This window comes from Stenotrophomonas sp. PS02289, assembly GCF_029960115.1.
Taxonomy (GTDB): Bacteria; Pseudomonadota; Gammaproteobacteria; order Xanthomonadales; family Xanthomonadaceae; genus Stenotrophomonas.
The window spans coordinates 1-47,624 of the sequence record NZ_JASCOZ010000014.1; the positions used below are offsets into that span (position 1 = coordinate 1).

The following is a 47,624-nucleotide window of genomic DNA, read 5'->3' on the forward strand; positions in this document are numbered from 1 at the left end:
AGCCAAGGTGCTTGAACAGACCCCATAGATGGGGAGAACCTGATCGAGAGACGAGCAATCAACCTTGAAATTCAGTCGCTTAGGCAGCTTTTGGCCCTGTACGTAATGATTCCCTGCCGACCCTCTAATCCTCCTCCCGGAACGGCTTATCCCCAAACAGGAACCCATAATAGAACCGCCGCAACTGCGCGTGATACGCACGAATCCGATCCTGATACGCAAGGTGAGACTGCATGTCCGTACCCGCCATCCGTGTAAGTGCAGCCTGCAGCCCGACGGGCGGCAGCACCCATCCCAGCGTGTTAGCCGCAGCTGAGCGCTTCTCAATCCCCGCACGGTAAGCCGCCGTCATAGGCGCAACCGCATCATCCCCATTCTGGTGGAAGGCCAGATACCACTTGTAATGGAACGCCGTACCCAGCGGTGCTGACTGACTCCATTCCGGATACTTGGCATAGAAGCGCTGCATGGTGTCCTCGCGCGGAATATCCCACGCGCCGTTCACCGCCTCACGCTGGGCGCGGGCGATCTCTGCCCCTTGCTCCACCGGGATAGCCCGCTCGATCGCCACGTTCGACAGCGCCGGCAGCACCAGCGCCACGGTGACCCACACCGCCGCCAGCGTCGCGGCATTGGTGCCCGACGCCCAACTGCGCCACGCCACCAGCAACGCCACACCCATCCAGAAGACGAGGTAGGCCACCATCAAGGCCAGCACGCCGACGATCTGCAAGGCGGGCACGCCTTGCTGGACGGCCACCACCGCGAACGGAATGCCCAGGCAGATGCTCAATGCGCCCCCTCGCACCACCGCGCGGCGCCCATACAGCTGGGTGAGCGAACCCGGCAGGCTGGCCAAGGTCCGTTCCCGACCGGACTCACGCTCGGCCGAGCGCAGGTCGTGGAACAGCACGATCACGAAAAGAGGAGCCAGGAAGGTAAGCAGGAACGCGAAGTCGAAGCGGCCGGCGAGGGCAAGCTCTGGATTGAAGGCATCCCCATCGTGGATCTGCGCCTCCAGCCCCAATGCCCGCACGCGCAGCACAAACGGAGCCACGTCACGCATGCCCACCGCCGCGAACGCCAACGGTGACGGCGGGTTCCAGGTGGGGTGGAAGGAGTAATAGGCAGCCGTGCCTGCGTCCTGGGACGGGCCGTTCTTCGCGACCAACGCCGCCATGTCTTCCGCCTGCAGGCCCGCGATGCGGGTGATGGCCTCACGCTGGCTGTCGATCCGCTGCACGCCGGAGATCAGGCTGGCCACGGTCAACGCCGCCAGCAACGCCAAGCCAGCGACGGCCACCTTGGAGCGCAGCAGCAGGGTCCATTCGTACTTCCAGAGTTTCATCGCGCCACCTCCAGACGGCGGGCGCTCAGGGCGAGCGCGAGCAGGCTGGCCAGCAGCCAACCAAACAGAATCAGCAAGCCGGGCAACAGGCTGTGCAACACGGTCGTCCACGCCGCTGGAGCGAACTCAAAGTGCGGAATCTGGTGCCAATGGCTGCTATCCACGCGCTTGCGCTGGTCGGCACCGGCGTCCTTGGCGGTGTCGTCGGCGTAGCTCACGCCGTCGGCCTGAAGCTGGTTCAGCTGTTGGACCAGGCGATAGCGGTGCGCTTCGGCCTGCCCCAGGAAGCGCAGGTGCGCGTTAAGATCGGTGGCCGCAGCCGCCATCGAGAGCTGGCGCAGCGCAATGGACGGGCTGAGCAGCGCAAAGCGGCCTACCAGCTGATTCTGCGCGTGCTGCGCCTCGGCACTGCGTTCGGCATAGTCGTTGAACAGCGCGGACGTGACCCGCTCGCCTTCCACCGCCAGCAAGCCCTTGTAGTTCACCGGCAGGTCTTCGATGCGCGAGACGCCGTACTGTTCCAGCACCCTGCGGCGGAACGCGGAGAAGTAGGGGTCGTCCGCATCATGGCTGTCGCCCAGCGCCCGCAGGTCGCGGCCGATGCCCACCTCGGTCTGCAGCCGGTCCGGCAACGTGTAGGCGGCGTACGCCACATCGGGGGCAACGCGCGGCACCAGCAGAGCAGAGACCGCCCATACCGCCACCAGCACCAGGAGCGCGTCGCGCCGGCGCGCCAGCAGTGCGGATGCCGCCGCAATCACCGCGCACCAGCTGCCCAAGTACAGCACATAGCCGAGCATCAGCACGGCCGCCACCACACTGGAGGCCTCAGGCGCTGCCGCCAGCAACGCCAGACCAATAAACGCCGGCAGCATGAACACCAATGACACCAGCCACAGCGCGGCCAGCTTGCCGCCCACAATGGCCCGCAGTGAGGCTCCTTGCAGCATCAACTGGCGCAGGGTTCCGCGCTCTCGCTCCTGCGCCAACACACCGTGGCCAAGGAAGATCAGCACCAGCGGGGCCAGGAACTGCAGCACAAAGGCCGGCGTGAGCTGACCGAAGCGGGTCAGGATCGAGCTCTGCATCACATCGCCAAAGTTGGCCGTGTTCTGACGATGGCCTTCGAGGAACATGCTGCTGCCGGTGAACGGGTCAACGCCGGGGTCGAATGCCGCCAGCGCGGAGGGCAGGCGATAGACGAAGTGCCCGTAGTGCACCACACGATGTGGATGCCGGTCTGGCTGGGCGTCGAAGGCCTCCTGCGCCGCCACCTGCTGACGCTGCCGATACTCCGCCGCCGACTGCATGTGGTGCGAAGAGACCGCAGTGGCGGCTACCGCCAGCAGGGTGAGCAACACAATGCCGGCGACCGCCGTACGGTCCCGCAGCATGGCGCGCAACTCATTGCGCATCACCAGAACCCACGCACTCATGGGGCGAGGCGCGGCCATCACGCGCGGCACGCTCACGATGCGACGCCCGGTAGCGCCGGCCGTTGGCCGGCATCTGCAGCCCGGCCAGAGAAATGCGCATGCAACGAAGGCAGATCAAACGAAGCGCGATCAGAGGCATAAGCGATAGAGCCACGCTCCAACACCCCAATCCGATCCGCCACTTCCACCGCGCCCATCAAGTCATGCGTGACCATCAACACCGCCGTACCCCGCGCCCGCACAGACTCAAGCAAGCCATGGAAGTCCGCACTGGCACCCGGATCCAGCCCAGAGGTAGGCTCGTCCAGCAGCAACAACGGCACCTGGCGCATCAAAGCAATGGCGATCGCCACCTTCTGCCGCATGCCCTTGGAGAAGCGCCCCAGCCGCTGGTGCCACGCCGCCTCCTGCAGCCCCGCAGCGCGCAGTGCTTCCACCAGCGCATCGCGAGACACCGCCGTGCCGCTCAGCGAAAGCAGGTAGTCCGCGTTCTCAACCGCCGTCAGATGCTCGTACAGCGCCACGTTCTCCGGCAGATACGCCAGCTGGCTACGGGCGCGGGCCGGATCTTCCCAGGGCGTCACACCGGCAACCCGGACCTCGCCAGCCTGGGGCTTCAGGAAGCCCAGCAGCACCGAGAGGGTGGTGGACTTGCCGGCCCCGTTTCCGCCCAGCAGGGCATAGATGCTGCCGGGCTCGACCTGAAGGTTCAGGCCATTGATGACGGGCTTACCGGAGAACGCTACCTGCAGGGCGCGGACGTCGATGACGGGGGTAGGGGAGGTCAATGCGGCACTCGTGAGGAGGGGAGGGCCGAGCAATCTACCACGTTATGTTATTGCATATCATTTCAATGCAAAGAGCATTGCTCACTGGGTCCACTGCCGGGGCGGGCTACACGCCGGCTTGTTGGCCGGAACCGACCGCCCTAAGATCGAGCCGCATCAAGGGGAAGGCCCTCCATCCATCCATTCACGCCGACGCCGCTTCGCGGTGCCGCTTAGCTCAGGTGTTAGCTAGCAGATGAAGCTCATCTCCAACCTGACACTCGCCCTGCTTCTCGTCACTGCTGGCATGACAGCCTCCGCTCGCGAAAAGACGGACGAATATTGCTCGAACATCGCGAGCTTCATGACATCGGTGAAGCCGGATGAGACACGGGAAGTAACGTTGCGCACGTTCTGGGGCATGCGGACAGAAGGGAATCAAGTCGTGATGGGCTCAAAAACCTGTGAGCACAACGACTACGAGCCTGGCAAAAAACTGTGCGCGTACCTGATTGAGCATAGTTTCACGGAGTTTCCTGGTGAAAACGCCAAGCGCATTCTTAATTGCCTGAGCCCCGCGCGGCCAATAGCCAAAGACCTGCGCATCAACAGTGGATCGTTCACAACTTCATTCGGCTCAGAAGACCGTGGGGCCGTGGTAAACCTTGATGTTCTTCCAGACAAGGAGCCTGGAGAGATGGTCCTTCGTCTGGAAGCCCTTGGCTACTGAGCCGCTACCTGGATTCACTGGGCTGCCGCGAACCCGGTAGTGCCGGCCGTTGGCCGGCCCACGCATACAACAATCCCCGACGCGCCAATGCGGTGCCACAGATGCCATACAAACCGCAACCACAGTACGATAGAGCCGCAATCACTCCGTACCGCAACACAGTCACCGCCCTAACAGCCCCAAGGAATCACCCGCAATGGATATGCAGGTCGCCGACAGCGCACGTCAGATCACCACAAAGTCCCAGGGCGAACTGACCTTCTCGTGGCTGTACGAGCAAGTACAGGCCTACGCATCGACCACGGTCTATCCCAAAGCATCCCGCCTGGAGCGCGGCTCGTTCTGGACCGGCTTTGCAGCCACGGGCGTCGGGCTCGCCATCGGCTCACTACCGGCGGTCATACAGCCCGCGCTGTGGATGGTGACGGCATTTAAAGTGTGTCTCGGCATTGAGGTGGCTGGGTTTGTGCTCTGGTTCATACTGATGCTCATCCGCGAAGGGCGTCAGTACCGCAAGCCACGACTTTCCCATGCCATTGAGATGGACGATGAGTTCAACCATTGGAGGAAGCTGGTAGCCCTGCTGCGGGAGTTCCCGAAGACCGAGCGCCAGCAACGGCTTCGCTACGTCAGCCAGCTTCGAACGGGCATGATTGATCGCACCGGCCTGATGTACGGTGGACTCCAGAAGCTTGGCCCGTTTCCACTCCTGATTGCACTCTATCTGCAGTTCCGGAACTGGAAATGGGGTGACTGGGCCGGTGCGTTTGATGTCAGTCCGGTCGGTGGCCTGCTTATCTTCGCTCTCGTGCTGCTCTATGTCATGGGGTGGGTCTTGATTGGCATCCGAGTTCGCCTGGATACGTACGTGAGTCTGCTGGAAGCTTCCCTGGAAGAGACGCAGCCGTGAGCGGCCCTCGAGCGAAGTTCGAATCAAACGACAGATCGCCTAAGGCATTACGACCATTCGTGACCTGCAAGACGCCCAGATTGAAGAGCAGGTCTACGATTCGTTCTCAGCAGCATCTCAAGGCCTGCCCCTAGACCGAACTGATTTTCCGTATAGATAATCAGGAAAATAAATAATGAACAAGAAAAGGCTTGGGATTGAGATACTGGTAAGACGGGATCGTCAGGGCAGCGAGGAGGTCCTCAAGACGGTCTCCGAGGATGTCGTGATTCTTGACAAAAGTCTCGATGGGCTTAGATCGCTTGCGGAAGTGGAGTCAATTCGTGCCGATAGTTGCATATATTGCGGCTCGATGGTGGGCTTATCTAACGAGCACGTTATTCCTTATGCTTGGGGTGGAACGGTCCAGATACTCGATGGATCATGCGGTGCCTGCCAGAAGATCACATCAAAGTTTGAGAACTTCGCCATCAATGATGGTGCGATGCCTCATGTCAGAAAGGCGCTGAACATTCAGTCTCGGTCAAGGCACAAGAGCGCCACATCTCCAATAGAGACTGTACTAACGGGTGCCGGCGGCGAGGCCATTTTGGACCTCGATACCGAACTATCACCTATGATGCTTGGCTTTCCCTTGTTCGCTAGACCTGCGCTACTCAGTGGCGAAGAAAAGGGCGGAGCGCTCCGGCTTGAAGGCATGGGGGCAGTTGTTTTTGGCGCGAATCCCTTGGAGTTCATGCAGAGACACAATGCAACTTCCGCTGTGCAACAGGAGTCATCCAAAAAAATAGTCGACTTTGCGCGCACCATCGCAAAGATTGCATACTGCTGGGCTTGGCGAGATGGCGTGGTCAACGAGTTGGGCGGTGCAGATGAGCTGGTTCGTGCGTTCATGCATGATCCTAACCAGCTTGGAACTTACGTTGGCACCAAGCCGTCTCCTTACAGCAGATATCAAGGCTGCCAGTTCCGTATCGAGTACGCGCTAGAGATGCCGGCGCGCAAGCTCATCCTGGAGGTTCAACCGTTTTCTGATAGTGCTGCCCCGACCTACGAGGTGGTGATTGGAGAAGTGAAGAGCATGAGGCAATGGCGTCAAGTGAGGGCCGGCTTACGGTAGCTTCGGCTGCTGAGCGAACTATCCTCCGCCCCGCCTTGCTGACAGAGGAAGACGAGGTGGACTACGAATTCACTGAGAAGGGCCGGCCCTTCAAGGGCAAATTGGCCTGCCGTAGGAGCGTGGGTGACCCAATCCGCTAGGTCATTCTCAACCCGTCCCGACATGTCGGCGAGAACAAGTGGGGAAGCAAGGTCGACAAGCCGTACTTCGTGTAGGCGCGGAGAGCGCAAGGAGATCCCTACGGTAGCGCCGGCCGTTGGCCGGCCCACGCATTCAATGACCCACGCCTACGAACTCAGCTCGAAGCAGGCCACCAACACCCGGCTGTACTCCTCGGAAGCCCCAAGCCGCGCGCCCTTCGCGCTAGAAGCGACATCAATGAACCGAGCAATCGAGGTGTTCTGTTTGTTGCGCCGCGGAACTGAAACTGTGATCAATACCCCAATAAATATGGGCATTTCACTTCATTTCCGACGGAATGGATTGATTGCGACACGGAGGATTAGACACGCCTCAACCGAATGCAACTTTGCGAATTCCGCTATCCTCGTGTCTGTCGCATGGTGTGCCTCGGGTTTAAGAGCCCTGATTGATTTTTTGCATGTTGGACGACCTGTGTCGGGAGGGTGACGCAATACAACACCCTCGCGGAAATACGTCGCACCGCTAATCACGGCTCTTAACCTCCCGGCTCCCCGCCATCCTGGCGGGGAGCAACACATGAGGAAGAACCATGATGGACAACGACTGGGCCAACCTGACCGAAGAACAGCGGGAATTCCGCCGGCGATTCTGGCGCGCACCGAAGAGCGTGATGATCAACGCGCTTCGTCATGAAGACGCAAACACCTATCCCGGCTGCCCAACCGTGCCGTGCATGAAGACGCGCGGGCTATGGATTCGTGATCTGGGAGTGGAACCGGGCAGGCGGATGTATCTGGGGACTGGGGAGGAGCTGATTGTGCTGGCGGGCAATCCGTCGCGAGAAGCGCTGGCTAAGGCAGTGGTGCGTTTCCAGGGGACTGGCGATCGGTGGAAGCTGGTTCCGGCTGGCTGACCAGAAGGTGCAGATGAGCAGGGCGGTGGCGCCGCCGCCCTGGACTCAAGCGCCATTTCGTCGGCGATCCGGGTGATTCACCGGCGGCTTCTGTGGCTTGGTCGCAAACTGGTTGCCACGCCCCCGCGCGGGTGGCAACTTGCAGCGGCGATCACGTCGGCTTGGAGCCCCGCATGACCCCCGTTGCCCTGTATGCGCCCGATCCGGTCCGCGGCTGGCTGCCCTGGGCCTGGCTGACGCCGATCCTGATGATCCTGTTCAACGCGGTACCGGTGATCGCGCTGGACGGGTGGATGCAGTCGCAGCATTGGTCGACGCCGCGCGGCGATCCGATCGGCCTCGCTGGCTTGCATGCGATGCTGTGGATCGGCTTCGCTCCGACGCTGGTGGCCGTGCTCGCCTGGGTACGCTTCGTCGAAAGGCGCTCGCTGGCGAGTATCGGGCTGACCGGTCCGGCACCGTTGAATACCTTCCTGCGCGGACTGGCCGTTGGATTCGGCACGATCGCGCTGGTCGTAGTCGCGATCTGGATGGCTGGCGGCATGCAGGCGGCGGGCTTGGGGCAGGCCTGGCGGTCGCCCGTCAGTCTGCTGCACATCGGTCTGCTGCTATTGAGTTTCATGTTCCAGGCGAGCGTGGAGGAAGTCATCTTCCGCGGCTGGATGCTGTCAGCGGTGGCGCGCAAGACCAATGTCGCGGTGGCAGTGCTGCTGGTGTCGCTCGTTTTCTGCTTCCTGCATTTCAGTCCGCACCAGCCGCCCCGGGTCATGCTCGGCACGTTCCTGTTCTCGCTGTTCGCCTGCGTCTGGGCGCTGCGGACCGGCAATATCTGGGGCGTGATGGGCTGGCACGCGGGGTGGAACTGGTTGCTTGCGACCGGCTTCGAACTGCCCGTCACCGGCATCGATGCGCACCTGCCGGCGCTGCTGGTGGCGCTGCGCCCGCTAGGCCCCGACACCCTGACCGGAGGCGCGGAAGGGCCGGAAGGCAGTTACCTGTGTAGCGTCTTCTTCGTCGCCGCGATCGCGTGGATCCAGTGGCGAAAGACGCGCGGAGCTCAGAACTTCTCGCCAGACAGCAAGTAACGCCACTGCCCGAGGCATTCGACCTGACCCCGGCTGCACTGCCCGAGGCGCAGCAACAGGGGATATACTCCGCCTCACTCAGGATCAAGTCAGGATGACAGCCCTATGCGTTTAACTGCAGCCGCCAGTTCGCTTGTCGTTGTAATGACCATGGCACCTACCGTCTCGGCCTCTGCGGTGGAGAATGAAGTCTTCGGCATGAAAATAGGGGAGCCTTTAGCACTGCCCTTATGCGAACTTTCCTTGCCTACTCCAGCAGCCCGGAGCAGTAGCAAGGGACCAGGGAGTAGGGCGTTCAACAAGCTGACGGCCCCACCGCCGGAGCCGTTGAAGCTCACCCCGCCGGCGACCGGGCTGTGCGTCGCCCCCGGCCCCACAAGCATGGCGGTGGGCAATACCGAGTTCGGACCAGGCGAGTACGGCTACCTGGTCTTCGCCACGGATGAGTATCCGGCATGGATCGCGCCCATCGGCATGTCGATCGGCGCGGGCGCAGGTGACGCTTTGTCGTTGGAAGGTGTGGGCGGCCTGGTGTTGCTTCGCGACGGGCGTGTGATCGCCTTGCGCTTCAACACCACCGGGTTCGAGGCGCAGTCGCGCGTGATGGAACTGCTCACGCGCAAGTTCGGCTCGCCCACTTCACAGAAGGCCGTGAGCTGGCACAACGATCTGGGCGGCAGCCGCGAATCGATCACCGCACAATGGCGCACGCGCGATTTCTTCGCGGATTATTCCTCGGTCGTGCAACAGCAGGCGACGCGCGTGCAGGGGCTTTCGGGAGGAATCGGGTCGCTCAGCATTGGCAATGATCTGGGGCAGCGGGTTCTGCAACCTGTTAACAAGGAAGCGGAGTTCTAGAGAACTGATGGCGCTTGGGGATTAGTCAAACGAATTCCGGCTGGCAGAGCAGATCGTGCAGATGACTGAGACTGCGTTCTAGGTGCCGGATCGGCACCGGGGATGAGGAGATCCTTTGCGGAGTGTTGAGCCATCCACGCAATCAGCAACCCTGGCGCTGGTGCCTTGTTGAATTTGCTGATGATGTTGGCGTCGAGCAGATAGCGCATCAAAGGTCGACCTTGCGTCCTGCATCAAACGGACGGGGAATCTCTAACTCGGAGCCAATCAGTGGCGAGGTCAGGAGCGTCTTCAAGATGCTGCCCTTCTGCGGCGTCTCGCCACTAATGTTCTCTTTGAACACGCCCTGTAGGTGATCAGAGAGAGGGCTGCCCTCGTAAGTCTTGCTCATATCAGCTCACCAGCATGTATCTGGAGTATACCCAGAATGCAGCGTGCCTTTAAAGCCTCAACTGCTAGGCGATGGAACACTTGGCCGTTCACTGTGCGTGCCGGGTAAACACTTGGTCACGGCCCTTTACCCGAGCCGAGCGGCGGGCGTGACGCATTTGACGCTGCGCTTCCTCGGCGGGCTGCTCGTTGATGAATAGCCGGTACCCTCAACCACCTGTGCCGGCGTAACGCCTGGAATCCAACGATCTTGCCGACTGAACATTCCACAGTAGGCCTTGGCAGAGCGGGCGCACGCAAAGCGGAACTCGTTGTAGGCGGGAGCGTCTCACGTGCTGATGGTTTCGCACCCGTATGTCACGGCACGGCTGATTGGGCGGGCTGCAACGGCTGAGTGACCTCTCGTGAGTAGGTTGTCGTCAAGCTCCAGAGCCCGTGTTACATAGGGACAGCTGACGCCCGCTCTATGGCCTGCTCGTTCGCGCCACACTTGACCTTCAACCGGAATCTCCAACGCTCAGACATGAAAGCGGCAACCTCCCAGACCTGCAGCTTGCGTATAAGATGCTTTTAGGCACCCTCAAGGCTGAGTAGCGGCGACTCAACTGGGTCAACACCATTCCTTCTTAGAATTCCATTGAGTTCAACGAGTATTTCGGCGCGCTGGCGATCCAGCCGTTCGCCAATACTGAGATCCGAAAGGATGATCCAGCCGCCGCCAGCATCATAGATATCATTCCGTGCCAGGCATCCGGTTACGTCATCACGCAGGACCCTAACCAGTTCTTGGAGGCGAGCCACGCTATTTCTATCCTGCCCCTCACGCATCCCGATTGGGGGAGCACAACTGAGGACCAGTTGCTTTTGTGCGTCTCGCAATAGCCCAGTTGCAAGAAGGCCATGCATGGACTCGATAGCTGCCACCACACCACCGATCTGATTCTCCGACCGAAATGGCGTCTTCATAAATACACGATCAAAACCATGACGCAGAACGGCCGCCACATTCATGTCCACATTGTACATGTTGTTCTGCGCAAGGATCCGAGGATAGCACGTAGCAGCAACACCAAGATGTCTATTGAGCTTCTCCTGGTACCACTCCCAGAACCAGATGGAAACTTCGCACTCACCTTGCGCCACTCGCATAACGTTAAGCTCGTCAATTTGATTCTGAAACGTCACATCCTGCGATGCAGTTGTGGCCATGACCAGGTGTCCCAGCGGAACTTTGATCTTCTTGATCGCTCCTAGGCAACTCTTCACATCCTCGAGATTGACAAGGCCGCCGGCCAGCACAGTGCCATCAGATGAAGCCTGAGAGCGTCTCTTGCACTGCACGCCCGTGCGGAGCCTAGGATGGACCCTGTAATCCCAGCCGACAACGTCAATGCCATTCTGCGCCTGACCGGGCCGGCCGACGGTTACAGCATAGATATCCGACCACTCTGCTTCGCACAGCAACCGCGTAAGACGCTCAAAGTCCTGCCAATTGGAAGGCGGGAAGAAATCCATATTCATCTCAAGCGGCTCCTGTCATAACTATCCACATGATATCGCTGATCGCATGACTCAAACCAGCATCAACTTTATTCGAATGAAAGTTGAGTGCTTGCACCGCTCATCGATCAAAACTACTTACGGGACCACTTCAGCACACAGTAATAGGCGCGGAAGCCTTGGGATGTGGCTAGCCCCAAATCTCCGCACGGGCATCGAGCGGAGCCAATGTTCGTACTGAAGCTAGCTGAGGCTTTCGATGAACCTGGATGGATATTGCCTGCGAGCATCGCCCCACGGCATGATGCGAGAAAGAGGGTAGGACATGTATATCAATCGCTTAGAGCGGGTAACAGCAACAAACGCATTTCGTGACTCTTCCTGCAGTTGACTCTGCGTCTTGGCCCTCCAATCTGGAAAAGTTCCCTCAGCCATTCCAGCAACAAACACGACATCAAACTCAAGCCCCTTAGCCGCATGTACTGTGAGGAGAGCAACACCTTCCCGGGCAGACTTCTGTGTCACACCTAGTGCCTTGCTACTCAAAAAGGCGCTAAGAGACGCAGAGCCGCCGGCAGACCTCAGGTACTGATCCCATTCTTCGCGGAACACAGCTACGTCTTCGTAGACGGCAAGTCTGTCCTCTTCACTCATCGCATCAGCGTAAGCCTCCAACTCCGCGAAACCGGGCATTAGATCGAGGCGGGAAGTGATCTTGATGATGCCTTCCAACGCCCTCACAATAGCTACCGAACGATCGCCAGTCGTTGAAGCGGACAGGGAGCGCACGTAACTCAGACCGTCAACATCAACAGCGCTGAGCTGCGACACGCCCCATCGCTTCGCGAGGCTTGCGGCATGGAGTCGATCACGCGGGTTTGCCAACAGACGAAGTGCCAATTGGAAATCTTCGACAAGATCCGATTCGTTCTCATGATTGGCTGAAAGCCTCTTGTAATACGGGATACTTCGCTGCTTCAACTCACCCTCAACTTTTAGCAGTGCAAAGCGCGTTCGCCCCAAAACAGCACACTTTGATGGAGTTATGGCACCTTCAACGTCCCGATCTCCCACAAGGAAAAGTCGCTCAAGCTCCTCGCAAATCAACCTTGCCTCATTAATTTCGTCCCGACCAACCAGCACTTCGGCTCGTCCAGCAATCGGCAGCTGCATTGCTACCATGTAGTTGCTGTCCAGTTTCTGTGCCAAGCGAACAACTGCCTGAGATGACCGATAGTTTGCCGTCAACTCAACCCGCTTCGGCGAGAACTCCTCGCCGAATCGATGCATGTACTCAGGACCTGAGGTATTGAAACCGTAAATCGATTGCCGAGGGTCGCCCACCATCATTAGATTTCTGAACCCGCCTGAGCACAGGGCAGAGATTACGGCATACTGCGCCTCGTTCATGTCCTGCGCTTCATCTATGCAAACATACTGGTAAAGACGCCGGTACAGGTTGCCCAGGCTCGGATTCTCAATAATCACCCTGTAAGTTAGAAGCAGAAGATCATCGAAGTCATAGGCATTACTGGCACGCATACCCGCCTCGTAAGCATCGAACACTCGGCGAGCCATTTCATCCTCGATTACCGCGCAGGTGATCGGGTGAGATTTAATGTATGAGATCCAGTTTAGCCAATCATCAACCTTTCCAGCTCTAGACTTGCTGTCACCTTCTGAATCGAGTTCAGCCACAAGCAACGGATCTTCTTCGATTCCGCGCAGCAGCACGTCGCGCCGATCCTTGATTTGCTCAAAGATGTTTGGCGTCCCCTCAATTCCAACAAATTTTCCGCGCTCAATCAGAACCTCAAGGCAGAAACCGTGCAGTGTCCCAATGAATGCGCGGTCGCGAAGCACACCTAGATCCTGCAGCCGTTCCCTCATCTCATCAGCCGCCTTGTTGGTGAAGGTCAGTGCGAGCACACGAAAATGACCGGGTACTCCAGTGAGAAGGCTCCTAATACGCTCGGTAAGGACTCGTGTCTTTCCAGATCCGGGGCCAGCAACAACCAGCAAAGGACCATCAACATGATCAACGATGATGCGCTGCTCGGAAGATAGCGTTGCTGCGATCGAACTATTCATGCCTTCTCCAATCCTTCAGAAACACTGACAAGTGCAAAGAACTTTGCAATAGTTGAGGGGAACCGTTTGGCAGGATCGGGAAGGGCGATGATCGTCGTTGCTAGGTGCTTCGATACGCTGGTCTTTGCAGCAGATATTGCATCTAGCGCGGCCCGCTCGCGCCCGCCCGCTGAAAGGTAATCTCGCACAACATTCCCTCGCTTCTTTTGGCCATTGAGGTCTTTGATGAAGCCATCCAAGTAACCCGGGGTGCCGCTCATGGAATCTAAAGCCACCTCGATCTCCTTGACATATCCTTCAGCGATAAGCGCAGATTCGAAATTTTGGCCCGCCGGGTGTACAACAACGCGAGGATTCATATCAGACCCCGGCTCTCCAACTTTTTTAAGTGCAGCATCAAGCTCTTTTACGGGCTGCGATTCGCCATCGGCAAAAATATACCAGGGAATCCCCAGCGTCTTGGCCAAATAGAGAAACGGGAAGTAGTTGGTTCCATTTGCACGGACAAAGCAGAATCCAAGTTCGTGAATACTCGCGCCCCAGTACTCCTGAGCCCACAGGGGCAGCGCCTGCTCCTCGGTTTGACCTTCAAAGAGGACCAAGGCCCGCGCGAAGAGAATATCTCCACGAGTATCAATGACCGTTTCCTGAAGCTGCCGAACATCGTTAGGATCCTTCAAGCCACTTACATCGACCTTGCTAACTACTGTAGCACCAGCTTTCTTGATGAATAGACGCAGCTCATCCAGTTGTGCCTGGCCTGCCAAGTAGGGCGAGTGTGTACTCACGACTCGCTGACCAGGAATCTTCTTGATGTGGCCAAACAAAGACCGCTGCGCCTGAGGGTGAAGGTGCGATTCTGGCTCTTCGAGCGCAAGGATTGAATGGAAGCGATCACCGCTCATCGTGGCATTTCGATGACGCCAGGACGCAAATGCACGAAACACCAACAACGACGCCAAACTGCGCGTACCCATCCCATGCCTTGCAAGAGGGAACGACTGCGCACCTTCTATGCCGAACGAGACATCAACCCCTTTTGAGAGATCGCGGAGCTTTCGCGCTACAGGCGATATTTCAACACCACCGCTATCGGCAGACACCACGCTTTGGAGTCCGGAGAGGTTTTCCTTGAGATGACGGAGGATCTCACTTTTATCAACGATAGCCTGATTAATATCAGACAGTGTCTGCTCCATCGCCGCAATATCCGCGGGGTCAAGGCCGAGGTCCTCAGTAAGTCGCCGCCAGAATGAACCCTGGCGCTTCAAGTCTTCGCTTAGATCGCGCTTAGCATCTATATAGTGGAGCGCGATTGGCTCTATTTGACCGGAGGCTATAGAGCGATCATTGACTGGAGTTCCAAGCCAACCATCGAATGTTCGCCACTCTTTGAGGAACTTGCGCTCCATAACATACTCTCCACGCACGGCGCTCCAGGCTAGCGTCGTGCGGATCGGAGTAAATTCATGGAAGTCTTTATCATCCGTAGCGATTCCATGGGTGCCCCACAGGCTCGTCCAGAAGCTTCCCGCTGGATAAGTGGAAAGCACCCTCCCATCGTCATCGACTGGTCGTATCAAGATATCGATAGTGATCAGGCGCGTCTTGGGCGCAGCAGCTTCTGCTGGCTCGAGTCGCACATCATCCGCACCTAAGGCCTTCCGGCCGACGCCAATTGCGGCGAACATGGCATCTAGAAAGCTTGTCTTCCCTGCATTATTGGCACCAATGAGTACAGTGAGGTCACTGAGCTCGACCTCGATGTTGGCAAGCGACCTGAAATTGCTCACCCGCACTGCCGTCACCGCAATCCCGCTATCCTTGCCGTAAGTTGTCATCATTCATTTCCAGAGTAGTACCGTCAGAGCAAGTGTTGTATATCAAGCCACATAACTCACTCGCGCATGCTCTTAGTGGCCACCCAATCCAGCCCCAAGTCCCGTGTATTAATGTAGCGCGTTCTGATACACAAGGCTCGCACTCACCGAGAAGTCTTGGCATTCAGTCACACGGGCCATAAGACTAGACCGAAGCTGATCTAGGCTGGACGGTGGCCTTGCGCGACAATCTTGCGCTGCCTGGAATTGAATCCATCAAGGGAAGAGTAGGGGAGAGGGCTTCGCTACCAGATCCTCCACATCGGCTATCCCAGAAGAATCCCTCCGATGGGCGCAAAGCGGCCGCCACTTCCGCCCCAACCGATGGTCAGAACCGGGACTTTGTATACCTTGATGGCTATCGCTTCGCGAGCCATTTCTCCTTGCAATCAGTCAGGCAGCCGCACCTGGACTTACTCGCTGATTTGGCGGCCAGGTTTCGTCGAGCTCCGGGTTGCGGCGGATCAGCAGTTGGCAATAGTGGTTCATGGCTCGATTGTTTCTTTGGGAGATGGAACTGGGTCGTCAGAATTCTTCGCGGCGCTCGGTCAGATGCCTTGGAGTTCAAGTTAGAGGTGTACCGACAAACGGCCGGCGGCTACTGGAATGCATCCGTGCGGCTCGTTCGGCGAGCGGCGGCGTCTCAGGGTCCGCCAAGACAACGACAGACCGGAGACGTCCCAGGTGTCAATAACGGCCCAACCAAACATTTCGCATAATATATATTATGTTCCCGCCAGGATGCCAGCCCAAGCCCTACAACCCAGACCGCTCCCGGCACCGCTGCCAGCCACCTTCTTTGGCTGACACCTGCTCCCAGCCGTTACCCAGCTTCCGCATGGCCTGTCCACCAACGCACGCCACGCCTGTTCGCCTGGCTTCTGGACTGCCCAGCGCCGGCAGTCGAACCGCGTCATCAGATGGACCCGGCCTACCAGTGCGCCGCGCTTCTGCCTGTAGTGTGTCGGCCTCAACGCGGTCGCAGAACCGCTTAAAGCCTGGCTGCAGATGCTTCGGCCACCGGTACTGCTCACAGTTGAACGGCGTCGTACTTTTGGCCATCGAGTTGTGGACTGGTCTCGGCGCGGCCGGAATTGGCTTCGCCTTTGGCCCCTTGGCTGTGTGGATCTGCGCGCCGACCGGCGTGCTGACGAGTAACGCGAAGCGCAACAGACTTTTGCGGATATCCATGTCCACCCCCCTGGTGCCTGGATCATAGCGGCAACCCTCTGTACCCACCGGCGTGACACGTCACGGAAATACGCCATCCGCCACCGCGTGGCCGTTTCAAACTTTGAAATCTGCAGCACTGAGCCCCTGCGGATCGCTCAGATTTCAAGGAGTTGGGTGGCGGAGCAGCCGGGCAGAGCCCGGCTCTACGAGTTCGCCAGTTCGTTGTTGATCAGCGCCAGTACCGCGGCCTTGCCATCCCATACCGGCATCGGATTGACCAGGTTGCGGAGCATCCGAAGATCCTGATGCCAACCCAGAGCGTCGCTCAGCTTGTGCAGCGCCTTGGTCTTGCCTGAGGTGCGCAGCCCATCAACCATCGAAGCGGCGTCCAGGCCCAGCTCGGGCAGCACCTCCAACTGCATCCGCAGCCGGCGCACGCGGCGACGCCAGCGATGCACAGCTTCGGGGTCACCGTCAGCGGCGCGCTTCTTCGCTTTGCGTGCTCGGCGCTCGCTGAGCGCCAGCGCGGATTTGATGTCGGACATCTTTACCGCCTGCCAGGGCTGGGCATCCAGCCACAATGCAGCGTCCGCCAGCTGCTTGTGCCTGCGCGAGAAGTTGGGATCCTTCCCCACCTTATTTCGCATAATGTGCTCACTGCGATGACGCAGTCGTTCTACTGCAGGCCCCAAATCCAAGGCTGGATGCTGTTTTTGCAGCCGTTCGGCAGCTTCAGTCACCACGTGTGCGTCACGCATGTCCGAAAGGCTGTCGCCTAGTCGCTGCAGGTCCACATCCGCGCGATCCAGATCAAGCGCGCTGCCTTCCAGCAACGCCAGTAACGCGCGCAGACGCCGAATCGCCTTGCGTGCGGAATGGATCGCCTGCTCAGGTGACTCCGTAGGCGCAAGGCCCTGCAGGATCAGCGCACCCTCGCGTCGCGCCAACGCTCTGGCCCTCTCCCCTACTCCCTGTTTGGACATTGGCAGACTCTCGCTCGATCCAGAAACGGATGTGACGCGTCACGGAAATGGACTGCGAATGCGCTCAACTTCCTGCCAGCGTATTGATCTCCGCGCATTCCACCACATCAGGTGGCGTTGGCATCGCCGCCAGCGCCAGCATCGCCCGGCCGATGGCTTCGTTACTGGTCGCCATTCCTGGAGTGAGCTTCTGCGCCAGCTTCATCATCGGACCACCCAGTGCATACAGCGGCTTAAGTGCGCCATGACGCGTGCCAGTACCTTCCACCGGTCGTACGCCGCCAGGACGCAGCATCACCGTGGTGATCGGCAACTGCGCGAGTGCATGCTCTGTCTCACCCTTGATCCGTAGCGGCATCATGTGACTGTCCGGGTCCGCGTACGCCCCCGACACGTAGAGGAACCGCCCTTCGGGATTGGCTCCGGCCCACGCCCGGGCCACCGCCAAGGTGGCGTCCAGGGTGACCTTTCGATACTCCGGCTCCGGTGTGCCGACAGGCGGCGCGCCGGCACAGTAGAAGCAGGCGTCGAACCCAACCAGCAGCGATGCCACATCTGAAGCGCGCTCAAAGTCCGGCAGCACGATCTCCTCCACGCCGGCCGGCGCGTCGCCGCCTTTGCGCACCAATACAGCGAGGCGCTCAACCGCCGCCGAGGCCTGGCAGGCTCTGAGCACGCCCTGCCCCACCAATCCGGTTGCGCCGGTCACCAGAATTTTCATCGCGTTACGCCCACAGAACTTCCGGGCTCAGACTATCACCCGACCCGGGTGACGCTCCTGTGGTTGCCGCAATCAACCCGTGGCCAATCCGTCTTCGCGCCTGACGTCCTGACCGAGCACCACCTCGCCATCCTCCTTCGTAAACGGCGCGGGCAGTGGCGGCAGGATATCCACGACCACTTCAGACGGCCGGCACAAGCGCGTGCCCATGTCGGTCTGCACGAAGGGGCGATTGATGAGAATCGGGTGGGCCATCATGGCATCAAGCAGAGCGTCGTCGGTCAACGCTGGATCGTCCAATCCCAGTTCAAGATAGGGTGTGCCTTTCTCGCGGATGGCACTCCGAACGTCCAATCCTGCGACTGCAATCAACTCAACGAGGCGTGCTCGGCTGGGTGGGTCGACCAGATACTCAATGACCTGGGGCTCAATGCCTGCGTGGCGAATCAAGGCCAACGTGTTTCGCGAGGTTCCGCACGATGGATTGTGATAGATGACGGCGTTCATGCGCTCTCCTCTTCATTCGATACAGCCTCGATGACGCCGGCAGCTGCAGCCAATGCGGCTGCTTCGACTGCACCCTTTCGTTCGCTGTAGCGCTCGACGAGATAGTCGCTGCGGCCGCGAACCAGCAGGGTGAACTTGACCAGTTCTTCCATCACATCCACTACGCGATCGTAGAAGGCAGAGGGCTTCATTCGCCCTTCGTCATCAAATTCCTGCCAGGCCTTTGCGACCGAGGACTGGTTCGGGATGGTGACCATGCGCATCCAACGGCCGAGCACGCGCAGTGCGTTGACCACATTGAACGACTGGGAGCCACCGCAGACTTGCATTACTGCCAGCGTGCGGCCTTGGGTCGGGCGCACGCTCCCCTCTTCCAGCGGGAGCCAGTCGATCTGGTTCTTGAATACCGCCGTCAATGTTCCATGGCGTTCCGGGCTGACCCACACGTGGCCCTCTGACCATAGTGAGGCCTGCCGCAGTTCCTGCACCTTCGGATGGGATGCCGGCACAGAATCGAGCATCGGCAACTCGTGGGGATCGAACAGACGGGTTTCCGCGCCCAGGTGCTCCAGCAGCCTTTGCGCCTCCAGTGCCAGCTTGCGACTGAAGGACTGTGGCCTCAGCGATCCGTAAAGGATCAGACTGCGCGGAGGGTGCGATGGGGTGTTCGACTCTCTCAGTTTTTCGACCGTTGGCACGTCCAGGGCACCTGGAACGACGTTGGGAAGCGATGGCATGGGGTTGCTCCGGCACCTTGATTCGACTATTCTAGAAATATGGAACACAACAGCGCAACCCATGCCTTGGCCGCCCTGGGTCATCAAAGCCGCCTCTCCATCTTCCGGCTACTGGTGCGGGCAGGCGCTGGGGGCAAGCTGGCAGGCGACATTGCCTTGGCGCTCTCGCTGCCCGGTGCCACGCTCTCGTTCCATCTGAAGGAACTGATGGCGGCTGGCTTGATCACAGCCGAGCAGCGCGGCCGCACGATCTGCTACCGCGCCCAGTTTGAAGCGATGACCGCACTGGTGGACTACCTGACCGAGAACTGTTGCGCCGACGACCAAGCCTGCAACCGACCGGCTGGCTGCTGACCCACCCTTTTCGCCGTTTCTTCTGGACTCATGATGGCCGCTGATTCCCCACGCCTGTCCTTTCTGGACCGATACCTTACGCTTTGGATATTCCTGGCGATGGCATTGGGCGTCAGCATCGGCGCGATGTTCGAAGGCGTGGCCAACGGGCTCCAGCGCCTCTCGATTGGCACAACCAACATCCCGATCGCCATTGGCCTGATCTTGATGATGTATCCACCACTGGCCAAGGTGAAGTACGAAGAGCTGCCGCAGGTGTTCGCCGATAAGCGGGTACTGATGCTCTCGCTGGTGCAGAACTGGATCATCGGTCCCTTCCTCATGTTCGGATTGGCGGCGCTGTTCCTGCGCGACCACCCCGAGTACATGACCGGTCTGATCCTGATCGGCCTGGCGCGCTGCATCGCGATGGTATTGGTCTGGAACCAGCTCGCGCGCGGAGATGGGCAGTACGTAGCGGGGCTTGTGGCCTTCAACTCGCTCTTCCAGATCGCGCTGTTCAGCGGGTACGCGTGGTTCTTTCTCTCGTGGCTGCCGCCCGTGTTCGGCCTGCAAGGCAGCGTGATCGACGTCAGCTTCTGGACCATAGCCGAGGCAGTCCTGATCTATCTGGGCATCCCCTTCCTCGCAGGCTTCCTCACCCGACGCTGGCTCAAGGCGCGCAAAGGGGTGCATTGGTACGAAGAGACGTTCCTGCCGGCGATCAGCCCGATCACACTGGTGGCTCTGCTCTTCACGATCGTTGCCATGTTCAGCCTGAAGGGAGGCGACGTGTTGCGTATCCCGATGGATGCAGTGCGGATCGCAGTTCCACTGATGCTTTACTTCGTCATCCAGTTCGTCCTGAGCTTCTTCATGGGCAGGCTCATTGCCAAGGACTATCCGCGTACGACCGCGATTGCCTTTACTGCAGCCGGCAACAACTTCGAACTGGCCATCGCGGTTGCCATTGCCGCCTTCGGCTTGGCCTCGCCGGTCGCGTTCGCGGCGGTCATGGGTCCGCTGGTGGAGGTGCCGGTACTGATCCTGCTGGTCCATGTCGCCCTGCGGCTGGGCAAGCGTTTTTTCCCTGCCATCCTCACTCCATGAGCGACGGGTGCTGCTCCACGAACGCATCAAGACGTTTCCGCTGAGCAGCGTCCAGACTACGATCCAGACGACGCAAGGCTGCCAGCCAATCTGCCGTATCGGTTGGCAGTGCTTCCTGCATCCGTGTCATGAAATCCATCAGATCGAACGGCGGCTTGGCCGTGCGGGGTCCTGTCAGTACCGCGCGGCTGCGTGCCATCGGATCGGCGGTCTCCGCTTCGAAAGCTTTCCAGGCAGCCGCCTGCTCAGGTCGTAGTTGCAGCGATTGTTTCAATTCGGCGCGCCGCTTCAACCAGCGATCGCGTTCGGCATCCAGTTGCTTGTCCGCGTCTGCGCCGGGCGGCGGCAGCGGCATGTCGTTGGCCTCAAATTCGCCGAGCGCTTTACGTTGTGCTGCATCCAATTGCGGATACAGCCAACGCAGTGCGTCCACCATCACCCGCTGCTCCGTGGCCTGCGCAGATTGCCAGCGACTCAATAGCGCCAGGTCATCCAGCAGTCTGCCGTGACGGTGGGTCTCGCTCTCCACCTGCAGATCCGCCATGCGCGCGTCCGGCCCGGTCATGCGCTGCTCGAACCCTTTCCACAGCGCCGCCTGGTCCGGGCGGATCTGCATCACGGCGTGAAGTTCCTGCACCCTGTCAGCACGCAGGCGGGTCTGCTCCTGCAGAAAGGCCGCGCGACCCTGCACGCCAGTCGGTGGTGCCGCAGCACCACCGGCTGCAGATGTCAGCAACGCCAGAGCAACCATCGCCACGGCATACCAACGTGGCCGGTTCCGGTCCGAAGGGAGCATCAGCGGCCTCGTGGCGCGACAGGTGTTCCGGCATTCTAGCGTGGTCAGGGGGCCGGCGTATTGAGCAGCTGCTGCTCCCACAGATAGGCCACGCCACTGCCGGCGGCGTGGTACTTGAACACCTCGGTCAGCGCTTCCACGTGCTCCAGTCGGGCCCAGTCGCGCTGCCATTCGGCCGCCACGGCCACCCAGGTCATGACGTTGGCACCGGCTGCGATCATGCGCTGGATGGCCACTTCGTGCGCCTCGACCGACACCGCACCGCAGGCGTCGGTCACCACGGTCACGTCCCAGCCCTCGCCCAGCGCCTGGATGACCGGCATGGCCACGCAGATCTCGGTCCACAGGCCGGCAATGATCAGCTGCTTGCGGCCGGTGGCCTTGACCACGTCGACCACGGCGGGATCTTCCCAGGTATTGATGAATGTGCGGTCGATGACCTTCTGGTCCGGGAACACGTCGGTGATGTGCGGGAAGATGAGGCCACCACGCTCGGCGATCACGCTGGTCAGAATCGTGGGCACGTCGAAGGCTTTCGCCACCTTGGCCAGTGCAGTGGCGTTGTTGACCACCGCTTGCGGGTCGTGGCTGTTGAGATTGGCCAGCTGATACGGCTGATGGTCGATCAGCACGACGACGGAGTCTTCAGGACGAAGAAGCGAGGAGAGACCGTTACGGAAAGCCATGAATGCATCCTTTGCTGCAATAAGGGGATAGCGCCCGCTCGGCGGTGACCCGCTGGGGCCTGAAAACCTTGTCATCACGCCACGTCCGGCGGTAGGCACAGCGGCCGCGCAACTGTGTCGCGCTCGCTGCAACACCCTCCCCCGTGCGGGTATGTCAGGATGCAGACTCAGCTGGAGGGCCCGGTGTGGATATCGAAGATCTGCGAACGTTCGTGGAAGTGGCAGACGCGGGTGGCGTCTCGCCGGCAGCGCGACGACTGGGCATCTCCAAATCGATTGCCAGCCGTACCCTCGCCCGGCTGGAGGCCGAACTCGGCGTGCAGTTGCTGGCACGCACCACGCGCGGCGCAGCCTTGACCGAGGCCGGTGCCCTCTTCCGGGAGCACGCCGCGAAGGCCTGTGCGGAGATCGACCAGGCGCGCGAGGCGCTCCAGCCTGAGGGCGAACTGCGCGGCAGATTGCGCATTGCCCTGCCCCTGACCTTCGGGCCGACCCATTTTGCTTCGGTCCTGGCGGAACTGGCCGTACGCCACCCGCATCTGCAGGTGCACACCTATTACAGCGACCGCTTCGTGGACCTGGTCAACGAGGGCTTCGACTGCGCGATCCGCGCGGGGTATCTGGCTGACTCCAGTCTGGTCGCCCGATGCGTGGGCCCCCTGCACGGCAAGCTGGTGGCCAGCCCCGCCTACATCGCGGCCAACGGTGCGCCGGAAACACCGGAAGAACTGGCTCAACATGAGGCCCTCATGCAGGGCACCGAGCCCTGGCAGTTCGTGGACGGCGACAAGGTGGTCACGGTCCGGCCGCAGGGCCGCTTCAAGGCCGACAACGGCACTGCGCTGGCGGTGGCGGCCATCGCCGGGCTGGGCGTGGCCTGGCTGCCCGATGCCATCGTGGAGGAGCACGTGGCCAATGGAACGCTGCAGGTCGTCATGCCGCGCTATCCACCGCCGTCGGCGGGCATCTATGTGATCCGCCCGCCGGGGCGGCACCCGTCACGCAAGGTGCGGGTGCTGACTGAACTGCTGATCGAATGCTTCGATCAGGCACCACACCTGGATCGCATCAGAACCCGCGCATGATCCCGAGGAATACCGTGGCGCTGCCGTCGGTGTCGCGCTCGATCAAGGGGCTGTCGGTGATCTTGTCCGGCAGCAGCTTGTACTGCGCGAAGCCCATCATGCTCCACTTCTCGCCGAGCGGCCGGAAGTAGCTCACGCCGACATGCGGCACGGTCACGCTGCCGGGGCGGTAGTCGACCACGCCACGGGCCACTTCTTCCTTGAGCGTGCCGTAGTAGTAGTTGCCCATGTCTTTGGACTGCCAGGTGACGCCCACGTTCGGGGTCAACTGGCCCTTGCCCACGCCGAAACCATAGCCGTACTGCAGCGAGGCCTCCTGTCCGCCACTGGCGTCGGTGACATCGGCCAGGGCTTCGAACTCCAGTTCACCGAAACTGCCGCGCCAGACCAGCTTGGTGCCCAGGTCCAGACCCTTGTCACGGTCGTCCAGCAGGCGGTAGTCAATGCCGTTGTCGGCCAGTTCGCGGGGACCGAGGTCTTTCACGTCGAAGCCATCCATGCGCATCTTGGCCACGACGGCTGCATTGAAGCTGTTGTTCTCGATGAACTTCCAACCTGCAGTGAGACCTTCCACATAGAAGTGATCACCGTTGTAGCCCAGCAGCGGGAATGGCATCACCTTGGTGCCCTCCCCTGCGTACGGGCTGTCTGTTACCACCGCGCCCAACCCCAGGCCCCAACGCGGCGGGCCCTGCTCGCCCGGGTTGCCATCGTCGCCCTGTTGGGCGAGCGCGCTGAACGAAAGCCCGCAGGCCAGTACGGGAAACAGGAACTTGATCATGAGTTGCCGGACCTCTCCAGATGGGGTGCCCAGCGTGGCGCGGCGATGTCGCTGAAATGTCGCGCGAAGTAGCCTCCGCGTGAATGCGTGCTGACCGCTCAGGGAATCTCGATGCAGCTGGCGCGCATGTCCAGCGTGGCACGGGTGCCGTCGGTTGAAGAATCAATGCCCAGCGTCCAGCCAAAGTGGTCGCAGATGCGCCCGATCAGGAACAGGCCCAGCCCTTGCCCACGCGCAGGCGAGCCCTGCCGCAGCAGGTCGCGATAGCGGCGTGCCGCTTCGGCCGGATCAAACCCGCTGCCCGAATCGCTGACCGAGAGCACACCCTTCGCCAGTGCGATGCGCACGATGCCCTGGCGGGTGTTTTCGATGGCGTTGCGGATGAGGTTGCTGGCGGCAATGCGGATCATGGCTTCGGGGGCAGCCACAAACGTGGGCTCCATTTCACCCAGCTGCAACCGGGTGTCCCTGCCCGGCAGCAGATGCTCGTGGTCGTGCAGCAGCCGTGGCAGCAGGTCGTGCAAGGCCGTGACATCACCGTGACCGCCTTGTGGGGGTGCCTCCCGCGCCAGATACAACAGCGCCACCATGGTCTCGGACAGATCCTCCACCGCGTGTTCGATCCGCACCAGCGGCGCGTTCGCGGCTGCGGGTAACGGCTGTTGCTTGAGGACATCCACCGCCCCCGCAATGACCGCAATCGGCGTACGGAACTCATGGCTGGCCTGGTCAAGCAGGCTGCGCTCGCGCTCGATGAACTGCGCCACGCGATCCAGATGTGCGTTGCTGGCGCTGGCAATGACCTGGATCTCTTCGCGTTTGTAGTCGGTCGGCAGGCGCGCCTGCGGGTCGCCGGGATTCATGGCCTGCATGCGCCTGGCCAGGTCGTGCACGGGACGGACCAGGTTGGCATGCAGCCAGACGATGAAGCCGGCAATCACGCCGGCAAAGCAGAACACCCACAGCGCGCTGTAGCGGGAATAGCGGTTCTGGGTGCGCTCCAGCGAATCGATCTCCACCCGGGTGATCAGCCTGCCATGGGGCAGCGCGGTGATCAGCGCGTGGTAGCTGGGGTCGCCGCCGGGGTCGGCGAACTCCGAATGCGAGACCATCGACGACTCGGAACTGTAGATGCCCGGCGGCAGGTCGGCGAGGTAGGCCGGCGCGCCTGCCCTGCCCTCGCCCCCATTTTCGACATACCAAGACCGGATCATGCCGCGCTGCGGCAGCTCCACCACCCGCCCCTCCTTCACCAGTGCGGCGTGATCGTCCGCGATGGAGCGCATCAGGTCGCTCCAGTAGCGATCTTCCATCAGCAGCTGCCCGCTGAAGTTGGTCACGCCGATGGCGAGCAGCATCTGCAACCCCAGCATGATCAGCGCCACGCTGGCCCACCAATGCAGGCTGCGACCTCGCCGGCGGCGGGACTCAGTCACGTTCGCACAGCCGGTAGCCGGATCCGGACACCGTATGCAGCAGCGGCACCTCGCCATCGGTCTCAATGGCTCGGCGCAGCACATACATGTGGGAGCGCAGCAGGTCGGTGCCGGGTACGGCGTCGCCCCAGGCGGCATTCTCGAGACGGTCGCGACTGACTACCTGCGGACTCTCACGCATCAGCAGTTCAAGCAGGCGGCGCCCGGTACGGGTCAGGGTCACCGGGCGGCCGGCGCGATGCGCCTGCAGGGTGCCTAGGTCAAACTCCAGATCGGCCACCTGCAGTATGTTGGCCGGCGTGACAATCTGCCGCCGGCGCGCCACCAGCGACCGCAGCCGCACTTCGATCTCCGGCAGGGCCACCGGCTTGACCAGATAGTCGTCCAGGCCCGATTCAAATCCGTCGATCTTGTCCGCCACCTGGTCCCGCGCGGTGAGCATGATGACCGGCACCAGGCTTTTGGCCTCGCCACGCAGGCGGCGCAGCACGCTCAGGCCGTCCATGCGCGGCAGATTCCAGTCCAGCACGATGGCGTCGTAGCTGTTGCTGGCGGCCAGATGCAGGCCGGAGACGCCGTCGGGCGCGGCGTCCAGGCGATGACCGCAGGCCTCCAGATAGTCGTAGAGGTTCGCCGCCAGTTGGGCGTTGTCTTCAATGATGAGGATCGAAAGCGCTGTAGACGTCATGGCAGAAGAGACCGCATCCCATCAGAAGTGTGGCCCATCAGCACCAGCAGGGAATGCAGGCACTCTAGCACGGCAAAAACCGTGCTTGCGGCGAGCGCCAGCAGGCCGGCGTTGAGGGTGAGCTTGAGGGCCTTGTACAGCCCGCGGTGGCGCTCCTTCAGGCGCAGGCCACGGGCCCGCACCGGCCCCAGCACGCCGAACAGCCAGCTGATCGGCCCCTGCCGGTCTTCAGGCGTGTTGGGCACGGTCATGCCGCGCGCCAACCCGGCATACAGGCGATTGAAGAGGCGGCCGGGCCATGCCATCGGGCGCTCCACGTCACACATCAGAATCACGCGCACGGCATCAGTGTTGTTCTTGACGTAGTGCGGATAGGTTTCGTCGAACACGAAATCCTGTCCATTGCGCCAGGCGATCGGATGGCCGTCCACGCAGATGAAACAGTCGTCGGACTCCGGAGTATCCAGCCCCAGGTGATAGCGCAGCGAGCAGGCCAGCGGATCGGAATGCAGGCTGAGCTCCGAGCCCGGTGGAAGCACCGAGAACATCGCCGCGCGCACGCCCGGGATGCCCTCCACCAGCCGCACCGTGGACGGGCACAGGCGCTCGGCCGATGCGTGCGCGGGCCCATACCAGGTCAGGTAGAAGCGACGCCAGCCGCGCTTGTGGAAGGTGCGGAACCCCACGTCGTCATGCCCTGCCGTGCCCGGTGCAGAGGCAGCCTCGATGTCGCCGGAGGCGTGCAGGGCCATCGCCTCGTCGCGGATGCGACGCCAGTTGCGGCGCAGGCGATGGATGCCATCGAGGTAGTGCGGTTCCACCACCGGCCGCCTTGCCTCGCGTTTCGTGGCCAGATACAGCAGGCAGTTGAACGGCGCGAACAGCGGCCAGCTTTTGCGCAGGTACTGGCCGAAGCCTGCGTAGCGGACCTGGCCGCGATACCGATACACGTACACCACCGCGACCACGGCATACACCAGCAGCGCGATCATGATCCAAAGCGCAGCGCTCATGTCGACACCTCCGCCGCAACGGCGGGCTGCCCCGGCCGCTGGGCCCACCTGCGAAGCCACTGCACGGCGTCGTCCATCAGGCAGTACGCCACCGGCACCACCAGCAGGCACAGCACGGTGGAGCTGAGCAGCCCGCCCATCACCACAACGCCCATCGGCGCGCGGAAGCTGGGGTCTGCCCCCCAACCCAGTGCGACCGGCAGCATGCCCGCCCCCATTGCCAGCGTGGTCATGACGATCGGACGTGCGCGCTTGCGGCAGGCATCGATCACCGCCTGCCTGCGCGGCAGGCCGTGGTCGCGGCGGGCGATGACGATGTAGTCCACCAGCAGGATGGCGTTCTTGGTGGTGATGCCCATCAACATGATCAGGCCGATCATCGACGGCATCGACAGCGTCTGCCCGGCGATCCACAGCGCCAGGAACGCGCCCGGCAAGGAGAGGCACAAGGCGACCAGCACGGTGAGCGGCTGCGCGAAGTCCTTCAACAACAGCACCAGCAGCATGTACACGCACAGCACGCCGGTGCCCATCGCCAGCGCAAACCCAGCCACCAGCTCGCCCATCACTTCAGCGTCGCCTGCAGCGGCGTGCTGGATGCCCCGCGGCAGCTGCGTCAGGCTGGGCAACGCCATTGCCTGACGCTCCACCTCGCCCAGTGGCTGCCCGTTCAGTGCGACCTGCAGAGTGACATTGCGCTGGCGGTCGTAGCGGGTCAGCTCGGCCGGACCACTGCGCAGCTCCAGCTGCGCGACGCTTTCCAGCGGCACTGCCCCGCGCGCGCCGGGCACGGGCAGGCGACGCAGTGTGTCGAGGTCATCGCGGGCACTGTGCTGCAGCCGCACCACCACCGGCACCTGTCGGCTGCTCAGGTTGAGCTTGGCCAGGTCCTGGCGATAGTCGCCCTGGGTCGCCACGCGCAAGGTATCGGCGATGGACTGCGCATTGACACCCAGATCGGCCGCCCGTGCGAAGTCGGGACGGACCACCAGTTCCGGCCGCTCCAGCGCTGCCGACGAGACCACGGTGCCAATGCCGGGAATGCCGCGCAGTTCGCGTTCCACGACATGGGCGTGGCGCAGCAGTGCGTCGCCGTCGTCGCCCCTCAGCACCAGTTCCAGCCCCTCACTGTCGCTGCCTACGCCTACACGTACCCCCGTCAGCCCGACCAGCGCGTCGCGGAGCTCGGCTTCGATGGCCTGGCGGGTGATGCCGTCACGTTCCGCGCGCGGCCGCAGGGTGACGGTCAGGGTGGCGATGTTGACGCTCGCAGTGGGCGCTTCGCCATCGGGATCGCCCGAGCCGCTGCCGCCGCTGCCGATGGTGCTGTAAACGGACGCCACCTGGGCGTGGCGCGCGATGAGGGTGCGTGCCTGCTCGGCCACCGCCTGTGTGTCCAGAAGGCGGCTGCCGGGTACCAGTGTCAGGCTCACCTGCACGTGATCGCCGTCATCGGCGGGCATGAACTCGCCGGGCAGCTGCGCGGCAATTGAAAGCCCCAGCGCCACCACGGCAGCGCCGGCCGCCAACGTGCGCCGCGGGTGATGCAGGCAGGCACGCACCGCGCGCAGGTACCGTAGCACCCAGCGCGGCGGCTTCGGGCGGTGCGCGGGCGCTTTCAGCAACCATGCCGCCATCGTGGGCGTCAACATGCGGGCCACCAGCAGCGAGAACAGCACGGCGACGGCCGCGGTCCAGCCAAACTGGACGAAGTAACGCCCTACCACGCCGCCCATCAACGAGGTGGGCAGAAACACCGCCACCAGGGTCAGCGTGGTGGCCACCACGGCCAGGCCGATCTCGCTGGCGGCCTCGTCTGCGGCGCGCACTGGCGTCTTCCCCATCAACAGATGGCGCTCGATGTTCTCGATCTCGACGATGGCATCGTCTACCAGCACGCCAATGATCAGTGACAGGGACAGCAGCGACACCGTATTGAGGGAGAACCCCATCAGCTGCATCACCGCGAACGTCGGAATGGCGGACAGCGGTAGTGCGACGGCGGCGATCAGGGTCGCCCGCCAGTCGCGCAGGAAGACCAGCACCACGATCACCGCCAGCACGGCCCCTTCCACCAGCAACAGCATGGAACCGGTGTAGTTGTCGGCAATCGGATCGACGTTGGTCACCGCCTGCTGGAAGTGCACCTGGGGGTACTCGCGCTTCAGGTCAGCCAGCGCAGCGTGCACGCGGTCGGCAACGTCCAGCTCACTGGCGCCGCGAGCACGCAGCACATCGAACGCCACCACCGGCTGCCCGTCCAGCAGCGCGGCGGAGCGTGGCTCGGCAATGCCGTCCTCCACCTCCGCCACGTGGTCAAGCCGGACCCGGCGATCATCCGCCAGCGTCAGGTACAGCGAGGCGATCTGTGACGCCGTCTGTACCGTGGCAACAGTCCGCACCGATTGCTCCGCCCCCTCCAGGGCCACCCGCCCGCCAGAGGCTTCAAGCTGCGCCTGCCGCAACTGGCGCGACACATCGGCCGCGCTCGCGTTGAGGCCTTGCAGCTTGGCCGCGTCCAGGGCAACCGTCACTTCTCGATCCACGCCACCCACGCGGTTGACCGCACCGACGCCGGGCGTTCCCAGCAACCGGCGGCTGACCTGGTGATCGATCAACCACGAAAGTGCTTCGGCATCCAGCGCCGCCGACTGCAGCGCGAAGGTCAGCACCGGCTGGCTGGCCAGTTCGACCTTGCTGATCACCGGGTCCTGGAGGTCGCTCGGCAGCTGCGCGCGCACGCTGCCCACGGCATTGCGCACGTCATCCATCGCCTGCTGCACCGGCACGCCGATCTCGAACTCGGCGCTGATGCTGGCCACGCTGTCGGTCAACGTGGTGTTGAGGTGCTTCAGTCCCTGCAGGTTGGCCAGTGCGTCCTCGATCCGCCGCGCAACGTCGTTTTCCAGCTGCGACGGTGACGCGCCCGGTAGTGTGGCGGTGACCGTGATGATCGGGAAATCGATATCCGGGAAGTTCTGCACCTTCATTGCACGGAATCCGACCACACCGGCCAGCGTCAGCAGGACAAACAGCAGGGTGACCGCCACCGGGTTGCGAATCGACCAGCTCGACAGATTCCGGCTCATGGTGACGCCCCAGCGTGGCCGCGTGCATCGGCAACCCGCACCCGGTCAGCGTCATTGAGGAAGCCCAGTCCGGAGGCGATCACCGCGTCAGCAGCCTCCAAACCTTCGACGATTTCCATTCGCCCTTCGCGCTGTCGACCCACTGCCACCTTCCGCGTGGTCACAAACCCGCCCTGCCCGATCTGCATGACGAAATGAAACCCGTCGCGCATCAGCACGGCGGTCTGCGGCAGGGTCAATGCGCTGCGCTCGCCCACCAGGATGTGTCCCTGGACGAAGTCACCCGCACGCACCGCGACGGACGCAGGCAGGTCGACGTAGACCTGGCCGCTACGTGAGCTGCCGTCGATCATCGGGCCGATGCTGCGCACCGTGCCCTGCAAGGTTCCACCGTCGGCCAGGCGGATGTGCGCGGACTGACCCACCTGAAGCTGCTGCAGGTCGGCACTGGACACGACGGCGCGCCATTCCAGCCGGCCGTCACGGATCAGCCGGAACAGTTCCTGCCCGGCGGGGACGACGGCCCCGACCGTGGCACTGCGTGCGCTGATCACGCCCGCGCCCGATGCCCGCACCTGGGTCTGCTGGACGCGCAGTCGTGCCTTCTGCTCGGCGGCCTGCGCCGCCTGCAGCCGGGCCCGGGACGTCAGAGCAGCCGCCTGGTACTGGCTGACCTGCTGCCGGGACATCACCCCGGCACCGTCCAGGGCCTGTGCACGCTGGTGATTGGCGGCGGCTTCATGGGCTTCCGCGCGGGCCAGCGCCACGGCGGCGCTGGCTTCGGCGAGTTCGGCCTGCATGAGTTCCGGGCTGAAGCGCGCAAGCACCTCGCCGGGTCGGACCGTGTCGCCGACATTGACCCGCACCTCGGTCAGCAACAGACCGTTGGCTTCCGAACCGATGCTGGCCTCCTGCCATGCCGCCACCGCGCCCGTGGCGGCCACCTGCAGCGGCCAGCGTTGCAACTGCGGCTGCACCAGATTGACCGACATGACCGGCGCTGGCTCAGCGGCGGTTTCCGGCGGGCGCGAGTAACGCGTCCAGCCCGACGCAAGCAACGCGATAGCCACCAGGGCGACAGCAGCGATACGGCCAGATCTCATGGGGTGCAACTTCCTCTTGGCAGACAGACGGCGCGGAGGATGGCGCGGGCATGTCGGAGAAATGTCGCCGTGGGCGCGATTGCTGAACCATCACCTGTGCATTAACGAATCGCTAGCTACCCTCCGACCGAAATCCGACCTCTCCGTTTCCAGAATCCCGGCCAACTTCGCAACTCAGTGGCATGGCACGTGGCCCCTTCTGCTTCCTCATCAACGTCGGCCGTCCTTGGCAGCGCCCAAGCGACACCGGCGACAACTCCCACCACCGGGGTGTGGGGACGCTTGGGCGCATGGCATCCTTCGGTCAGTCCGGAAGCGCTTGTGGTGCTGGCGAGTGTGTTCTTCGCGGTGATAAGCAATGGTCCCTTCTGGAAGGCCGCCTACGCGCTACACCCCGGAAGCCTGCTGTTCCTGGTCGCCTTGTTTGGGGTGCTGGTTGCCGCCAACGGTCTGCTGCTGTCGCTGCTGGTGTGGCGTTGGTCGGCGAAGCCGGTGTTGACCGTGCTGCTGTTCGTGACCGCCCTTGCCGTGCACTACATGACGCGCTACGGCGTGTACATGGATGCGGACATGGTGCGCAACGTGCTGGCGACGGACGTCAAGGAATCGCGCGAGCTGATGACGCCGAGCCTGATCCTGCCGGTGCTGCTGACCGCCGTGGTGCCCACGTTGCTGCTCTGGCGCGCGCGCATCGTGCCGCGCGCCTGGACCCGCACGCTGTGGGTGCGGCCGCTCTTCATGGTCGGATTGATCGTGTTCGGCGCTACGTCCGTCATGCTGGCCTCGGCCGACGTCGCGTCGATGCTGCGCAATCACCGCGAGATCAAGTACCTGGCCACCCCGATGAACTACGTCGTCGGCCTGAAGCAGAACCTGCGCAGCAGCTCGCCCATCGCCAAAGCCCCGAAGTCCCCGATCGCCCAGGATGCCGTGGCATCGGCACGCCCGGCCGGCAGCCGCCCGCGACTACTGGTGTTCGTGGTGGGTGAAACCGTGCGTGCCCAGAACTGGGGCTTGAATGGGTATGGGCGACAGACCACCCCGGAGCTCGCACAGATCGGCGTGGTCAACTTCCCGGACATGCATTCCTGCGGCACCAGCACCGAGGTGTCGCTGCCCTGCATGTTCTCGCAGATCGGACGCCGCAACTATGACGAGAAAGCCATTCGCGGCCAGCAGTCGCTGTTGAACGTGTTTGACCGGGTCGGCATCAACACGCTCTGGCGCGACAACCAGTCTGGCTGCAAAGGCGTGTGCGAAGGCACCGCATTCGAGTCGCTGACCGACGCCATCGACCCGTCATTGTGCAAGGACGGGCGCTGCATGGACGAGGTGCTGCTCAAGGGGCTGGATGCACAGGTAAGGGCAAAGCCAGGTGACCGCGTGGTCGTGCTGCACCAGCTGGGCAACCACGGGCCCAGCTACTTCCAGCGCTACCCGGACAGCTTCCGCAAGTTCGCCCCACCCTGCCAGAATCCCGAGCTGGGCAACTGCACCCCGCAGCAGATCGTCAACGCCTACGACAACGCGGTGCTGTACACCGACCATTTCCTGGCCCGCACGATTCATGAGCTGCAGGCCATGGAAGACTACGACACCGCGCTGGTATATGTCTCAGACCATGGTGAGTCACTGGGTGAGAAAGGCCTGTACCTGCACGGCGTGCCGTATGCCATCGCCCCGGCCGAGCAGACCTCGGTGCCGATGGTGATGTGGTTCTCGCAGCGCTTTGCCACGGCGCGCGGACTGGACACCCGTTGCCTGGCCGATCGCGCCCGGCAGCGTACCGACCATGACGTGCTGTTCTCTTCCCTGTTGGGGCTGATGCAGGTGAAGACCCGCGCGTATGACCCCACGCAGGATGTGTTTGCGAGCTGTGTCAAGGCGAGTGCCTAGGCTGCGCGGCGGTTCATAGGGCACGGCTCCAGCGCGACAGACTCTGCTTGATCGTGTCGATCCCTTCCCAAGGATCCTTGCGGCGGCGTTTGAGCTTTGCCGGCACCGTCTTCAAGGTAAATGTGTCGGCACGCTGCAGCTTGGACAACTCGGTCCAGCTGATGGGCATGGCCACCGGCGCGCCGGGGCGTGCGCGCAGGGAGTACGACGCCACCGCGGTAGCACCGCGACCGTTGCGCAGGTAGTCCACGAAGATCCGCTTGTTGCGCAGGCTCTTGGCGGCTTTGGACAGGAAGCGATCCGGTTCGGACTCCGCGAGCGCTTCGGCAAATCCCTTGGCAAAGCGCTTGGTCAGATCCCAGTCGCAGCCGGGACGCAGCGGTACCACGACGTGAAGCCCCTTGCCCCCTGATACGCGCAGGAAGGATTCCAGCTTCAGTTGCTTCAGCTTGCTGCGAATGTCGGTTGCCGCTTTCTTGACCTCGGAGAACGGCACGCCGGGGCCTGGGTCAAGGTCGAACACCACCCGGTCGGCGCGGTCCGGCGATTCGGCATGGCTCCCCCACGGATGGAACTCCAGCGTATTGAATTGGACCAGCTCCATCAGACCTGCAGCGTCGCGCACCACCAGATAGTCGCCCTGCGACCCGCTCTCTTCCTTGAGCCGCACGGTATCGACGATGTCCATGCCAGCCGTATGGTGCTTCTGGAAGAAACAGGCCTTGGCGGTGCCACTGGGGCAGCGGATGACGGACAGCGGCCGCCCAACGACTTCCGGCAAAATGTAGTCCATGACGGCGGTGTAATAGTCCCAGACATCCTGCTTGGTGATGCCCTCGTCGGCGAACAGCACCTTGGTGGGCGACGACAGCGTCGGCATTTCCTTGACTGTCTTCTTCGCGCTTGTCGATTTCTTCGCCGACTTCTTTGGCACCGCTGTCGATGTGGCTCGATCGCTGTCCATCAGATCACTCACCTGCTTGTCCTCGCGTACCGCTTTCAAGGAGGGTTGGCGGAGCAGTCGCTGCCCGCCGATGCCCCGATGGAACACTTCCACCACGAAGCGCGGCTTGAACCAGGTGGCGCTCCGCAGGTCGGTGTCCATCTCAGGGATATGGACGCTGGGCGTCTTGCTTCCGGCCTTGCCGATCAGCGCGCTGATCTCGCGCAGGCGCGCCTCGGTGAAGCCCGTCCCCACCCGGCCCGCGTAGCGCCAGCCATGTTCGGCGTCCCGGCGTGCCAGCAGCAGCGAACCAAACCCCGTGCGGCTGCCTTTCGGGGCGGTATAGCCGACGACCGCGAACTCCTCGCTGGCCAGCTGTTTGGTCTTGCGCCAGTCATCGCTGCGCCCGGCGTGGTAAGCACGATCCGCGCGTTTCGAGATGATGCCCTCGAAGTGTTGTGCACCCGCTGTCTCGAAGGCCCGGTCGCCATTGCCCTGTCCATGCGAGCTGTACGCCAGATGGGGCACATCAATGTCCAACACGTCCTGGAGCAGTGCCTTGCGGGCCAGCAACGGAGCCCGGGTGATGTCCGCACCATTGAGGTGCAGCAGGTCGAACAGCACATAGGCCAGGCTTGCCTGCCGTTCGCCCGACAGCGTTGCCTGCAGCAGGTTGAAATCCTGCTTGGTGCCCTTGCCCGCGATCAGTTCGCCGTCCAGCGCAGCCGACTCCAGGCCCAGCGCTGCCACCGCATCACGGATCTCAGGCGCCTTGTCGGTCCACTCCAGGCCGTTGCGCGACCACAGGCGCACGGCACGGTCCTTCACCGTGGCCAGAAGGCGATAGCCATCCCATTTGATCTCGTGAATCCAGTCCGCGCCGCCCGGCACGCGGTCGCCCAGCTTCGCCAGCTGCGGTGCGAACGGGCCTGTGGGTGCAGCCGCCTTCCTTGCTCCGACCAGCGCGCTCGCCTTCTTTGCCCAGTCCGTGCGCCGCCGGCGCGTGGCTGGCGGTAATGTCGCGAGCCGCTTCTTGTTCGTTTTGCCTGCCCCCGCCCGCTTGCGATCAGCAGCGGGTGCCGTGGTGACATCTGCCAGCAGGTCATCGGCCTCCAGTGGGCCGGCGAAGGCATCGTTGTCTTTGAAAAGCAGCCACTGTGGCTGTCGCGCCGATTTTCCCGAACGCACCAGATGCCAGCCGCCCTTGAGTTTGTCGCCGAACAGCTCGAACCGGAGGTGGCCCTTTGCCAGCTGCACCTCGGCATCACCCTCGGTCGCCCAGACCCCATGGTCGAACTGCGCCACATGGCCACCCCCATACTCGCCCTTGGGGATATCACCTTCGAAGCCGGCGTAGTCCAGCGGGTGGTCCTCCACCTCCACGGCCATCCGCTTGACCTTGGGGTCGTAGCTCGGGCCCTTGGGCACGGCCCAGCTCTTCAATGCGTCACCCACCTGCAGGCGGAAGTCGTAATGCCGCCGACTGGCATGGTGCAGCTGCACCACGAAGATGGCACGCTTCCCGCGCGGGGTGGGCTTGCCCGGCTCGGGCTCGCGGGTCTTTTCAAAGCTGCGCTTACGCCGGTACTCGCTCAGGCTCATGCACGGGTCCGATCAGGCGCGCTTGCGCGCTTTCTTTGCCGGTGCTTTCTTTGCCGCAGCCTTCTTCGTGGCCCTCTTTGCAGGCTTGGCCTTCTTTACGGTTCTGCTCGCGGCCTTCTTCGCGGGCGTGCGCCGATTGCTGTCCAGGCTCTTCTGCAGCAGTGTCATGAAATCCACCACGTTGGTGGCGGCATCTTCGTGGTGTTCGGGCTCTTCGAACTTGGTACGGGCACCGGCCTGCTTCATCCGCTTCTTGATGATCACCGACAGGCGTTCGCGGAACTCGTCCTGGTAGTCGTCCGGGCTCCAGTCAGAGCTCATGCTTTCAATAAGCTTGCGCGCCATCTCCAGCTCCTTGGGCGCGACGCGATACTCTTTGGCCGTGCCTTTGGGCAGCTTGTACTCCTCCGGTGCGACCAGCTCCTGCGGATAGCGCAGGAGGATCATGATCAGTGCATCGTCCTCGGGCATCACCGCGCAGATGTACTCACGGGTGCGGATCACCACCCGGCCAACGCCAACCTTGCCGGTGTCCTTCAAGGTTTCGCGCAGCAGCACGTAGCCCTTCTCCGCCTTCTTTCCCGGCACCAGGATGTAGGGCTTCTCGAAGTAGCGCAGGCCGATGCTGTTGGCATCCACGAACGCCTCCACGTCGATCGACTCGTGCGTCTCGGGTGCCGCCGCGGCAATGTCTTCCTTCTCGATGACCACGTAGCTGCCTTTGTCGTACTCAAAGGCCTTGACGATGTCCTTCCAGGGCACCTCTTCACCGGTATCTGCGTTCACCCGCTCGTAGCGGATCGGCTTCTTGTCACGCGCATCCAGCATGCGGAAGCTCAGGTCGGTGCCGCGTTCGCCGGACATCAACGACACCGGCACGTTCAGCAACCCGAATGAAAGCGATCCGGTCCAGATCGGTCTGGCCATGTCACGTCTCTTTGATGGAACGATGTCCCGTTGTAGGCCGGAGCCAGTCGGTCGTGCGTGAAGGCGTAGAAGCGGCGGGACCATCGGTACTTTTACGCAGGTAGCTGCAGCCGGCTTTGCGTAGATTGCACGTACACCGGATTTGGAGTTCCACGCCATGACCACGCCCAGCTCACATTCCGAGCACACGACCGCCACCACCGGCTCGTTGTCCACCGACCTGGCGCGTGGCCGCACCCACATGGCCAACGAGCGCACCCACCTGGCCTACCTGCGGACCACGGTGTCGCTGATCGGCTTTGGCATCACCATCAACCGCTTCAGCACCTACCTCATCCAGAACGACCAGGCCCCGGAAGGGGGACGACTGCTGCTGCACGACGCCAGCAATGCCGGCTTCGGCATGGTTCTGCTCGGGCTGGCCCTGCTGGTCTGGTCACTGGTCCGCTATTGGCAGGTCAGCAGTGATATCGAGCGTGGCGTGATCGTGACCCGCCACCGGGCGACGACCGCCTTCAGCATCGGGCTGTTGCTGCTGGGGGGATTCACGGCGGTGTGGTTGTTCACGGATCACTGAGCACCCAGGCGGGTGCTACTTCGGGAACAGCAATGTCACCCCGAACCGCAGCCCCCAGTCTGGACCGCCACGCGGCGTCTCCAGATAGACCCGGGCACCACCCTGGAAGCTCAGCATCTGTCCCCCCACCTTGGTGACTTTGGCGTACTGGATGTTGAGCGGCACGGTCCACTGGCTGGCTTTCCAGTCGTAGGTCGACTCCAGGTTGAACGTCAACGTGCGCCCACCCGCATACGCGCGCGAGGCAAACGGCTGGATGAAGGTCGAACTGATGTCCGCCCGACGGCTGCCCGTACCCGCCACATCAGCCAGGTGGTTCACCAGTGCGCCCAACGTCCAGCCGTGGTCTTGCTTGAGCACCACGAAGGTTGGGCCCGCTGCCCAGGTATCCGCACCTAGATCGTCGGTGCCGGTGGGCAGCAGAAGTGCCGGGCCGATGCCCCAGATCACCCCGGACGGACCCGGTTCCCGCGGCGAGAAGAAGAAGCTCTGGGTGATATCGCCAATACCGGCTTGGTCTGTCCCGGGTATCACGTCTTTCTGATACGTGATCGGCAGAATGGTGCGCGAAATGACATTCCAGTGCTCTGAGATCTGGAACGGGGCGACCGGCTGGATGTTCAGATTGTGCCGGTAGCCTTCCTCGCCATACGTCTCGTCGTAGTTGTACTGGAACGGCACGCTGATCAGCGCCGCCACCGGGTTGGAGAGCTTCTTGGCCAGTTCGTCGGCGTCGCTGCTCTGTGCCTGGGCCCCGCCTGCGCACAGCAGAGCACCCGACGCGAAAGCACCCGTCAACATCCACCTCATCTTCATGGCGAACCCTCCACCCGCAGGCTCCGCTGGAGATCCAGCATCGGTTCCTGCGGCACATGGGTGAGGCCCGTACTGGCACGATCCAGATCCAGAATCAGCCCCACTGCCAGCGTCAGCAGTACCAGCAGCAGCACCGTACTCCGCCGCTGATGCGGCCGCTCGTAGCCCACCAGTGCGGCTGCCAGCATCGCAAACAGCAGCAACATGCGCAGAATGCGGGGCGGAATGTGGTCCTGGCGCGCCGCAAAACGTTCAGCCGCCAGGTCGATCGATTCATTGGTGGTGGTAAACAGCAGGGACGCGCGGGGTGTGTCACGGAAGGCCTGGGTGCCGTCGACCAGAACCCGCCACAGTTCATTCTGCAACGCAACGGTGCGGGCATTCTGCTGCACCTCCTCATCGGCGGTCTTTGCGTTGGCAAAGTCCACCCGCGCATCCACGTAGCGTCGCAGCACCTCCTGCATGCGCGCACGATCGCCCGCTTCCAGCAGGTCGGTACGCAGCCAGGTCGTCCCCAGCGCATTGGCCTCATGTACCACCAGCTGGCGCCGCTCGTCGTAGCGCCCCAGCGACAGCGAGAAGGTGAAGCCGATCAGCAGCGCGAGCAGACCCAGCACCGAGGTCATGGCAAAGGCATCCCTGTCCTTGTCATCCTCCGCCGGTGGCTCAACGTGGCCATGTCGTGTGCGCTTGCGATGCTGCCAGCGCGACACAGCGGCTCCCACTTCACGCGCCACCAGCAAGGCGATCAGGAAGCAAAGGGTTATCATCCAGAGAGGCAGGCTCGGATAGCTGGCGGGAATATCCATGCGGGCACCCGTCCACGGGGCGACGCGGCACGCGTCGTTTCGCCCAGAGCATGCGCAACCGGGGTACCGGCCGCGTCAGTAGTTCTACCGGGGAACTGCCAGTGAACGACGCAGGCAGCAGCATGGGCGTGTCCTGGGCTAGAATCTGCCCACCCGCTCCAGTGGGAGCCGCCAGGGAAGGTCGTTCTGATGTCGATGAAGTGCATAGGTGTTGTACTCGCCCTGATGATGGGATGGCCGTTGGCGGCCGAGTCGCGCACGCTGAGCTCACGGGAGACTGAGTCCTCCATCGCCCGCAAGGTTCAGGCGTTGGTGGACGCAGACGACTACGCGGCCCTGGATCGCCTTGCTGCGTCGTATCGATCTCCCGGTGCCCTCACCGATAACGGTGAATCAAGCCTGATGTACTTCTACCAGACACTCTCCTTTCGGTATCTTTCAATCGACGAGCATGACGCCGCGCAATGGGACGCACGGATCAAGTGGGCGCAGCGCTGGGTGGACCTGCAGCCGAAATCAGCAACTGCTCATGTTGTACTGGCACGCGCCTGGTACAACCGCGGCATGAGCTATCGTGGAGAGGTGTCTAGCCGTGAGGTACCTGCAGCCAACTGGGACCCCTACCGTGAGTATGTGGGCAAGGCGGCAGATCACCTTCTTGCCAACCGCCCAGTCGCGGCGCGGGATCCCTACTACTACTCGATCATGCAGCACGCGGCGTTCCGCTTGAAGCGCCCCGATCTTGTTGAAAGCAGATTTTTCGACGAGGGTGCATCGCGGTATCCCTACTTCTTTGGACTGTTCTCCGTGTCGGCTTTTTATCGAATGCCGTCTTATGGCGGGTCATTCCAGGCGATCGACAGTTTCGCTCGGCATGCGATGACACACGTGCCGACCAAAGACCGAGACGTCCTCTATTTGCGCATCTACGAAGATCTGCTGGTGAATGCGGGGTTTCATCCCTTCGGAACACCCACCTTCGATTGGGCGATTGCTTCACGTGGCATCGACAGGGTCGTTGCGCAGTACCCTAGCCAACGGAATCTTGAACGCTTTGCCTATTTCACCTGCATGGCCAATGATGGCGTGCGCACTGCGCGATTGATGAAGCAGTTGAACGGCGCTCCGGATTTGAACATCTGGGGAAGTGAAGGCGTCTACGAGTACTGCCAGCAGCTGCCCGCGGGCGGGGACCAGTAGTTCTACCGAGGCCAAAGCTGTCGGGGGCGAGGCAAACTGGACACAACGATGTTGCCAGCCAGAGGCCTCGCCCATGCTGCCAGCTCCCTTGCGGCGCATTGCCACCCTGTTGTTCGACGACGGCGTGCTGCGACTGATCTTCGAGAACACACGCAATCTTGCGGTGTCTTCGCTGGTCACCGCGGCCGGCTTGGAGGTCGTGCGCACCGGCCCCGGCGAGCTGGATCTGGCCCACCCCACGCTGGTGGGCTACGTGGTAACTGCCATCGGCGTGTGCCTGCTGCTGCTCAATCTGTTCGACGGGATCTGGCGGCTGAGCCGGCTGAAATGGCATCTGCTGCTGCAGATCGCCCTCTGCTGCACGTACGCGTTCATTTCATGGCGGGTGGCGCAACTGGTGCTGAGCTTCAAAGCCAGCGGTGGCTTCGGCATGACCGTGGGCAACTGATGCGGCTCAGCGCGGGGCTTTCACCAGCACGCCGTCTTTCATGATCACCAGGAAATTGCGCTCGGGATCGGTGATCAGACTGATGTCGGTCAGCGGATCGCCGTCCACCAGCAGCAGGTCGGCCAGTGCGCCCTCCTCCACCACGCCCAGGCGACCGACATACGGGCTGCGCTTGCCCGACAAGGCCAGCAGCTGTGCATTGGTGCCAGTGGCCATGATCAGGGTCTCGGCGGGTGTGTACCAGCGGGTAAGACTGGCCAGGATGCGGCTCTGCTGCGACGCCAGTTCCCTGGAGAACAGCACGTCGGTGCCGAAGGCGGTCTTGAGCCGGTACTTCCTGGCCAGTGCATAGGTCTGCTCGGTGCCGGCGAACACCTCCTGTGCCTTGAGCCACTCGTTGGAGCCCTGTGGGAAGGCATTGGCCAGCTCAGGTGGAAAGGGCTGCGTGCTCAGCCAGGTGCCGGTATCACGCATGTGACGGGCGGTGGCATCGTCCATCAGGCTGGCGTGCTCGATGCAGAGTACACCGGCTCGAATCGAACGGTTGATGGCCTCCGGGGTGTAGGCGTGAACCGTGACATACGTGCCCCAGTCGCGCGCCGCATCAACCGCCGCGCGCAGCTCCGGCTCACTGAAGGACACCACGTCGAGCGGGCTGTGCGGAGAAGAGACACCCCCACCGGCGGTGAGCTTGATCTGGCTTGCGCCGCGCATGAGCATTTCGCGGACGCGCACGCGCACCTCATCCGGCGTATCGGCAATCGCGCTGTCACCGACAACATCGTGGCGGGATCCGGGTTGTCCCACGCCGCGCGGCAGATCGGACGGCTGCCGGAAGTCGCCGTGGCCACTGGTGACCGTGATCATCGCACCGGAGGGAAAGATGCGCGGCCCCTCGATCTGGCCCGCATCAACCGCGGCTTTCAAACCAAACACGGCACCGCCCACATCGCGAACGGTGGTGAAACCCCGCATCAGCGTGCGGCGCGACTCGCCTGCCGCGACGATGTTGAGGTAACCGTTGTCCGCACTCATGGCCGACTGGATGGGCACCGCGGCAAACATGCTGTGCCAGTGCATGTCGATCAGGCCCGGCATCAGCGTGCGTCCACCTCCCTCGATGTGCTTCGAACCCCCAGCATCAATGGGCGTTGCAGAGATCCGGGTGATACGGTTTCCCTCCACCTGCACATGGCGCGGCGGCGAAAGCTGCGGGTGTGTTCCGTCGAAGATCCGGACATTGCTGAACACGATGGTCGCAGGCCTTTCCGCTGCGGCGGGGGCCTGTGCCCATGCACCCGGAGTGGGCGCGCCAGCCACGAAGGCCAGACTCAGCACCAGCAATCGAAGCAGGCTGTGCGACATGACGCGACGCCTCGAGTGGAATGACACGACGTTACACCGCAGTACCCGTGACCTGCCGTGATGGAGGCTCAGTAGTTCTACCGGGAATGCGCCAGTGAATGACGCAAGACGCTTGCAGTGTCGCCTGCGCACTCCCCTAATGGGAGCCAATCCAATGCCCGGAGCACTGGCATGACCGTTTTTTCTCGTCTTGGCCGGCAACCTGGCTCCATCGGTGTCGCCATGAAGGCGCACTGGCAACGGCTGCTGATTCTGGGTGTGCTGCTGGTGCTGGTAGGGTTGGTGGGTTTGTATGCCGCCTCGCTGCTGGTGCGCACCATGACCCTGCTGGTGGCCGCACTGCTGGTCATTGCCGGCGCGTTGCAACTCTCACAGGCATTCCTGCTGCGCGGCCTGCCCAGCTTTGCGATGACCATTGCACTGGGCGCGGCACAGATCATCGGCGGCATCGCCATCTACACCCATCCGGAATGGGCGGCATATGCAGTCGCCACCACCGTCGCTGCCGTACTGGTGGTGCAGGCCCTGGCGCAATTCAGCCTTGCCTTTGGATTCAGTGCGGGCGGGCATCGCTGGATCTCGCTGGCCTCGGGTGTGATCGCACTGGTGGCCGCTGTCATCTGCGTTACCGGTGTCGCCTGGGCGGGTCGTGCGTCCGCCTCGTGGGGCATCGGCGTGGCGATGCTGGCGATGGGCGCGGCCTACATCGCCATCGCCCTGCTCGCGCGGCATGAGGGCGAGCCAAAACGACCCTCGCCATCACGCTAGAGCGCCGCTTCCAGATAGGCGTAGATGTAGTTGGAACCTCCGTCCACGGTGCCCAGCATCTGCGCCGAGCCGAAGATGCCGGATCGGTGCGAGATCCCGACGCCCAGATAAAGGTCATGCCAGCGCTGGCTGCCGAAGATGTCACCCAGGCTGATGTCGATGCTGGGGTCCAGGTAGTTCAGCAGTTTGGAGGTGTTGCGCTCGCGCCGTGCCTGCGACTGCACCTCGGCATACGGCACCCGCTCGGCATAGGAAAGACCAAAGCCGAAGCCGATCCGGGTTTTCACCCGATGCGACCACGGGAAGCCGTAGTAGAACGCCTTCATGTAGGCATCGATCTGCCACGCGTCGGGCTGGTGCCCCTTCTCATCGTGCCGCAGCACGCCGACATAGCCGACCAGGTCCAGCGGCCAGCCGTTCAACCCGGAGACGAACGGGCGCCCGACATGCACGCCCCAGATGTCGGTCGGATCCTCATCGTTGAGGTCGGTGCAGCTGAAGGTCATGATCTTGACCATGTGGCAGCCGTCGGCCGAATCGCGGCCATAGAACACTTTGACGAAGGTCGGTGTCTCCGGCTTGTCCCAGCGTACCTGGCCGTTTCCGAAGTCGTAGGCCGCGCCCAGCAGCGCGCCCCACTGCACGCTGTCGTCGACCAGCGGACTGTTGCGTACCGCGCTGGACGCTCGCGTGGCGTAGACCCCGCCGAGCAGGCTCCAGTGCTGCAGGAAGCGGTAGCGGGTATAGATCCCTGCCGTGAAATCCAGTCCCGAACCGGCCGCGTAGGCGGGGCGTCCTGCATCGGCCTCGTACGGCTCCACGCCGAAGTAGTAGTCGTTGAGTCGGGCATTGCGCCATTCCAGGCTCACCACCGGCTGCACATCCCAGCGCTGGCCGCGCCAGGTATAGCCATAGCCGGCACGCAGTTCGGTGCCCTTGGAGGTGCTCGAAATATCCTGGCGAACGCTCAGGTCCCAGCCGTGGCGATCCTGCTTCCAGTAGTAGCGGGCTCCGAGGTCGGCTTCGCCATTGCGGGTGCGCAGGCCCTGCAGGATGTCAGGGGTTTCGTCCTCCGGATATCCCTCCAGCCGCCGCTCCACGAACAGTTCCAGCCCCTGGTTGTCCTGCGTGGCTATTCGCACGCCCGCTGCATTGGAGCGCAGGAAGAAGCGCTCGCCTTCGTACAGATACAGCGGCAGCAGGTCCACCCGGTCGTCGGCCCCGACATAGGGCGAGGTTTCCACCCGGACCAGCATGCCCAGGCCGGCGCTGCCGGGTTCCTCCAGCAAGGTGCCAAGCATGGCGTCCTGGGCCGCGGCCACAGGGACACACCCTACGCAGACCGCCCATGCCAACATCCGCCGCCCGCTGCGCCGCCTGTTCATGACGCACTCCTACTTGATGAAGTCGTACTTCAATGCGGTCTGCACCCGGAACACGTCGCCACTGGCTCCACTCTGTTCCTGCAGCTTGCCGTACAGCACTTCCGCGCCCCAGCTCCAGCTGGGTGCCGGCTGCCAGATCAGGTTGGCTGCGGCATAGTCGCTGCGCCGGAACACGGCAGGATCGAGCAGCGCGTCACGTTCGAGGTACAACCGGCTCCAGGTCACCGTGGAATGCCAGCGCTGCGACCAGCGGTGCGTGTAGCCAATCCAGCCGCCGTACTGCTGCAGGGTCTGGATCTCGTTGTTGGCATCCACCACCCCATCCAGGTTCAACCCACCCAGATCACCCAGATAGGCGGCAATGCCCTGCCCGCCGACGGCACCGAATACAAAATAGCTGCCGCTGCTGCCGCCCCAGGTGCCGCTGAAGGCCAAACCGCCTGCGGTGGTGCCGTCGCTGCCTTCACCGCTGTCGCGGGCGGAATCAAACGCCAGGTAGCGCAGCACGCCGGCCAGCTGCAGGCTGCCCCAGTCGGCCTCATGTCGCGCGGCAAGCACCAGGTTGGGCGCGGCGGTCCGCGACTGCTGGGTCGCGCCATCCAGCTGCAGTTCCGGCGCGCGATGTTCGGCCGCGATGATCAGCTGATTGCCGCCGCGTAACGGAATGTATTGCCGCACGCTGGCCACCCGCGCTGACGGCGACGCCCCGGGTCCGGCGAAGTCGAGCGTGTCGGGTCCCGAATCCAGGTCCATGAACGCCGACCAGCCGAAGCCGGCGTAGGTATTGCCCAGCTGCCCGTAGGCATGGCGCAGCCGATAGCCATAGCTGCCGCCAGAACCAAAGAAGTCGTTCTGCAGCACGAAGCGAAGCGGACCCGCCCCGGTATCGCGGCGCGCCTCGATGGTGAAGCGGGTCTGACGGGCGTGCATGTTGAAGCGGGCACTGTCCCGCCCACCATCCACGGGTATCTCCGAGGTGATGAACATATCGCTGTCACCGGCGTCGCCGTCGTCATACATCGCGTCCAGCTTGGCGTAGCCGCTCAGGCGCAACCAGGTGGAGGTGCCCGGCAGCGCGAAGAAACCTTCCAGTTCGTCGCCCGGGGGCACCTCGTTGTCCATCCGTGCGCCGGCTTGGTCATCCTCGTCGAACGGATCGCGCGGCGGCAGCGGCGAGATGGTCACGTTCAGCACCGTCGGCGTGGCCACCGCTGCCGCGGTAGCCGGCACTGCTGCCGGCGCGCTGACGACGCTGGGCGCTGTCGCGACGCCCACCGCTGCGGCCGAAGGAGTGCTCGTGGTCTTCCCCCCTTCCAGCGCCTGGATACGCGCGGTGAGCTGTTCAACGGTCTGGCGCAGGCGCTGGATTTCAGCATCCTGGTCGGCGTCGCGGGTCTGGCCCATGGCACTGGCGGGCAACGCCACGCTGGCCAGGCACAGCAGTGAAAGTGGAAGGCGCATCAGGGACTCCTCGACAGTTGGCCGCCACCCAGCGCGGCATAGAGGTTCACGGCGTCCTGCAGTGCGCTGGCGCGCAGCTGCAACAGGGTCTGCTCGGCGGTGAAGTGGCTGCGCTCGGCGTCCAGCACTTCCAGGTACGGGGTCAGGCCAACCTCGTAGCGGTCCTGTGCGGTGTCCACCAATGCCTGCTGCACCTGCACTGCCTGCAGCTGCGCCGCGATCTGGCGGTCGTTCTGCTCGGCGGCGACCAAGCCGCTGGCCACCTCACGGAAGGCGTTCTGCACCGTGGACTGGTAACTCACCTCGCGTTCGTCGCGAGCGGCCACCGCGGCGTCCACGCGTGCCCGGCGCGCGCCCCAGTCCAGCAACGGCAGTACCGCGCCGGCCCCGAATGACCACACCCGGTTGCTGTCCGACACCAGCCCCGACAGCGAGCTGGAGGCATAGCCGCCTGCCCCGGTCAGCGCGATCAAGGGAAAATACAGGGCGCGCGCCGCGCCGATGTTGGCATTCGCCGCGCGCAGCTGCTGCTCGGCCAGTCGCACGTCCGGCCGCGCCTCCAGCAACGCCGATGGCAGTCCAGGTTGCAGCCGGGCCAGTTGCGCATCCGGCTCCAACGGCCGTCCTGGGGGCAGCGTGGGCGGCAGCGGGGTGCCCACCAGGAACTGCAGCAACTGCACCGCTTGGCCATGGCTGCGTCGGAGTTCAGCCAACTGCACCTCGGCCTGGGTAACCAGTGCATACGACTGGTTGAAGTCCACCGATGAGGTGAGGCCGGCGTCCATGCGCAGCTGCGCCAGCTCACGGGTTTCCTGCCGGCTGGCCAGCGAGCGCTCGGCCAGCACGATCCCCGCTTCGCTGGCGCGCACGGCGTAGTAAGTGGCCGCCACGGTGGCGATCAGACTCAGTGCAGCAGCATCACGCGCTTCAGCAGTGGCCAGGTACTGGCGGCGCGCGGCTTCGCTGAGATTGGCGACGCGGCCCCAGAAATCCAGTTCGAATGCGGGGATGCCCACCTGAACGGCATAGTTGTCCACGGTCACCCTCGCCGCACCATCCGCGGCACTGATCGGCGTGCGCAGGCGCTGGCCGGAGCCGCTGATCTCCAGACCGGGCAGCCGCTGGCTGCGCTGGATGCGGAACTGCGCGCGGGCCTGTTCCATACGTGCCACGGCAGCGGCCAGGTCCCGGTTGTTGCGTAGCGCCTGTTCAATCAAACCCTGCAGCACAGGGTCCTGGAAATAAGCGGACCAACCGAGGACCGGCGCGCTCATGCCGCTGTCGTGCACGGGCGAGTCAATCGAGGTCACGTATGTCGACGGCACCGCGACCTCGGGGCGCACGTACGGCGGTGCGAGGTTGCAGCCGCACAGTGCGGTTACCGCCAGCGCCATCATCCCCCTTCGTGCATGCCGGCTACGCATCGGCCTTCTCCGCCGACCTGCGTCGCAGCAGGTAGTAGAACAGCGGCGTGAAGAAAATGCCCAGCACGGTCGCGCTGAGCATGCTGCCAAGCACACCGGTACCCACCGCCTGGCGGCTGGCGGCACCGGCACCGGTGGCGATCACCAGCGGCACCATGCCGACGATGAAGGTCAGGCTGGTCATCAGAATCGGGCGCAGGCGCTGGTGCGCCGCGCGTAGGATCGCCTCGCGCGGTGGCACGCCCTGCGCCTCTTCATCCAGCCCGAACTGAACGATCAGGATGGCGTTCTTGGCAGCCAGGCCGATGATGGTCACCAGTCCTACCGTGAAATACACATCCGCCGACATGCCACGCGCGGCGGTGAACAGCACTGCGCCCAGAATGCCCAGTGGCACCACAAGCAGCACGATCACCGGGGTGATCCAGCTTTCGTACAACGCAGCCAGCAGAAGGAACGCCACCACGAACGCCAGGCCCAGCAGCAACCCGACCTGGCCTGCCGCTTCCTGCTCCTCGCGTGCGGTCCCGGTCCATTCAAAGCGCACCCCGGCAGGTAGCACCTCGGCGGCGATGCGCTCCATCTCCCGC

The 47,624-nt window shown here is 62.8% G+C and carries 42 protein-coding genes; 14 read left to right on the plus strand and 28 right to left on the minus strand.

The genetic code is table 11. The features are described 5' to 3' along the window. Nucleotides 1-124: 124 nt before the first annotated feature. From QMX83_RS03540 to QMX83_RS03550, 3 genes are read right to left on the minus strand one after another with little or no spacing between them, the layout of a single operon-like run. Nucleotides 125-1,348 carry a DUF3526 domain-containing protein gene (locus QMX83_RS03540; RefSeq protein WP_282295270.1) on the minus strand — a complete coding sequence of 408 codons (1,224 nt, stop codon included), beginning with the start codon at nt 1,346-1,348 and terminating at the stop codon, nt 125-127. After that, complete coding sequence (locus tag QMX83_RS03545; protein WP_282295271.1) at nt 1,345-2,784, minus strand: DUF3526 domain-containing protein; 1,440 nt, start codon at nt 2,782-2,784, stop codon at nt 1,345-1,347. Before QMX83_RS03545 ends, QMX83_RS03540 begins: the two co-directional genes overlap by 4 nt. A gap of 32 nt (nt 2,785-2,816) precedes the next feature. Next, nucleotides 2,817-3,572, minus strand: coding sequence for an ATP-binding cassette domain-containing protein (locus tag QMX83_RS03550; RefSeq protein WP_282295272.1), 756 nt, complete (start codon nt 3,570-3,572; stop codon nt 2,817-2,819). Nucleotides 3,573-3,807: 235 nt separating this feature from the next. On the opposite strand from QMX83_RS03550, the gene QMX83_RS03555 reads away from it, so the two are divergent. The 6 genes from QMX83_RS03555 to QMX83_RS03580 all read left to right on the plus strand — a co-directional run bounded on the left by QMX83_RS03555 (nt 3,808) and on the right by QMX83_RS03580 (nt 9,311). Continuing rightward, on the plus strand, nt 3,808-4,281 hold the full coding sequence (locus QMX83_RS03555) for a hypothetical protein (RefSeq protein WP_282295273.1): 474 nt from the start codon (nt 3,808-3,810) through the stop codon (nt 4,279-4,281). Nucleotides 4,282-4,477: 196 nt separating this feature from the next. After that, a complete protein-coding gene (locus tag QMX83_RS03560; protein ID WP_282295274.1) occupies nt 4,478-5,191 on the plus strand; it encodes a hypothetical protein in 714 nt (237 codons plus the stop codon). Nucleotides 5,192-5,366: 175 nt separating this feature from the next. Next, nucleotides 5,367-6,311, plus strand: coding sequence for a hypothetical protein (locus QMX83_RS03565; protein ID WP_282295275.1), 945 nt, complete (start codon nt 5,367-5,369; stop codon nt 6,309-6,311). A 733-nt stretch (nt 6,312-7,044) separates the two neighbouring features. Then, entirely contained in the window at nt 7,045-7,368 is a 324-nt protein-coding gene (locus QMX83_RS03570) for a hypothetical protein (RefSeq protein WP_282295276.1), read from the plus strand. 173 nt (nt 7,369-7,541) lie between these two features. Continuing rightward, on the plus strand, nt 7,542-8,453 hold the full coding sequence (locus tag QMX83_RS03575) for a type II CAAX endopeptidase family protein (protein ID WP_282295277.1): 912 nt from the start codon (nt 7,542-7,544) through the stop codon (nt 8,451-8,453). 327 nt (nt 8,454-8,780) lie between these two features. Beyond that, nucleotides 8,781-9,311, plus strand: a complete 531-nt coding sequence (locus QMX83_RS03580) for a hypothetical protein (RefSeq protein WP_282295278.1) — start codon at nt 8,781-8,783, stop codon at nt 9,309-9,311. Nucleotides 9,312-9,519: 208 nt separating this feature from the next. Here the strand turns inward: QMX83_RS03580 and QMX83_RS03585 are convergent, their stop codons facing one another. From QMX83_RS03585 to arsH, 8 genes are all read right to left on the minus strand, one after another. Then, nucleotides 9,520-9,702, minus strand: coding sequence for a hypothetical protein (locus tag QMX83_RS03585; RefSeq protein ID WP_282295279.1), 183 nt, complete (start codon nt 9,700-9,702; stop codon nt 9,520-9,522). 569 nt (nt 9,703-10,271) lie between these two features. Continuing rightward, nucleotides 10,272-11,222, minus strand: a complete 951-nt coding sequence (locus tag QMX83_RS03590) for a hypothetical protein (protein WP_282295280.1) — start codon at nt 11,220-11,222, stop codon at nt 10,272-10,274. A 222-nt stretch (nt 11,223-11,444) separates the two neighbouring features. Beyond that, nucleotides 11,445-13,292 (minus strand): ATP-dependent helicase, encoded by a 1,848-nt coding sequence (locus tag QMX83_RS03595; protein ID WP_282295281.1) that lies wholly within the window; start codon nt 13,290-13,292, stop codon nt 11,445-11,447. Then, nucleotides 13,289-15,133 (minus strand): AAA family ATPase, encoded by a 1,845-nt coding sequence (locus QMX83_RS03600; RefSeq protein WP_282295282.1) that lies wholly within the window; start codon nt 15,131-15,133, stop codon nt 13,289-13,291. Before QMX83_RS03600 ends, QMX83_RS03595 begins: the two co-directional genes overlap by 4 nt. A 1,415-nt stretch (nt 15,134-16,548) precedes the next feature. Next, nucleotides 16,549-17,292, minus strand: coding sequence for a CHAD domain-containing protein (locus tag QMX83_RS03605; RefSeq protein WP_282295283.1), 744 nt, complete (start codon nt 17,290-17,292; stop codon nt 16,549-16,551). A 100-nt stretch (nt 17,293-17,392) separates the two neighbouring features. Continuing rightward, a complete protein-coding gene (locus QMX83_RS03610) occupies nt 17,393-18,049 on the minus strand; it encodes an NAD-dependent epimerase/dehydratase family protein (RefSeq protein ID WP_282295284.1) in 657 nt (218 codons plus the stop codon). 72 nt (nt 18,050-18,121) lie between these two features. Beyond that, nucleotides 18,122-18,556: an arsenate reductase (glutaredoxin) gene (arsC, locus tag QMX83_RS03615; RefSeq protein ID WP_282295285.1), complete on the minus strand. Its 435-nt coding sequence runs from the start codon at nt 18,554-18,556 to the stop codon at nt 18,122-18,124. Then, nucleotides 18,553-19,293 (minus strand): arsenical resistance protein ArsH, encoded by a 741-nt coding sequence (gene arsH, locus QMX83_RS03620; protein ID WP_282295286.1) that lies wholly within the window; start codon nt 19,291-19,293, stop codon nt 18,553-18,555. Before arsH ends, arsC begins: the two co-directional genes overlap by 4 nt. Nucleotides 19,294-19,332: 39 nt before the next feature. Here arsH and QMX83_RS03625 point away from each other — a divergent pair, with 39 nt between their 5' ends. Both QMX83_RS03625 and arsB read left to right on the plus strand, forming a co-directional pair. Next, entirely contained in the window at nt 19,333-19,647 is a 315-nt protein-coding gene (locus QMX83_RS03625) for a metalloregulator ArsR/SmtB family transcription factor (protein WP_282295287.1), read from the plus strand. A 33-nt stretch (nt 19,648-19,680) separates the two neighbouring features. Beyond that, a complete protein-coding gene (gene arsB, locus QMX83_RS03630) occupies nt 19,681-20,736 on the plus strand; it encodes an ACR3 family arsenite efflux transporter (protein ID WP_282295288.1) in 1,056 nt (351 codons plus the stop codon). On the opposite strand, the gene QMX83_RS03635 is transcribed toward arsB, so the two are convergent. Both QMX83_RS03635 and QMX83_RS03640 read right to left on the minus strand, forming a co-directional pair. After that, complete coding sequence (locus QMX83_RS03635; RefSeq protein WP_282295289.1) at nt 20,726-21,532, minus strand: hypothetical protein; 807 nt, start codon at nt 21,530-21,532, stop codon at nt 20,726-20,728. The genes arsB and QMX83_RS03635 overlap by 11 nt on opposite strands. A 44-nt stretch (nt 21,533-21,576) precedes the next feature. Beyond that, nucleotides 21,577-22,218, minus strand: a complete 642-nt coding sequence (locus tag QMX83_RS03640) for a hydrolase (RefSeq protein WP_282295290.1) — start codon at nt 22,216-22,218, stop codon at nt 21,577-21,579. Nucleotides 22,219-22,403: 185 nt separating this feature from the next. On the opposite strand from QMX83_RS03640, the gene QMX83_RS03645 reads away from it, so the two are divergent. Then, nucleotides 22,404-23,303 carry a LysR family transcriptional regulator gene (locus QMX83_RS03645; RefSeq protein ID WP_282295291.1) on the plus strand — a complete coding sequence of 300 codons (900 nt, stop codon included), beginning with the start codon at nt 22,404-22,406 and terminating at the stop codon, nt 23,301-23,303. Here QMX83_RS03645 and QMX83_RS03650 read toward each other — a convergent pair. The 6 genes from QMX83_RS03650 to QMX83_RS03675 form a co-directional block, all read right to left on the minus strand. Then, nucleotides 23,287-24,084 (minus strand): MipA/OmpV family protein, encoded by a 798-nt coding sequence (locus tag QMX83_RS03650; RefSeq protein WP_282295292.1) that lies wholly within the window; start codon nt 24,082-24,084, stop codon nt 23,287-23,289. The two genes, QMX83_RS03645 and QMX83_RS03650, sit on opposite strands and share 17 nt — an antisense overlap. Before the next feature lie 98 nt (nt 24,085-24,182). Beyond that, nucleotides 24,183-25,520 (minus strand): HAMP domain-containing sensor histidine kinase, encoded by a 1,338-nt coding sequence (locus QMX83_RS03655; protein WP_282295293.1) that lies wholly within the window; start codon nt 25,518-25,520, stop codon nt 24,183-24,185. Next, on the minus strand, nt 25,513-26,208 hold the full coding sequence (locus QMX83_RS03660; RefSeq protein WP_282295294.1) for a response regulator transcription factor: 696 nt from the start codon (nt 26,206-26,208) through the stop codon (nt 25,513-25,515). The genes QMX83_RS03655 and QMX83_RS03660 overlap by 8 nt, the downstream gene beginning before the upstream one ends. Next, nucleotides 26,205-27,221, minus strand: a complete 1,017-nt coding sequence (locus QMX83_RS03665; protein ID WP_282295295.1) for an aspartyl/asparaginyl beta-hydroxylase domain-containing protein — start codon at nt 27,219-27,221, stop codon at nt 26,205-26,207. The genes QMX83_RS03660 and QMX83_RS03665 overlap by 4 nt, the downstream gene beginning before the upstream one ends. Continuing rightward, a complete protein-coding gene (locus QMX83_RS03670; RefSeq protein WP_282295296.1) occupies nt 27,218-30,310 on the minus strand; it encodes an efflux RND transporter permease subunit in 3,093 nt (1,030 codons plus the stop codon). Before QMX83_RS03670 ends, QMX83_RS03665 begins: the two co-directional genes overlap by 4 nt. Further along, the gene (locus QMX83_RS03675; protein WP_282295297.1) at nt 30,307-31,413 is read right to left on the minus strand and encodes an efflux RND transporter periplasmic adaptor subunit; all 1,107 of its coding nucleotides are present in this window, start codon (nt 31,411-31,413) and stop codon (nt 30,307-30,309) included. The genes QMX83_RS03670 and QMX83_RS03675 overlap by 4 nt, the downstream gene beginning before the upstream one ends. Before the next feature lie 282 nt (nt 31,414-31,695). Between QMX83_RS03675 and QMX83_RS03680 the strand changes: the two genes are divergently transcribed. Then, a complete protein-coding gene (locus QMX83_RS03680; RefSeq protein WP_282295298.1) occupies nt 31,696-33,309 on the plus strand; it encodes a phosphoethanolamine--lipid A transferase in 1,614 nt (537 codons plus the stop codon). A gap of 13 nt (nt 33,310-33,322) precedes the next feature. Here QMX83_RS03680 and ligD read toward each other — a convergent pair whose 3' ends face one another. Beyond that, nucleotides 33,323-35,854: a DNA ligase D gene (gene ligD, locus QMX83_RS03685; protein ID WP_282295299.1), complete on the minus strand. Its 2,532-nt coding sequence runs from the start codon at nt 35,852-35,854 to the stop codon at nt 33,323-33,325. A 12-nt stretch (nt 35,855-35,866) separates the two neighbouring features. Next, nucleotides 35,867-36,781 carry a Ku protein gene (locus QMX83_RS03690; protein WP_282295300.1) on the minus strand — a complete coding sequence of 305 codons (915 nt, stop codon included), beginning with the start codon at nt 36,779-36,781 and terminating at the stop codon, nt 35,867-35,869. A gap of 157 nt (nt 36,782-36,938) precedes the next feature. On the opposite strand from QMX83_RS03690, the gene QMX83_RS03695 reads away from it, so the two are divergent. Further along, the gene (locus QMX83_RS03695; RefSeq protein WP_282295302.1) at nt 36,939-37,358 is read left to right on the plus strand and encodes a DUF202 domain-containing protein; all 420 of its coding nucleotides are present in this window, start codon (nt 36,939-36,941) and stop codon (nt 37,356-37,358) included. Nucleotides 37,359-37,373: 15 nt separating this feature from the next. Here QMX83_RS03695 and QMX83_RS03700 read toward each other — a convergent pair whose 3' ends face one another. Then, a complete protein-coding gene (locus QMX83_RS03700; protein ID WP_282295304.1) occupies nt 37,374-38,159 on the minus strand; it encodes a transporter in 786 nt (261 codons plus the stop codon). Nucleotides 38,160-38,170: 11 nt separating this feature from the next. Further along, entirely contained in the window at nt 38,171-38,983 is an 813-nt protein-coding gene (locus QMX83_RS03705) for a hypothetical protein (protein WP_282295306.1), read from the minus strand. 189 nt (nt 38,984-39,172) lie between these two features. On the opposite strand from QMX83_RS03705, the gene QMX83_RS03710 reads away from it, so the two are divergent. Together QMX83_RS03710 and QMX83_RS03715 are read left to right on the plus strand one after the other, a co-directional pair. Beyond that, nucleotides 39,173-40,183 (plus strand): DUF4034 domain-containing protein, encoded by a 1,011-nt coding sequence (locus tag QMX83_RS03710; protein ID WP_282295307.1) that lies wholly within the window; start codon nt 39,173-39,175, stop codon nt 40,181-40,183. Nucleotides 40,184-40,256: 73 nt separating this feature from the next. Then, complete coding sequence (locus tag QMX83_RS03715; RefSeq protein WP_282295308.1) at nt 40,257-40,631, plus strand: hypothetical protein; 375 nt, start codon at nt 40,257-40,259, stop codon at nt 40,629-40,631. Nucleotides 40,632-40,637: 6 nt separating this feature from the next. Here QMX83_RS03715 and QMX83_RS03720 read toward each other — a convergent pair whose 3' ends face one another. Beyond that, nucleotides 40,638-41,996, minus strand: coding sequence for an amidohydrolase family protein (locus QMX83_RS03720; RefSeq protein ID WP_282295309.1), 1,359 nt, complete (start codon nt 41,994-41,996; stop codon nt 40,638-40,640). A 171-nt stretch (nt 41,997-42,167) separates the two neighbouring features. Here QMX83_RS03720 and QMX83_RS03725 point away from each other — a divergent pair, with 171 nt between their 5' ends. Beyond that, on the plus strand, nt 42,168-42,764 hold the full coding sequence (locus QMX83_RS03725; RefSeq protein ID WP_282295310.1) for a DUF308 domain-containing protein: 597 nt from the start codon (nt 42,168-42,170) through the stop codon (nt 42,762-42,764). Here the strand turns inward: QMX83_RS03725 and QMX83_RS03730 are convergent. The 4 genes from QMX83_RS03730 to QMX83_RS03745 all read right to left on the minus strand — a co-directional run. Then, on the minus strand, nt 42,761-44,065 hold the full coding sequence (locus tag QMX83_RS03730; RefSeq protein ID WP_282295311.1) for a MipA/OmpV family protein: 1,305 nt from the start codon (nt 44,063-44,065) through the stop codon (nt 42,761-42,763). The genes QMX83_RS03725 and QMX83_RS03730 overlap by 4 nt on opposite strands. Nucleotides 44,066-44,158: 93 nt before the next feature. After that, nucleotides 44,159-45,610, minus strand: a complete 1,452-nt coding sequence (locus QMX83_RS03735) for a DcaP family trimeric outer membrane transporter (RefSeq protein ID WP_282295312.1) — start codon at nt 45,608-45,610, stop codon at nt 44,159-44,161. Then, the gene (locus tag QMX83_RS03740; RefSeq protein ID WP_282295313.1) at nt 45,610-47,004 is read right to left on the minus strand and encodes an efflux transporter outer membrane subunit; all 1,395 of its coding nucleotides are present in this window, start codon (nt 47,002-47,004) and stop codon (nt 45,610-45,612) included. The genes QMX83_RS03735 and QMX83_RS03740 overlap by 1 nt, the downstream gene beginning before the upstream one ends. Nucleotides 47,005-47,026: 22 nt before the next feature. Continuing rightward, nucleotides 47,027-47,624, minus strand: a 598-nt coding sequence (locus QMX83_RS03745; protein WP_282295314.1) for an efflux RND transporter permease subunit, incomplete at its 5' end; no start/stop codon positions are given.

Bases quoted from the DNA above. Each gene is read 5' to 3' on its own strand.
- QMX83_RS03540 (WP_282295270.1), bottom strand. From the start codon at position 1,348: ATGAAACTCTGGAAGTACGAATGGACCCTGCTGCTGCGCTCCAAGGTG.
- QMX83_RS03545 (WP_282295271.1), bottom strand. From the start codon at position 2,784: ATGAGTGCGTGGGTTCTGGTGATGCGCAATGAGTTGCGCGCCATGCTG.
- QMX83_RS03555 (WP_282295273.1), top strand. From the start codon at position 3,808: ATGAAGCTCATCTCCAACCTGACACTCGCCCTGCTTCTCGTCACTGCT.
- QMX83_RS03560 (WP_282295274.1), top strand. From the start codon at position 4,478: ATGGATATGCAGGTCGCCGACAGCGCACGTCAGATCACCACAAAGTCC.
- QMX83_RS03565 (WP_282295275.1), top strand. From the start codon at position 5,367: ATGAACAAGAAAAGGCTTGGGATTGAGATACTGGTAAGACGGGATCGT.
- QMX83_RS03570 (WP_282295276.1), top strand. From the start codon at position 7,045: ATGATGGACAACGACTGGGCCAACCTGACCGAAGAACAGCGGGAATTC.
- QMX83_RS03575 (WP_282295277.1), top strand. From the start codon at position 7,542: ATGACCCCCGTTGCCCTGTATGCGCCCGATCCGGTCCGCGGCTGGCTG.
- QMX83_RS03585 (WP_282295279.1), bottom strand. From the start codon at position 9,702: ATGAGCAAGACTTACGAGGGCAGCCCTCTCTCTGATCACCTACAGGGC.
- QMX83_RS03590 (WP_282295280.1), bottom strand. From the start codon at position 11,222: ATGAATATGGATTTCTTCCCGCCTTCCAATTGGCAGGACTTTGAGCGT.
- QMX83_RS03595 (WP_282295281.1), bottom strand. From the start codon at position 13,292: ATGAATAGTTCGATCGCAGCAACGCTATCTTCCGAGCAGCGCATCATC.
- QMX83_RS03600 (WP_282295282.1), bottom strand. From the start codon at position 15,133: ATGACAACTTACGGCAAGGATAGCGGGATTGCGGTGACGGCAGTGCGG.
- QMX83_RS03610 (WP_282295284.1), bottom strand. From the start codon at position 18,049: ATGAAAATTCTGGTGACCGGCGCAACCGGATTGGTGGGGCAGGGCGTG.
- arsC (WP_282295285.1), bottom strand. From the start codon at position 18,556: ATGAACGCCGTCATCTATCACAATCCATCGTGCGGAACCTCGCGAAAC.
- arsH (WP_282295286.1), bottom strand. From the start codon at position 19,293: ATGCCATCGCTTCCCAACGTCGTTCCAGGTGCCCTGGACGTGCCAACG.
- QMX83_RS03625 (WP_282295287.1), top strand. From the start codon at position 19,333: ATGGAACACAACAGCGCAACCCATGCCTTGGCCGCCCTGGGTCATCAA.
- arsB (WP_282295288.1), top strand. From the start codon at position 19,681: ATGGCCGCTGATTCCCCACGCCTGTCCTTTCTGGACCGATACCTTACG.
- QMX83_RS03635 (WP_282295289.1), bottom strand. From the start codon at position 21,532: ATGCTCCCTTCGGACCGGAACCGGCCACGTTGGTATGCCGTGGCGATG.
- QMX83_RS03640 (WP_282295290.1), bottom strand. From the start codon at position 22,218: ATGGCTTTCCGTAACGGTCTCTCCTCGCTTCTTCGTCCTGAAGACTCC.
- QMX83_RS03650 (WP_282295292.1), bottom strand. From the start codon at position 24,084: ATGATCAAGTTCCTGTTTCCCGTACTGGCCTGCGGGCTTTCGTTCAGC.
- QMX83_RS03660 (WP_282295294.1), bottom strand. From the start codon at position 26,208: ATGACGTCTACAGCGCTTTCGATCCTCATCATTGAAGACAACGCCCAA.
- QMX83_RS03665 (WP_282295295.1), bottom strand. From the start codon at position 27,221: ATGAGCGCTGCGCTTTGGATCATGATCGCGCTGCTGGTGTATGCCGTG.
- QMX83_RS03670 (WP_282295296.1), bottom strand. From the start codon at position 30,310: ATGAGCCGGAATCTGTCGAGCTGGTCGATTCGCAACCCGGTGGCGGTC.
- QMX83_RS03675 (WP_282295297.1), bottom strand. From the start codon at position 31,413: ATGAGATCTGGCCGTATCGCTGCTGTCGCCCTGGTGGCTATCGCGTTG.
- ligD (WP_282295299.1), bottom strand. From the start codon at position 35,854: ATGAGCCTGAGCGAGTACCGGCGTAAGCGCAGCTTTGAAAAGACCCGC.
- QMX83_RS03690 (WP_282295300.1), bottom strand. From the start codon at position 36,781: ATGGCCAGACCGATCTGGACCGGATCGCTTTCATTCGGGTTGCTGAAC.
- QMX83_RS03695 (WP_282295302.1), top strand. From the start codon at position 36,939: ATGACCACGCCCAGCTCACATTCCGAGCACACGACCGCCACCACCGGC.
- QMX83_RS03700 (WP_282295304.1), bottom strand. From the start codon at position 38,159: ATGTTGACGGGTGCTTTCGCGTCGGGTGCTCTGCTGTGCGCAGGCGGG.
- QMX83_RS03705 (WP_282295306.1), bottom strand. From the start codon at position 38,983: ATGGATATTCCCGCCAGCTATCCGAGCCTGCCTCTCTGGATGATAACC.
- QMX83_RS03710 (WP_282295307.1), top strand. From the start codon at position 39,173: ATGTCGATGAAGTGCATAGGTGTTGTACTCGCCCTGATGATGGGATGG.
- QMX83_RS03715 (WP_282295308.1), top strand. From the start codon at position 40,257: ATGCTGCCAGCTCCCTTGCGGCGCATTGCCACCCTGTTGTTCGACGAC.
- QMX83_RS03720 (WP_282295309.1), bottom strand. From the start codon at position 41,996: ATGTCGCACAGCCTGCTTCGATTGCTGGTGCTGAGTCTGGCCTTCGTG.
- QMX83_RS03725 (WP_282295310.1), top strand. From the start codon at position 42,168: ATGACCGTTTTTTCTCGTCTTGGCCGGCAACCTGGCTCCATCGGTGTC.
- QMX83_RS03730 (WP_282295311.1), bottom strand. From the start codon at position 44,065: ATGCTTGGCACCTTGCTGGAGGAACCCGGCAGCGCCGGCCTGGGCATG.
- QMX83_RS03735 (WP_282295312.1), bottom strand. From the start codon at position 45,610: ATGCGCCTTCCACTTTCACTGCTGTGCCTGGCCAGCGTGGCGTTGCCC.
- QMX83_RS03740 (WP_282295313.1), bottom strand. From the start codon at position 47,004: ATGGCGCTGGCGGTAACCGCACTGTGCGGCTGCAACCTCGCACCGCCG.